55 protein-coding genes and 2 tRNA genes (2 of these 57 cut by a window edge) are annotated in these 57671 nt (G+C 60.3%); 45 read left to right on the top strand and 12 right to left on the bottom strand.

Features of this window, described 5'->3' with window-relative positions:
- Both AAAX73_RS05595 and AAAX73_RS05590 read left to right on the top strand, forming a co-directional pair.
- Positions 1–42, top strand: the final stretch of a protein-coding gene (locus AAAX73_RS05595; protein ID WP_349125301.1) for a LicD family protein. 1146 nt of this gene lie to the left of the window's left edge; 42 of the gene's 1188 nt are visible here — the last part of the coding sequence; its start codon lies beyond the left edge, outside the window; the stop codon is at positions 40–42.
- 32 nt (positions 43–74) lie between these two features.
- Entirely contained in the window at positions 75–1916 is a 1842-nt protein-coding gene (locus tag AAAX73_RS05590) for a glycosyltransferase (RefSeq protein ID WP_349125300.1), read from the top strand.
- A gap of 44 nt (positions 1917–1960) precedes the next feature.
- Here the strand turns inward: AAAX73_RS05590 and AAAX73_RS05585 are convergent, their stop codons facing one another.
- Together AAAX73_RS05585 and AAAX73_RS05580 are read right to left on the bottom strand one after the other, a co-directional pair.
- Positions 1961–3040 carry an acyltransferase gene (locus AAAX73_RS05585; RefSeq protein ID WP_349125299.1) on the bottom strand — a complete coding sequence of 360 codons (1080 nt, stop codon included), beginning with the start codon at positions 3038–3040 and terminating at the stop codon, positions 1961–1963.
- 5 nt (positions 3041–3045) lie between these two features.
- Positions 3046–3984, bottom strand: a complete 939-nt coding sequence (locus AAAX73_RS05580) for a glycosyltransferase family 2 protein (protein ID WP_349125298.1) — start codon at positions 3982–3984, stop codon at positions 3046–3048.
- A gap of 161 nt (positions 3985–4145) precedes the next feature.
- On the opposite strand from AAAX73_RS05580, the gene AAAX73_RS05575 reads away from it, so the two are divergent.
- From AAAX73_RS05575 to AAAX73_RS05565, 3 genes are all read left to right on the top strand, one after another.
- Positions 4146–4991 (top strand): ABC transporter permease, encoded by an 846-nt coding sequence (locus AAAX73_RS05575; protein ID WP_349125297.1) that lies wholly within the window; start codon positions 4146–4148, stop codon positions 4989–4991.
- 12 nt (positions 4992–5003) lie between these two features.
- Positions 5004–5771: an ABC transporter ATP-binding protein gene (locus AAAX73_RS05570; RefSeq protein WP_117776189.1), complete on the top strand. Its 768-nt coding sequence runs from the start codon at positions 5004–5006 to the stop codon at positions 5769–5771.
- Between the two features lie 53 nt (positions 5772–5824).
- Positions 5825–5901: transfer RNA gene (locus tag AAAX73_RS05565), tRNA-Arg, on the top strand.
- Between the two features lie 150 nt (positions 5902–6051).
- Here AAAX73_RS05565 and glf read toward each other — a convergent pair.
- The 9 genes from glf to aroF form a co-directional block, all read right to left on the bottom strand.
- Positions 6052–7176, bottom strand: coding sequence for a UDP-galactopyranose mutase (gene glf / locus AAAX73_RS05560; RefSeq protein WP_349125296.1), 1125 nt, complete (start codon positions 7174–7176; stop codon positions 6052–6054).
- Between the two features lie 78 nt (positions 7177–7254).
- The gene (aroQ, locus tag AAAX73_RS05555; RefSeq protein ID WP_349125295.1) at positions 7255–7692 is read right to left on the bottom strand and encodes a type II 3-dehydroquinate dehydratase; all 438 of its coding nucleotides are present in this window, start codon (positions 7690–7692) and stop codon (positions 7255–7257) included.
- 85 nt (positions 7693–7777) lie between these two features.
- Complete coding sequence (locus AAAX73_RS05550; protein ID WP_118079768.1) at positions 7778–9028, bottom strand: shikimate kinase; 1251 nt, start codon at positions 9026–9028, stop codon at positions 7778–7780.
- A complete protein-coding gene (pheA, locus tag AAAX73_RS05545) occupies positions 9029–10174 on the bottom strand; it encodes a prephenate dehydratase (RefSeq protein ID WP_349125294.1) in 1146 nt (381 codons plus the stop codon).
- A gap of 72 nt (positions 10175–10246) precedes the next feature.
- Positions 10247–11344: a chorismate synthase gene (aroC, locus tag AAAX73_RS05540; RefSeq protein ID WP_349125293.1), complete on the bottom strand. Its 1098-nt coding sequence runs from the start codon at positions 11342–11344 to the stop codon at positions 10247–10249.
- Between the two features lies 1 nt (position 11345).
- On the bottom strand, positions 11346–12665 hold the full coding sequence (gene aroA / locus AAAX73_RS05535; protein WP_349125292.1) for a 3-phosphoshikimate 1-carboxyvinyltransferase: 1320 nt from the start codon (positions 12663–12665) through the stop codon (positions 11346–11348).
- On the bottom strand, positions 12659–13765 hold the full coding sequence (aroB, locus tag AAAX73_RS05530; RefSeq protein WP_349125291.1) for a 3-dehydroquinate synthase: 1107 nt from the start codon (positions 13763–13765) through the stop codon (positions 12659–12661). Before aroB ends, aroA begins: the two co-directional genes overlap by 7 nt.
- A gap of 36 nt (positions 13766–13801) precedes the next feature.
- Positions 13802–14716, bottom strand: coding sequence for a prephenate dehydrogenase/arogenate dehydrogenase family protein (locus AAAX73_RS05525; RefSeq protein ID WP_349125290.1), 915 nt, complete (start codon positions 14714–14716; stop codon positions 13802–13804).
- 3 nt (positions 14717–14719) lie between these two features.
- The gene (gene aroF, locus AAAX73_RS05520; protein ID WP_349125289.1) at positions 14720–15745 is read right to left on the bottom strand and encodes a 3-deoxy-7-phosphoheptulonate synthase; all 1026 of its coding nucleotides are present in this window, start codon (positions 15743–15745) and stop codon (positions 14720–14722) included.
- 202 nt (positions 15746–15947) lie between these two features.
- Here aroF and AAAX73_RS05515 point away from each other — a divergent pair.
- The 19 genes from AAAX73_RS05515 (at position 15948) to rsfS (ending at position 35972) form a co-directional block, all read left to right on the top strand.
- Positions 15948–16021, top strand: a tRNA-Arg gene (locus AAAX73_RS05515).
- A gap of 78 nt (positions 16022–16099) precedes the next feature.
- Positions 16100–18838 carry an HAD-IC family P-type ATPase gene (locus AAAX73_RS05510; RefSeq protein WP_118079782.1) on the top strand — a complete coding sequence of 913 codons (2739 nt, stop codon included), beginning with the start codon at positions 16100–16102 and terminating at the stop codon, positions 18836–18838.
- A 204-nt stretch (positions 18839–19042) separates the two neighbouring features.
- Positions 19043–20197 (top strand): zinc ribbon domain-containing protein, encoded by a 1155-nt coding sequence (locus AAAX73_RS05505; protein WP_349125288.1) that lies wholly within the window; start codon positions 19043–19045, stop codon positions 20195–20197.
- A 105-nt stretch (positions 20198–20302) separates the two neighbouring features.
- A complete protein-coding gene (locus AAAX73_RS05500; protein WP_055249980.1) occupies positions 20303–20845 on the top strand; it encodes a peptidylprolyl isomerase in 543 nt (180 codons plus the stop codon).
- 11 nt (positions 20846–20856) lie between these two features.
- Positions 20857–22152, top strand: coding sequence for a tetratricopeptide repeat protein (locus AAAX73_RS05495; protein ID WP_349125287.1), 1296 nt, complete (start codon positions 20857–20859; stop codon positions 22150–22152).
- Positions 22153–22279: 127 nt separating this feature from the next.
- On the top strand, positions 22280–23311 hold the full coding sequence (locus tag AAAX73_RS05490; RefSeq protein ID WP_006236061.1) for a rod shape-determining protein: 1032 nt from the start codon (positions 22280–22282) through the stop codon (positions 23309–23311).
- Between the two features lie 78 nt (positions 23312–23389).
- Positions 23390–24331 carry a rod shape-determining protein MreC gene (gene mreC, locus AAAX73_RS05485; protein WP_349125317.1) on the top strand — a complete coding sequence of 314 codons (942 nt, stop codon included), beginning with the start codon at positions 23390–23392 and terminating at the stop codon, positions 24329–24331.
- A 12-nt stretch (positions 24332–24343) separates the two neighbouring features.
- Positions 24344–24910, top strand: coding sequence for a hypothetical protein (locus AAAX73_RS05480; RefSeq protein ID WP_349125286.1), 567 nt, complete (start codon positions 24344–24346; stop codon positions 24908–24910).
- A gap of 13 nt (positions 24911–24923) precedes the next feature.
- The gene (gene mrdA, locus AAAX73_RS05475; protein ID WP_349125285.1) at positions 24924–26993 is read left to right on the top strand and encodes a penicillin-binding protein 2; all 2070 of its coding nucleotides are present in this window, start codon (positions 24924–24926) and stop codon (positions 26991–26993) included.
- Positions 26994–27002: 9 nt separating this feature from the next.
- Positions 27003–28229, top strand: coding sequence for an FtsW/RodA/SpoVE family cell cycle protein (locus AAAX73_RS05470; protein WP_349125284.1), 1227 nt, complete (start codon positions 27003–27005; stop codon positions 28227–28229).
- An 18-nt stretch (positions 28230–28247) separates the two neighbouring features.
- The gene (locus AAAX73_RS05465; protein WP_349125283.1) at positions 28248–29177 is read left to right on the top strand and encodes a hypothetical protein; all 930 of its coding nucleotides are present in this window, start codon (positions 28248–28250) and stop codon (positions 29175–29177) included.
- 9 nt (positions 29178–29186) lie between these two features.
- Complete coding sequence (locus AAAX73_RS05460) at positions 29187–31064, top strand: TIGR03960 family B12-binding radical SAM protein (protein ID WP_349125282.1); 1878 nt, start codon at positions 29187–29189, stop codon at positions 31062–31064.
- The gene (locus AAAX73_RS05455) at positions 31061–31873 is read left to right on the top strand and encodes a TIGR03936 family radical SAM-associated protein (protein ID WP_349125281.1); all 813 of its coding nucleotides are present in this window, start codon (positions 31061–31063) and stop codon (positions 31871–31873) included. The genes AAAX73_RS05460 and AAAX73_RS05455 overlap by 4 nt, the downstream gene beginning before the upstream one ends.
- Positions 31874–31940: 67 nt before the next feature.
- Complete coding sequence (gene rplU, locus AAAX73_RS05450; protein WP_117786063.1) at positions 31941–32315, top strand: 50S ribosomal protein L21; 375 nt, start codon at positions 31941–31943, stop codon at positions 32313–32315.
- A 33-nt stretch (positions 32316–32348) separates the two neighbouring features.
- Positions 32349–32606, top strand: coding sequence for a 50S ribosomal protein L27 (gene rpmA / locus AAAX73_RS05445; RefSeq protein ID WP_006236075.1), 258 nt, complete (start codon positions 32349–32351; stop codon positions 32604–32606).
- An 84-nt stretch (positions 32607–32690) separates the two neighbouring features.
- A complete protein-coding gene (gene obgE / locus AAAX73_RS05440; protein WP_349125280.1) occupies positions 32691–34187 on the top strand; it encodes a GTPase ObgE in 1497 nt (498 codons plus the stop codon).
- A 3-nt stretch (positions 34188–34190) separates the two neighbouring features.
- Positions 34191–34868, top strand: coding sequence for a nicotinate-nucleotide adenylyltransferase (nadD, locus tag AAAX73_RS05435; RefSeq protein ID WP_349125279.1), 678 nt, complete (start codon positions 34191–34193; stop codon positions 34866–34868).
- 87 nt (positions 34869–34955) lie between these two features.
- On the top strand, positions 34956–35489 hold the full coding sequence (yqeK, locus tag AAAX73_RS05430; RefSeq protein ID WP_349125316.1) for a bis(5'-nucleosyl)-tetraphosphatase (symmetrical) YqeK: 534 nt from the start codon (positions 34956–34958) through the stop codon (positions 35487–35489).
- Between the two features lie 27 nt (positions 35490–35516).
- Positions 35517–35972 (top strand): ribosome silencing factor, encoded by a 456-nt coding sequence (gene rsfS, locus AAAX73_RS05425; protein WP_349125278.1) that lies wholly within the window; start codon positions 35517–35519, stop codon positions 35970–35972.
- A gap of 95 nt (positions 35973–36067) precedes the next feature.
- Here rsfS and dinB read toward each other — a convergent pair whose 3' ends face one another.
- Positions 36068–37321: a DNA polymerase IV gene (gene dinB, locus AAAX73_RS05420; RefSeq protein WP_349125277.1), complete on the bottom strand. Its 1254-nt coding sequence runs from the start codon at positions 37319–37321 to the stop codon at positions 36068–36070.
- Between the two features lie 201 nt (positions 37322–37522).
- On the opposite strand from dinB, the gene rpsP reads away from it, so the two are divergent.
- From rpsP to AAAX73_RS05315, 21 genes are all read left to right on the top strand, one after another.
- Positions 37523–37852 (top strand): 30S ribosomal protein S16, encoded by a 330-nt coding sequence (gene rpsP / locus AAAX73_RS05415; RefSeq protein ID WP_271744476.1) that lies wholly within the window; start codon positions 37523–37525, stop codon positions 37850–37852.
- 42 nt (positions 37853–37894) lie between these two features.
- Positions 37895–38140: a KH domain-containing protein gene (locus tag AAAX73_RS05410; protein WP_171021534.1), complete on the top strand. Its 246-nt coding sequence runs from the start codon at positions 37895–37897 to the stop codon at positions 38138–38140.
- A gap of 34 nt (positions 38141–38174) precedes the next feature.
- On the top strand, positions 38175–38666 hold the full coding sequence (gene rimM / locus AAAX73_RS05405) for a ribosome maturation factor RimM (RefSeq protein ID WP_349125315.1): 492 nt from the start codon (positions 38175–38177) through the stop codon (positions 38664–38666).
- Between the two features lie 10 nt (positions 38667–38676).
- Positions 38677–39435, top strand: coding sequence for a tRNA (guanosine(37)-N1)-methyltransferase TrmD (gene trmD, locus AAAX73_RS05400; protein ID WP_118385180.1), 759 nt, complete (start codon positions 38677–38679; stop codon positions 39433–39435).
- 2 nt (positions 39436–39437) lie between these two features.
- Positions 39438–40001, top strand: a complete 564-nt coding sequence (lepB, locus tag AAAX73_RS05395) for a signal peptidase I (protein ID WP_349125276.1) — start codon at positions 39438–39440, stop codon at positions 39999–40001.
- A gap of 59 nt (positions 40002–40060) precedes the next feature.
- Positions 40061–40972 carry a glycine--tRNA ligase subunit alpha gene (locus tag AAAX73_RS05390; RefSeq protein ID WP_349125275.1) on the top strand — a complete coding sequence of 304 codons (912 nt, stop codon included), beginning with the start codon at positions 40061–40063 and terminating at the stop codon, positions 40970–40972.
- A gap of 3 nt (positions 40973–40975) precedes the next feature.
- Positions 40976–43072 (top strand): glycine--tRNA ligase subunit beta, encoded by a 2097-nt coding sequence (gene glyS / locus AAAX73_RS05385; RefSeq protein WP_349125274.1) that lies wholly within the window; start codon positions 40976–40978, stop codon positions 43070–43072.
- Between the two features lie 34 nt (positions 43073–43106).
- Positions 43107–43982: a pyruvate, water dikinase regulatory protein gene (locus AAAX73_RS05380; RefSeq protein WP_349125273.1), complete on the top strand. Its 876-nt coding sequence runs from the start codon at positions 43107–43109 to the stop codon at positions 43980–43982.
- 299 nt (positions 43983–44281) lie between these two features.
- Positions 44282–47032, top strand: a complete 2751-nt coding sequence (ppdK, locus tag AAAX73_RS05375) for a pyruvate, phosphate dikinase (protein ID WP_349125272.1) — start codon at positions 44282–44284, stop codon at positions 47030–47032.
- A 209-nt stretch (positions 47033–47241) separates the two neighbouring features.
- Complete coding sequence (gene rplS, locus AAAX73_RS05370; RefSeq protein ID WP_117583231.1) at positions 47242–47583, top strand: 50S ribosomal protein L19; 342 nt, start codon at positions 47242–47244, stop codon at positions 47581–47583.
- Between the two features lie 93 nt (positions 47584–47676).
- Positions 47677–48465, top strand: coding sequence for a ribonuclease HII (locus tag AAAX73_RS05365; RefSeq protein WP_349125271.1), 789 nt, complete (start codon positions 47677–47679; stop codon positions 48463–48465).
- Positions 48466–48653: 188 nt separating this feature from the next.
- Positions 48654–49139, top strand: a complete 486-nt coding sequence (locus AAAX73_RS05360) for a YraN family protein (protein ID WP_117820567.1) — start codon at positions 48654–48656, stop codon at positions 49137–49139.
- Positions 49139–50662, top strand: coding sequence for a YifB family Mg chelatase-like AAA ATPase (locus AAAX73_RS05355; RefSeq protein WP_349125270.1), 1524 nt, complete (start codon positions 49139–49141; stop codon positions 50660–50662). Before AAAX73_RS05360 ends, AAAX73_RS05355 begins: the two co-directional genes overlap by 1 nt.
- On the top strand, positions 50662–51594 hold the full coding sequence (locus AAAX73_RS05350; protein WP_349125269.1) for a DNA-processing protein DprA: 933 nt from the start codon (positions 50662–50664) through the stop codon (positions 51592–51594). The genes AAAX73_RS05355 and AAAX73_RS05350 overlap by 1 nt, the downstream gene beginning before the upstream one ends.
- A gap of 14 nt (positions 51595–51608) precedes the next feature.
- The gene (gene trmFO / locus AAAX73_RS05345; protein ID WP_349125268.1) at positions 51609–52946 is read left to right on the top strand and encodes a methylenetetrahydrofolate--tRNA-(uracil(54)-C(5))-methyltransferase (FADH(2)-oxidizing) TrmFO; all 1338 of its coding nucleotides are present in this window, start codon (positions 51609–51611) and stop codon (positions 52944–52946) included.
- Complete coding sequence (locus AAAX73_RS05340; protein WP_349125314.1) at positions 52910–53863, top strand: tyrosine recombinase; 954 nt, start codon at positions 52910–52912, stop codon at positions 53861–53863. The genes trmFO and AAAX73_RS05340 overlap by 37 nt, the downstream gene beginning before the upstream one ends.
- 218 nt (positions 53864–54081) lie before the next feature.
- Complete coding sequence (gene rpsB / locus AAAX73_RS05335; RefSeq protein ID WP_055285135.1) at positions 54082–54810, top strand: 30S ribosomal protein S2; 729 nt, start codon at positions 54082–54084, stop codon at positions 54808–54810.
- A 46-nt stretch (positions 54811–54856) separates the two neighbouring features.
- The gene (tsf, locus tag AAAX73_RS05330; protein ID WP_347478515.1) at positions 54857–55726 is read left to right on the top strand and encodes a translation elongation factor Ts; all 870 of its coding nucleotides are present in this window, start codon (positions 54857–54859) and stop codon (positions 55724–55726) included.
- A gap of 117 nt (positions 55727–55843) precedes the next feature.
- Positions 55844–56566, top strand: a complete 723-nt coding sequence (gene pyrH / locus AAAX73_RS05325; protein ID WP_347478514.1) for a UMP kinase — start codon at positions 55844–55846, stop codon at positions 56564–56566.
- Positions 56567–56568: 2 nt separating this feature from the next.
- Complete coding sequence (gene frr, locus AAAX73_RS05320; protein ID WP_273376137.1) at positions 56569–57105, top strand: ribosome recycling factor; 537 nt, start codon at positions 56569–56571, stop codon at positions 57103–57105.
- A 1-nt stretch (position 57106) separates the two neighbouring features.
- Positions 57107–57671, top strand: partial view of an isoprenyl transferase gene (locus tag AAAX73_RS05315; protein WP_349125267.1) — the 5' portion only. Its footprint extends 230 nt past the window's final position; only the first 565 of its 795 coding nucleotides appear in the window; the start codon lies at positions 57107–57109; its stop codon lies beyond the right edge, outside the window.

Here is a 57671-nt window from a genome sequence, read left to right as displayed (position 1 = left end):
GTTCGTTCCGCGATGGCAAGGTTTGTCGACGAATGTAATTAGTAGTTGCAACGGCTTTGATTAAGGTATCTAAAATGCAGTTTAAACTTGCGAATGTTGTACTTAAAGTTGAAAAGCATGCAAAGGGTTTTCCTGAACTCTACTATCGCGTGCTCTCCGGTGATGCTTCGTATGATGACAACATTCATTCACTTCATATCAATGGAAACGTTGACTTTCTGACGTATGTAAATGGCCTATCTGCATGCAAATGGCATCAATATGCGTCTGTTGACGGCGTCGTCTTGCATATGGCTTTATTTGGCAGAGGACGGGTTGTCGTTCATGGAGTGAGGTCTGGCGAGCTGAATCCTGTCGAGCTTAGATCGTATCCTTTTGATGGCGAGAAACTTGATCCTTGCTTTCTCGATATCGATATCGATACAACCGGCTACGACTTGATCGGTTTTTGGATTGAGAGCGACGAGGGCTATTCCGTTGACCTTTTGAGCGCTTCTTACCTGACGGATGTTCCTGAGGGCTCAATTAACCCGATCAATCTTGCTCTTTCTACCACCACATTTAAGAATGAACGATATATTCTTCCAAACATTGAGCTCGTTAAAACCGGCATCTCTAAAGAGGACGGTCCGATTCGCGATCACTTCCACATGTTTGTCGTCGACAATGGCCAGACGCTCGATTCCGCGGCGCTATCTGACGAGTTGGTTACCGTACTCCCGAATCCCAATACAGGCGGTTCGGGAGGATTTGCACGTGGAATGATGGCGGCTACCGAAACTCCTGGTCAGTTCACCCATATCATCTTGATGGATGACGATGTCTCTATCATGCCCGAGAGTTTGATCCGCACGTTCAATCTCCTCTCTCTTGCTAAGGGCAAGTATAAAGACGCCTTTATTAACGGCGCCATGCTCTCAATGGAGGACCCTACTCGTCAGTTTGAGGATGTCTCGTATGTGGCGACTACCGGTGCCTATCGTCGCGTAAAAGAGGACCTGAATGTTGGCAAGCTGTCCGACATCCTCGAAAATGAACGTACGAACGTTGAAGTTGATCAGGCCTATGGAGCTTGGTGGTATAGCTGCATTCCGGTGAAGGCTATCGAAAAGAACGGCCTTCCCATGCCTTTCTTTATCCGCTGCGACGACGTTGAGTTTGGCATGCGCAATAAGCCTGTCTACATGACCATGAATTGCATTTGCGTGTGGCATGCAAGCTTTGAGGGGCGTTTCCGCGCATCGGTTGATTGCTACCAGTACTTCCGCAACTTCTTTGCCATGATTGCTCTCGATGATTGTGCTGATGAGAAGATGTTTGTCCTTCGTATTCAGCGAGGGGTACGTCAGAACTTGCGCGATATGGACTATCAGGCTGCCGAGTTTATTCTCGATGGCTTTGAGGATTATCTGCGTGGCCCTGAGTATCTCCAGAAGCTTGATGGCGCCGCGACGATGATCGGCAAGGGTAAGTTAAACGAAAAACTGATTCCTGTTTCTGAAATGGATCCGGAGCTTCTTCGCAAGGGCGGGGTTACGGAGCAAATACTCGCTAATGTTAATCTGGAATTCCATCCCTCGAAATTTATGAAGTATTGGAGATCTATTCCTTACGACAAGCACTATCTTCCCGATGTGCTGTTGCGCGGAAAGCCCGGCTATGTAGTTAAGAATGGCAGCTGTACGCTCGAGGGCAATTCGACGCGGTGTAAGACGCTGGTCTTTCTTGATCCGACTCGTGAGAAGGGTTCAGTCCGTACGATGGATCGAGCAAGGTTTAAGAGTATTCGCCGTCGCGAGCACGAGCTGATGAAGCGCTATCGTAAAGAAGGCAAGAGCGTCAGGGGGGCATGGGAAGATGCCATGCCGTACATGACTTCACGAGAGTTCTGGGAAGAGTACTTGGGACTTAAATAAGAAGAGGCCCGGACTGAGTCCGGGCCTCTTCTTATTTATCTATCTTAGAATTTCAGCCGGTGCTGCCTGATTTTTGACTGAATGGGTCCAATGATCAATGTGTCGACCAACGATGCTATTGCTAACGCCAATCCATATGCCAACGTCGTCGCGAGTAGCCAGATGAGTAGTCGGAGTGGCCATTCTAGCGTCGCATATCCACCATTCAAAGCAGTTGTATAGACAATGCTGATGGCGAATTCAATTGTTGTGTATTGAAGGAGATAGATTGAGTAAGATCTTTTCGCAGACCATTCAATGGCTTTAGATAATACATCCGAAGAGATTTTAAGCCTGTCTATAGCAATAAATGTGGCAACAGTTGTAATCATCCAGTTATAACTTGGGTCTGCTCGTTCGAATCCGAAATACGCGCTAATAATGTCTAAGATAAAGAACAGAATGCCGGCAACCTTAATTAGGCGAACTTCTTTAATATCCAGTAATGGGCTGACGCGTTTTATGAAATACCCCATACAAAAGAATGTGAAATATGTTCCACCGAGTAGCGATAGGGGTATAAAGTGCTGAAGCATGTTTACGGCAGCCGCAAAGGTTATGTGTTGATAGTTGATGAGCAGGGACTTTGCAACGCATGATAGCCCGCCCCACGCATAGATTCCTAGGGTTACGAATAAGGCTATTTTGCAGGTATGATCATCGAGCGCATCAAACATTTTCGAAAGTATCGGTGCTACCAAAATGCAAGGTATGAGTGCTGGGACAAACCACCAACCGCCTTGAACCAGGTCGCTTGTATACCGTATATAGTTCGTATCCTGTAATGAGCCGGTGGCAGTTTTGAATGCGTACAATAGTCCGGCATATACAAAGATGGGTAGCAATAGAGACAAGGCTTTATCGAGCAGGTAATTCTTGTAACTTTTCTTAAGTGGCTTAAATGCGAAATAGCCAGACAAGCAGAAGAAAATCGGATCACAGATAATGGCGGCTGTGCTTGCTATTGGGCTCGCGTTGATGTTTCTAAAGCTGCCCAGTTGTGGTGCAATATGGACAACAACAACCAAAAACATCGATAGGGCTCTTAGGAGATCCCAGTTTGCAAGACGTTTGCTTGTGCTCATTGGATTTACTCACCTTTTGCCCTGTGCGTCTTATATACCTGTAATTCCCATTGCTTTCTTTCCACTTTTGCAACCGAGTCGAGGATAAGCCCCGTTGTCAGGCTTAGCCCGCATAGGAACATAAACGAGGCGGCGAGCATTGCGGTGGGGAAGCGAGGGACTAATCCGGTCTGGAAGTACTCTGCGACGATTGGTATACCGAGAGCGAGCCCTATGATGGCAAAGATGATCGCGATAAGACAGAAGAACTTGAGGGGACGATAATCCTTAAAGAGGGTCCCAATCATTGCGATGACCTTGATGCCGTCGCTGACCGTGTTGAGTTTGGATTCAGAGCCGGCAGGTCGATCTCGATACTCCACCGGCACGTCTTGAATGCGCCAACGGTGGTCGACGGCATGGATGGAGAGCTCGGTTTCGATCTGGAAGCCCTCACTCAAAACGGGGAAGGTCTTGACGAAGGGTTTGCTCATGGCTCGGTAGCCGGTCATCACGTCGTCAAAGCTGTAGCCGTAAATCCACTTGATCATGGCGCGAACAAGGTTGTTGCCAAAGCCGTGAAAGGCTCGTTTATTCTCTTCGGCATAGGTGCCGTTTGACAGGCGATCGCCAACGGTCATATCTGCTTCGCCGTTAAGGATGGGATTGCAGAGTGACTTGGCCGCTTCGGCGGGGTAGGTATCGTCGCCGTCGACCATCAAGTAGCATTCGGCATCGACATCACGGAACATTTGGCGGCACACGTTGCCTTTGCCCTGCCTGGGCTCGTGGCGCACCGTAGCCCCGTGCTGCTTAGCGATATGCGAAGTGTCATCGGAAGAGTTGTTGTCGTAGACATAGACAACTGCGCCGGGCAGCTCTCGATGAAAATCGTCGACAACTTTGCCAATCGTCAGTGCTTCGTTGTAACAGGGGATTATGACGGCGGTATTCGAATAGTCCATGTAGGACCTCCTTTAATGACTCATCTGGTCGAAAGTATACCTATCGCCTGCCCCTTTGATTAGATATGGGTTAGTTTTCCAGATTTGTTGCGGTGGGTTATCGTTAACGTGGGAGGGCTATACTTTCCAATGTTATGTTTTACGAGACAAGGAGATGGTCCGTGGCTGACAATGTAGAGAGTCAGAAAGCGGTGGCTAAACCGGCCTCTCACGCTAAAAATGATTTTGAAAAGGACAAGTTCATTCTTAAGCAGCTTGTCACCAAAGATTTTAAAATTAAATATCGTCGCAGTGTTTTGGGCGTGGCATGGTCTGTGCTTAACCCACTGCTGATGATGGTTGTTATGTCGATTGTCTTTTCGACGATTTTTGGTCAGAGCCGCAATGGATCAATTACGCCTGAAATGTATCCGTTGTATCTGATTGTCGGTAACATTACGTTCTCCGTCATGTCCGAGTCGACGAACCAGGCGCTCATGTCCATCATTTGGGCGTCTTCTCTGCTTAAGAAGGTTAAGGTCCATCGCTGGGTGTTTCCGGTGCAGAAGGTGCTGTTTTCTCTTGTCAACTTTTCCTTCTCTTTGGTTGCTGTGGCTTTGGTTATGGTTTGGTTCCGTGTTGTCCCTACCTGGCATTTAATTCTGCTGCCAGTTTGCTTGCTGTTGCTCATGTGCTTCTGCATGGGCTTGGGCATGATGCTGTCGGCGCTGGCGGTCTTTTTCCGGGATGTTATGCATCTGTGGACTGTTGTTATCACGGCCTGGATGTATCTGACGCCTATTTTCTGGACGACCGATTACATTAGCCAAATGGCACATTGGATCCAGGTGCTTGTGGTTGTGAATCCCATGTACAACTACCTTCAGTTTATGCGTGATATCTTCCTGTTTAATACCGTGCCTTCTGCGCTTACCTTTGGGCTGTGTGTTGTTTGGGCTGTTATTGCTCTTGCTATTGGCTATACCGTGTTCCATAAGACCGAGCACAAGTTTATTCTCTACATCTAAGGAGTGCTGTTCATGACTGAATCTGCTATTGATTACAGCAAGCAGCCCCTTGCTGTTGAGGTCAAAGACGTCACCATGATCTTTAATATGGCGTCTGAGTCGCTTACAAACCTCAAGGAGTACTTTATTAAGCTCGCAAAGCACGAGCTGTTCTTTGAAGAATTCCGTGCGCTTAAGCACATTTCGTTTGATGTGCATCGCGGCGAGGTCGTTGGTCTTGTTGGTACTAACGGTTCCGGTAAGTCTACGATGCTCAAGATCATCGCTGGCGTTTTGGAGCCCAGCGAAGGCGAGGTTAAGGTCCACGGCAATATTGCACCGCTGATTGAGCTTGGCGCCGGTTTCGATCCCGAGCTTACCGCTCGAGAGAATATTTACCTTAACGGTGCGCTGCTTGGATACACCAAGGAGTTTATCGACGCTAGTTTTGACGAGATCATTGAGTTCGCTGAGCTTAAAGACTTCGTCGACATGCCCCTGAAGAATTTCTCCTCGGGTATGGTTGCGCGTATTGCCTTTGCTATTGCTACGATTACCGAGCCGGATATTTTGATCGTTGATGAGACGCTTTCTGTTGGTGATGTCTTTTTCCAGCAGAAGTGCGAGCGCCGTATTCAGCATTTTATTGAGAGCGGTGACGTCACGGTCTTGTTCGTTTCTCATTCCATGGAGCAGGTTGAGCGCATTTGCCAGCGTGCTGTTTGGATCGAGAAGGGCGACCTGCGTATGGATGGTCCCGTGGATGAGGTCTGCAAGGCGTACCACGACCAGTTCAAGTAGGCTATAATTTATTAGCCGTGCGAACTTGCACTCGCTTGGATGCCCGGCTTTATGCTCCATTAGCTCAGTTGGATAGAGCAGGGGACTTCTAATCCCAAGGTCGACGGTTCGAATCCGCCATGGAGCACCATATGAGTTTTAGAGACCCGGTTTAATGCCGGGTCTTTGCTTTTTGGGCACGTGGGCGTGCAGCGCTCCCTCAACAATAAGTCCGATGCAGCGATGCTGCATCGGACTTTCTACATCCCTGAATGGCTATCAGTCTTTGGCTGTTGGGCTCTTACGCCTCCGTGGGCTCCACGCCAAGCTCGTTGCGGACGAGCTCGAAGGCCGCGGCGATGGCCTTGTCCATGTCGTAGTACTTGTAGCCGCCCAGGCGACCGGCAAAGATCACGTCGCCCTCCTGCGCCGCCAGCTCCTCGTACTGCTTGTACAGGGCCTCGTTCTTGGCGTCGTTGATGGGGTAGTAGGGCTCGTCGCCGGGCTTCCAGTCGGCCGGGTACTCGCGCGTGATGACGGTTTTGTCCTGCGTGCCGAACTCAAAGTGTTTGTGCTCGATGATGCGGGTGTAGGGGATCTCGCGCTCGGTGTAGTTGACCACGGCCACGCCCTGGTGGTCCTGCTCGTCGAGCGTCTCGGTCTCAAAGCGCAGGCTGCGGTACTCGAGCGTGCCCAGTTTAAAGTCGTAGAACGCGTCGATGGGGCCGCAGTAGATCGTCTTGGTGGCGATATCGGGCTCGGCGGCGATCAGTTCCTTGTACTCCACGCCGCAGCGTACCTCGATGCCCTCGAGCATGTTGGCGACCATCTTGGTGTAGCCGCCCATGGGGATGCCCTGGTAGCGGTCGTTGAAGTAGTTGTTGTCGTAGGTAAAGCGGCAGGGGAGGCGCTTGATGATGCTCGCGGGCAGGTCCTTGCAATCACGGCCCCACTGCTTCTCGGTGTAGCCCTTCACGAGCGTCTCGAAGATGTCGCGGCCGACGAGCGACAGCGCCTGCTCCTCGAGGTTCTGCGGCTCGCCGATGTTCTCGGCGGCCACCTGCTCGGCGATCTTCGCCTTGGCGTCTGCCGGCGTGACGACGCCCGGCCACATCTTGGCGAAGGTGTTCATGTTGAAGGGCATGTTGTACATGTTGCCGTGGAAGTTGGCGACCGGCGAGTTGACGTAGTTGTTGAACTCGGCGAAGCGGTTGACGTAGCCCCAGACGTCCTTCATGGAGGTGTGGAAGATGTGCGCGCCGTAGCGGTGGACTTGGATGCCCTCGACGTCCTCGGTGTAGACGTTGCCGGCGATGTGGTCGCGGCGGTCGATGACCAGGACCGACTTGCCGGCGCGCTTGGCGGCATTGGCGAAGACGGCGCCCGAAAGGCCGGCACCGACGACGAGGTAATCGTACTGGGACATGGATATGCTCCTTTGTATGTCGATTGGACAGTTACTTTAGTTTAGGGACAAACATATCTGATGTCTTTGTCCCAGGGATTAGTGTAGCAGATGCTCTTTCAACAGCTCTAGCGCATGTACGTAGCCCTTCAGGCCCTCGCCGGTGATGGTGGCAAAGCAGGCCAGGCGGGCGTAGCTTACCTGGCGGAAGTCCTCTCGCTTCTCGACGGCGCTGATGTGGACCTCGACGGCGGGGATGGCGACGGCTTTGAGGGCGTCGAGGATCGCCACGCTGGTGTGCGTGTAGGCAGCCGGGTTGATGACGATGCCGTCGACCTTGCCGTAGGCCTCCTGAATCTTGTCGACGATGCTGCCCTCGTGGTTGGACTGGAAGACCTCGACCTCGTCAAAACCCTGTGCAGCGCCTGCCTCCTGGCAGATCTGGACCAGGCGGTCGTAGTTGTCGCTGCCGTAGATGCCCGGCTCGCGAATGCCGAGCATGTTGAGGTTGGGACCGTTGATGACGAGTGCTTTCATGGTTGCTTCCTTTGCGGTTGGTCGGGCGGTGAGGCGGAATGAAAAACCACCACAAAGGTGCCTGTCCCCTTTGTGGTGGTTTTTGTTAGAGAGCGGGTGGGAGGGTGTCGAGGACGGCGCGGGCGGTGTTGGCGGCGCAGTCGCGCGAGTCGATGGTGTGGTCGGCCCAGGCGCGGTAGCGCGGCATGCGCTGCTCGGCGAGCTTTTCGATGCCATCGCGGGCAGTGATGGGGCGTCCCTTATGAGCGAGTTCGTCGAGCTTGCGGTTAAGCATCACGATTCGGCTGTTCTGGTGCAGCAGCGGATAGTTCTCATCGCGCGTGACCACGCCGCCGCCGGTGGAGAGCACCAGGCCACTGCGCTTGGAGATGTCGGCTAGCGCCGCCGTCTCCTGCTCGCGGAAGGCCGCCTCGCCGCGCTCGACGATAAAGTCGGCGCAGGGCATGCCCAGGCGCTCCTCGAGGGCGCGATCGAGGTCGATGTGCTCGCGGTCCGTGAGCTGGGCGATCTGCTCGCCCACGCGGGTCTTGCCCGAACCTGGCATGCCAATCAGGGCGATGTTCTGCTCGCGGTGAGACAGGCGCTCCGTTACGTCCAGGATGCGCTCGCGCGGGGTGGCTTTGCCGGTGTAGCGCTCAACAGCCTGTGCTGCTTGTGCCACAAGCATGAGCAGGCCGCCGATGCAGGGGATGCCGCGGCGCTCGGCCTCGAGCATCAGACCCGTGCGGGCGGGGTTGTAGACAATGTCGATGACGCCCTCGAGCGCATCGAGGCCTTCGAGCGTGCAGGGAGCGTCGGGGCAGTGGGGGAACATGCCGGCAGGCGTGCAGTTGACGAGCAGCGCGGCATCGGATTGCTGCGCGATGTTGTCGTAATTGACCTCGCTCGTGCGACCCACGGGTACGACGATGGCGCCCAGATCGCCGAGCACCATACTGGCCGTAGTGCCCGCGCCACCGGTGGCGCCGAGCACAAGGACCTTCTTGTCGGCAACTTCAACGCCCAGCTCCTCGACCAGACACTGAAAACCAAAGTAGTCGGTGTTGTCGCCGCGCAGGCGGCCATCGGGCAGGCGCGTGATGGTGTTGACGTTGCCCATGCGCTCGGCCAGCGGGCTCAGCTCGTCCAGGTATTCCATGACGGCACGCTTGTAGGGGATGGTCACGTTGGTGCCTTCCCATTCATCGCCCGTCATAAAAGCCTCGAGATCCTCGGGCTCGCGCTCAAAACGCACGTACTCGAGCCCAGCGAGCTCTTTGTAGATGGTCGGGGTGTAGCTGTGGCCCAGCACGCGGCCCAGCACGCCGTAGGGGCGGGTCGCGACGGTATCGGTCATCTAGAGCACCTCCGTATAGCTGCCAAAGTAGGTGAAGCTCTCGCACACGTCGTCGATTGAGTCGAGCAAGTCGTCGAGGGCCTTGCTGCCAAAGGGGCAGTCCAGGTCAAAGTAGAACATAAACTCAAAGTCGTGCCCGGGGATGGGGCGGCTCTCGAGCTTGATGAGGTTGATGTTGAGGGCGTAGAAGCGCTCGAGTACGCGATAAAGCGCGCCCGGCTCATTGGCCGTGGTGATCATGAGCGAGGTACGGTTGGCACCGGGATAGACGCGCGGTTCGCGACTGATGACGACGAAGCGCGTGTAGTTGTTGTCCGAGTCCTGGATGTTGGGCTCCAGCACCTCGAGGCCATACAGCTCGGCACAGCTGCGCGAGGCGATGGCGGCGACATCGGTGCGCTCGGAGTTGGCGACCATCTCGGCCGACATAGCGGTGTTGGGGTACTTGGTGGCATGCAGTCCGTGGCCCTCGATAAAGCCGGCGCACTGGGCAATGGCTTGGCCGTGGCTGTAGACCTCGCGCACGTCGGCGAGCTTGGTGCCGGGTTTGACGAGTAAGTTGTGATCGATCTTGAGGCGCAGCGAGCGCACGATATGGAAGTCGAACTGCGCGAGCAGGTCGTAGACGGCGTTGACCGATCCGGCAGTTGAGTTTTCGATGGGCAACACGCCAAACTCGCAGAAGCCGTCGCGTATGGCGCGCATAACGCCCTCGAAGGTCTCAAAGAAGGCGATATCGGGCACGTCGAAGAGCTTGCACGCGGCGATCTGGCTGTAGGCGCCCTCAACGCCCTGGCAGGCAACGGTAGCCGTCTGGGGGAAGGGCGTGTCAAAGGCTGCGGCCGTGGCACGGGCTTTTTGCGACACCGTTATGCCCTTGAGCTCGTTGATGTAGCGCTGCTGCTCGGCCTTGCTCATGCTCATGAGGAGGCGGAACAGGGTGATGGTCTGGGCCTCGTAGCGCTCGGGTGCGCGGCTGGCGAGGTTATTGAGTTTGGAGCGCTCGCGGGCGGGGTCAAAGACGGCCTTGCCCATCTCGATCTTTGATTTGGCGACCTCGGTGGCAATATCCATGCGCTCGACAAAGCTGTTGAGTAGGGTGGTGTCGATGCCATCGATGGCCTGGCGAATATCGGCAAGGTCCATGGAGGCCCCTTTCACGTGTTGGTGATTTTTCTGGGACGGGCGTGGGGGCCGGAGTTGGCCCCCCGGAGATTTTTAGAGCTGGGCGGCGTCCTCGAGGAGGGCGTCCCAGATGGCGAGGGCGGCGGTTGCTTCGGCTACGGGGACGGCGCGCGGGACGATGCAGGGATCGTGGCGGCCGTGGACCGAGAGCTCGGCATTTTCCATGGCGTCCATGTCCACGGTCTGTTGCTCGCGACCGATGGAGGGCGTCGGCTTTACGGCCATCCGCCACATGACGGGTGCGCCCGTGGAAATGCCGCCCAGGATTCCGCCGGCGTTATTGGACTCGACCTCAATCTCGCCGGTCTCGGCATCAACGCGATACGGATCGTTGTTCTCGCTGCCGCGCATGGCGGCCACGGCAAAGCCCATGCCAAACTCCACACCCTTTACGGCGGGAATGCCAAACGCGATCTGCGCTATGCGGTTCTCGATACCGTCGAACATGGGGTCGCCGATGCCCGCGGGAAGCCCGTAGATGCCGCACTCCACGATGCCGCCGATACTGTCGAGCTCGTCGCGCGCGGCTAGGATCTCCTCGCGCATGCGGTCGGCTGCGGCGGCGTCAATGCAGGGCAGATCGTTCGTGAGAATCGCCTTGCGGTCGGCCTCGCGGTAGACCATGTCGTCCATGGGCAGGTCGGAAATGCCGCCGATCTGCGCGACGTGCGCCATGACCTTGATGCCGCGGGCCTCGAGTGCCTGCAGCGCAATGTCGCCGGCGATGCACAAGGGAGCCGTCAGGCGTCCGGAGAAATGCCCACCGCCGGCGACGTCGTGCATGTTGTGGTACTTCACGCGCGCCGGAAAGTCTGCGTGCCCGGGGCGGGGTTTGCAGCGCAGCTCGGAATAGTCCTTGGAGCGTGTGTTGGTGTTCTCAATGATCGCGGCGATGGGTGCGCCGGTAGTGTGTCCATCGACCACACCGGCAATGATATGCGCGGCGTCGGCCTCACGGCGCTTGGTCGCGGTCTCGTCGCGGCCGGGGGCGCGACGGTCCAAAAAGGACTGCAGCTGCTCCTGGTCAACGGCGATACCGGCGGGAATGCCATCGAGTGAGCAGCCGATAGCAGGGGAGTGCGACTGGCCAAAGATGCTCAGATGCAAGACGTTGCCAAAGGTCGAGGACATGCTATTCCTCCTCGAGCGTGACCTTGCCGCCCAGCAGGCGGTAGTGGTCAAAGAAATCAGGATAGGACTTGTTGACGGCCTCGGCGCCGTGGATCACGACTTCGCCAGTGGCACGGCTCGCGGCGATGGCGGCCATCATGGCGATGCGGTGGTCGTTGTGCGAATCGACCTCGCCGCCGGTAAAGGCGTCGACACCCTTGATGATGAGGTCGTCGCCGGCAATGCGCACCTGTGCGCCCAGTGCGGTGAGCTCGCGGGTGGTGGTGGCCAGACGGTCGGATTCCTTGATGCGCAGGCGGGCGCAGTCGCGGATGAACGTGCGGCCTTGCGCCAGCGATGCCACGGCAGAGATAACGGGCACCAAGTCGGGGATGTCGTGCGCGCTCATCTCAAAGCCGGCGAGCTTGTCGGACTGCACGGTGGCGGCGTTGGTGGAGCGCACGATGCGGGCGCCAAAGCGCGAGAGCGCGGCAAGCACGTTGCGGTCGCCCTGCGCGGAGCTGAGCGACACGCCCTCGACGGTGATGGGGTCGGTACCGATGGCGCCGGCACACAGCCAAAAGGCGGCGTTGGACCAGTCGCCCTCGACAGCAACGTTGCCTGGAGTGCGGTACGAGCCGCTGTCCACGCGGAAGTTCGTGATCTCGGGCTGGCCGTCCTTGGCGGGGATACGCTCGACGTTGACCTCGACGCCGAAGGCCTTCATGGCCTGGATGGTCAGGTTGATATAGGGGCGGCTCTCGATAAGGCCGGTTACCTGCACGCAGGAGGGCTGGGCCAAAAGCGGGGCTGCCAGCAGCAAGCCGGAGATGTACTGCGAGCTCACATTGCCCGGCAGGATAAAGGTGCCCGGGCGCATGCGGCCGCTTGTCTTGAGCGGGAAGCCGCCCAGACCCTGCAGGTCGCAGCCGGCGGCAATGATCTCGTCGGAGAGCGGGGAGAGGGGGCGTGCGCCCAGGCGGCCCTGGCCCACAAAGGTGGCCTCTGCCCCCAGCGCGCAGGCGACGGGCAGCATAAAGCGGAGCGTGGAGCCGCTCTCGCCGCAGTCGAGCGTGCCGCCCGCAAGTGCCTTGAGCAGGCCAAACTCAATACTCTTCATGGTGGGATGGACTTGGAACCCGTCCTCGACGGTCTCGATGCGGGCACCCAGGGCCGTGAGGCAGCGCACCGTGGCCTCGATATCGGCGCAGGTGGTGTTGCAAGTGACGTGCGTCTCGCCGTTGGCGAGTGCGGCACAGATGATGAGGCGGTGCGCCATCGACTTGGACGCGATGGCGGGAACGGTGCCCTTGAGCGGGGAGGGGGTGATGCGGGCTAGCATACGGATGCGTCTCCCTTCTGGCCGAGGCCCTCGGCAATTAAATCATGGAAGGTGGAAAGCGGCGTGCGGTCGATGCTGCAGCGGCCAATACCGTGCGGAATCACCAGATCGATGGTGTCACCGGCGCGTTTTTTGTCGTGCAGCGCCTCGGCAAAGATGGCGTCGGCCGAAAGCTCACAGCGGGTCTTGAGGCCATGACGGGCGCAGAGCTCCTCGATGCGACCGGGCAGCTCGGCATCGCAAATGCCGTGCAGGGCTGCGGCACGCGTGATGATGCCCATGCCGATCGACACGCAGTTGCCGTGTCCCAGCTCAAAGTGCTCGCAGGCCTCGACGGCATGTCCGGCGCTGTGTCCAAAGTTGAGGAGCTTGCGCTGGTTGGTCTCGCGTTCGTCGGCAACGACCACGGCGCGCTTAATGTCGATATTGCGGGCGATTATGAGCGCCACGCGGGCCACGTCGCGGTTCAGCAGCTCAAGCGTGAGCGGGGTCTTCTCCAGCTCGGCGAAGAGCTCGGGGTCGGCGATCACGGCGTGCTTGACGACTTCGCCGCAGCCGTCGGCGAACTGCTCGGGCGTGAGGGTGGCAAGGCATCCCACGTCGGCGATAACCACGCTCGGCTGCCAAAAGGCTCCGGCGAGATTTTTGCCGGCAGCCAGGTCGATGGCCGTCTTGCCGCCCACCGACGAGTCCACCATAGCGAGCAGACTCGTGGGGATCTGCACAAACTTGCAGCCGCGCATGTAGGTGGCGGCCACAAAGCCGGCCACGTCGCCCACGACGCCGCCGCCGAGCGCCACGATCACGTCGGAGCGCGAAAGCTCGTGCTCGGCTACAAACTCAAGAATGGCAACGTAGGTCTCGGCGCGCTTGTGTACCTCGCCGGCCTCGAAGGTGCAAATGCTTACCTCATAGCCTGACGCCTCCAGGCTCTGCTTAACGGGCATCTGGTAGAGCGGGCCCACGTTGGTGTCCGTAACGATGACGGCGCGGGTGCCTCCGGCGGTGGCGCGAACGAGTGGCCCTGCCTGCTCCAGCAAAAACGTGCCCACGTGTACCTGGTAGGGGCGTGCGGTGTCGATATCGATGGTAATCGCCATAAGCTATGGTCCTTTCGACCTGGCGTGATAGGTGGTCTAGTGGGCGCTCTCGTCGTCGAGTGCGCGCTTGATGCGATCGCCCTCGGCAAGGAGATTCTCAAGATAACGCTGGTCGCGGTTCTTGAGCGCACGGCTGTAGGCGCCGAGCGAATCGATCAGATGGTCGATCTCGAAGGCGAGAGCGTCGGCGTCGTCAATCATGAGCTCGGACCACATCTGCGGGTTGAGGTGTGCCACGCGCGTGAGGTCGCGGTAGCTACCGGCTGAAAAGCCGTGGTGGACCTGGGCGGTGGGGCTCTTTACGTAGGCGTTGGACACCACGTGTGCGAGCTGGCTCGTAAATGCGATCACGCGGTCGTGCTCGGCGGCGGTGGTCACGCTGAACTTGCCAAACCCCAAGGGACGCACCATCTCGCGCACCTGGCCCAAGAGCTCCAGCTTAAGGGCATCGTCTACCGCAGGCGGAACGAGCACGAGCGGTGCGCCCTGGAACAAGTCGGCGCGGGAGTGCGCGTAGCCCGAGAACTGGGTGCCCGCCATGGGGTGTGCGCCCACAAAGTAAAAGCCGTGCTCTTGTGCGAGCTCAAAGGCACGCTCGCACACAATGCCCTTGACGCCCACGGTGTCGATTACCACGGGGCCCATGATGGCTTCGGTGTCGGTGGCGTCGGCGAGCGCCTGGGCGTGGGCCTCGAGCCACTCGATGCATGCCTCGGGATAGCAGGCAAGGACGATGATGTCGCACTTGCCGAGCGTCTCGTCGTTGAGCTCGCCGGCGACGGTACCCATGCTGGCGGCCGTCATCACGTCATCGTCGGGGTCCCAGGCAAGCACGCGAACGCCCGCCTGCGCATAGCCGCGGGCAAAGCTGCCGCCGATGAGGCCCAGGCCCACGATGCCGGCGCACTTGGGTCCACCCTGGTTGACGCGTGCGTTTCTCACCGTACCCATGGGTTACTCCTGAACGGTCTCTTGGCAGACGACCTCGCGGATGGCGCGGATGCGGCGCATGGTGTCGTCGAACTGGTCGGGGGTGAGGGCCTGAGCACCGTCGGACCAAGCGTGGCTCGGGTCGTCGTGGACCTCGATCTCCAGACCGTTGGCGCCGCAGGCAGTCGCGGCGAGCGCCATGGGCTCGACATAGCGGGTGTAGCCGGTGGCGTGGCTGGGGTCGGCGACGACGGGCAGGTGCGATAGGTGGTGCAGCACCGGCACGGCGTTGAGGTCGAAGGTGTTGCGGGTGCGGGTCTCGAAGGTGCGAATGCCGCGCTCGCACAGGATGACGTTGTCGTTGCCCTCGCTCATGATGTACTCGGCAGCCATGAGCAACTCGTCGACGGTGCCGGACATGCCGCGCTTGAGCAGGACCGGGGTCTTGGTCTTGCCGACCTCCTTGAGCAGGGGGAAGTTCTGCGCGTTGCGGGCGCCGATCTGCATGACGTCGATCTTCTTATCCAAGAAGACCTGCACGTCGCGCGGGTCCATGATCTCGGTGACGATCGGCATGTCGAGCTCGGCGGATGCCTCGCATAGCAGGTCCAGGCCGGCGGGACCCATGCCCTGGTAGGCGTAAGGGGAGGTGCGGGGCTTGTAGGCGCCACCGCGCAGCATCGTGGCGCCGGCGGCCTTTACGCGGCGTGCGATGCGAATGAGGTTTTCGCCCTCGACGGAGCAGGGTCCGGCGATGACCTGGAACTGGTCGCCGCCGATCTTGACGCCGTGGCCGCAGTCGATGACGGAGTCCTCAGGGTGGAACTTGCGGTTGGCACGCTTAAAGGGCTCGGAGACGCGCTGCACGCGCTCGACGACATCCATGGACTCGAGCAAGAACGGGTCGATCTTGGTCGTATCGCCCACCAGGCCGATGATGGTCTCGTTCTCGCCGCGCGAGACGTCGGTCTTGAGACCCTTCTTCTCAATCCAGCTGACGATATGGCCGACGGCCTCGTCGCTGGCGCTCTGCTTTAAAATCGCAATCATGGTGTGCCTCTCACCTCGATGGATAGCTCTTGCAAAAACGGCCCGCATCGCGAGCCGTTATATATGTGCATGAGAGTTTATACTAATTGTTTCACTTTTGCGTTCTAAGGTGAGCCTCTGCGCCGTGTCTCCCACGTAATTGCAAAGCTTTTTCTATTCTTTTGTTAGCCCGTGGCGCACTTGGGTATAATGCCAACCGTTCGCCCTATTAGCTCAGGGGATTAGAGCGTCTGCCTCCGGAGCAGAAGGCCGTTGGTTCGAATCCAACATGGGGCACCCTCGAACGTAAGACCGTCCGAACCTCGCATGGTCCGGGCGGTTTTCTTATACCGACGCGACGTGATGGGACAAGGTATGGCAGCAACGGATATCGAGCTCGGACTCTCGACCGCCGAGGTCGAGGAGCGCATCGCCGCCGGTAAGATCAACCGCAACATGGAACTCAAGACCAAGTCGGTCCGCGAGCTCATCATCGAGAACCTCTGCACGCTGTTTAACTTGATCAACGTGGTTTTGGCGATTTTGGTGTTGCTGACCGGTTCGTTTAAGAACCTGACGTTCCTGTTCGTGGTGTTCTTGAACACGGCAATTGGCGTCATCCAGTCCATGCGCTCCAAGCGGATGGTCGATAAGCTTACGCTGCTCACCTCTAAGAAGGCCATCGCGGTGCGCGACGGCGCCGAGGTAGAGCTCGACCTGGACCAGATCGTGCTCGACGATATCATTCGCCTGGGGCGCGGCGACCAGATTCCCGCCGACGCCGTGGTGGTGTCGGGTGAGGCACTCGTGAACGAGAGCCTGCTGACGGGCGAGAGCGATCTCATCAAAAAGCAGCCCGGCTCCGAGCTCATGAGCGGCAGCTTTATCGACTCGGGCCTGCTGCGCGCCCGCGTGATCCATGTTGGCGCCGACAACTACGTGGCCAAGATCAACAACGAGGCCAAGTACGTCAAAAAGGTCAATTCCGAGATCATGAATGCGCTCAACGCCATCGTGCGCTTTGCGAGCCTCATTATGATTCCGCTCGGCCTGGCGCTCTTTGCCTCGAGTGTGAGCGAGCTGTGGGATGCCGCCGGTACGCCGGGCGATAGCGCGCTTTCGTGGTGTTTTTCCGAGCTGCTTGCCGGTCGCGTGCCTTCGTCGGCGCTGCTGTCTACGGTGGGCGCTCTTTTGGGCATGATTCCGCAGGGCCTGGTGCTGCTGACTTCGTCGGTGCTTGCCATCGCCACGGTGCGTCTGGCGCGCCGCAAGGTACTCGCGCAGCAGCTCTACTGTATCGAGACGCTCGCGCGCGTCGACGTGCTGTGCCTGGACAAGACGGGCACCATTACCTCGGGCCGTATGGAGGTCGAGGGTACCTACCCGCTGCCTGTTGAGGGCGTTGGCTTTGGCGCGGACTCGGACGAGGCAGCTGTCCCCGTCGAGACCACGGTCCTGGATTTTGCGCTCGCCAACGTGGCGCGTGCCACCTCGGCAGACGCCAACGAGACCTGTCAGGCGCTGCTCAACTATTACGCTGACCGCCCGGTCGAGGTTTCCGAGCCGCTGTCTGTCATTCCGTTCTCGTCGTCCAAAAAGTGGAGCGGTGCGTCGTTTTCGCAGGGCTCCTATGTGATGGGCGCGGCGCAATTTGTGCTTTCGGAGCGCGCCTTTGCGCAGGTCGAGAACCGTGTGGCCGAGCTCGCCGATACCTGCCGCGTGCTTGTGGTGGCCCGTGTGGATGGCTTTACGCCCGACGGCGATATGTTGGGCGAGGCAGAGCCTGTGGGCTTTGTGACCATTCGCGATGAGATCCGCTCCTCGGCCGCCGAGACCATCGGCTACTTTAACGAGCAGGGCGTGACCCTCAACGTGATCAGCGGCGACGACCCACGCACGGTGTCGTCGATTGCGCGCGTGGTGGGCGTTCCGGGGGCCGATGCCTACGTCGACGCCACGACGCTCGATACGCCGTCCAAGATTGATGCGGCGGTTGACCGCTATCACGTCTTTGGTCGCGTGACCCCGCAACAGAAGCGCGAACTCGTGCAGGCGCTCAAGCGTCGCGACCATACCGTTGCCATGACGGGCGACGGCGTCAACGACGTGCTGGCGCTCAAGGAAGCCGACTGTTCCGTGGCCATGGCCGCCGGTTCCGATGCCGCGCGCAACGTGGCCGAAATCGTGCTGGTCGACAACGATTTTGCCTCGATGCCCGCCGTGGTGGCCGAGGGCCGTCGCTCCATCAACAACCTGCAGCGCTCTGCGGCGCTGTTTCTGACCAAGACGCTGTTCTCGATGGGCTTGGCGGCACTGTGTATCGCGTTTCCGCCGTATCCCTTCGAGCCGATCCAGATGACGCTCATCAATTTCTTCTGCATCGGCGCGCCGGGCTTTGTGCTGGGTTTGGAGCCCAACAACGCCCGCGTGAAGGGGTCATTCTTGACCAACGTGCTCAAGCGTGCGCTGCCGGCGTCGCTGGCGGTTATTATGGCTGCGGCGCTCGATATCTTTGTGGCGCGCGTGTTTGGCTTTAACCAGCTCACGCTTTCGACCATGTGCCTGCTTACGTCGTGTGCGGCGAGCGTGAGCCTGATCTGGCGCATCTCACAGCCGCTCACTCCCTTGCGCGTGGTGCTCTTTGTATTTGTCGTCGTCGGCATCTTGGCGGGTGTTATCGGATTCCCGGAGCTGCTGTCCATCGCTAATCTTTCGACGGGCGAGGCCGTTATCTTGCTGGCGATCGTCGTCTTTACCTGCACGGTGTTCTTTAAGCTCGCCACGATGATGGATTCGCTTAAGCCGCGCCGTCGCCATGCTGCCACTGGCTTTGGCCGTGGCGTTCGCGTCCGTCTGGGTCGCGGTGGCGGCAAGGTGAGCTCGACGGGCTCGACGGCCCAGCGTTTTGCCAAGCGCGTCGCCGCCGATATGGCGCAGCGCCGTGAGGAGCGCACCGCTCGCGAGGCCGAGGTTCGCGCGCTCGAGGGTGTGGAAAAGGCCCAGCCCAAGAAAAAGAAAGGTGCGGGCACCAAACGTTCGCAGGTGACCAAGTCCGCCCAGGGCATTAAGGTCTCGATGCCGAGCAAAAAGAAAAAGCCTGCAAAGAAGGCCTAGCCCCAGTTGCCCCGGGGATGATTTTTCTGGGACGGGATTAAAAAATCATTAGGTACACAATGATTTTTTAATCCCCGTCCCAGAAAAATCATCCCCCCAAAAAGACTACCCTGGCGATGTTGAATTGGTGCCTTGCCCCTGTGGGGGCGTGGCGATGCTATGCTCTAACTTCGACTGTATGAATTGCTCCGAAAAGAGGAAGCCGTGATCTGCCCGCATTGCCTTAAGACCATAGAGGACGGCGCCTCGTTCTGCCCCTATTGCAACGCATACGTTGGTCCGGGCGACGGTCCCGAGCATACCGAGTTCGTATTCTGCGATGGTTGTGGCGCACGCCTGTCCCCGCATGATCGCACCTGTCCCAAGTGCGGGCGCCCCGCCCCGGGCATCCTTTCCAAAGACGCGGCTGCATCCGATCTGGCAGCAGGCCGCACGGCCGGCTTTCCGCGCTTGACGCAGGAGCAGATCGATACCGAGGTGCCCCATGCGCCGGCCTCTGCCGCCGCGGTGCTCTCGGATGCCGCCGACCCCAACGAGACCTGCGTGCTGCCTGCCTTCGATAAGGACTTTGGCATCCCCAAGGTCGATATCCCCACACCGGTGTCCCTGCGCGATGATGTCCAGCCCAAAAAGCAAAAGGCCAAGCGCAAGGTCCATCCCGACGAGGATGCCTATCACAAGCACAAGCGCCATATCCCCAAACCGCTTATCGTCATCGCGGTGCTCGCCGCCGTGTGCGGTGGTGCGTATTGGTTTGTGACTGCCGATCCTATGGGCGTCATGCCCGGCTTCTACGACCAGTTTGGCCAGGCCGCCAAGACCACCTTCCCGTCGCGCCAAAAGGGCGAGGCCACCGAGAAAGAGTCCAAGCAAGAGGATGCGTCCGAGGTCGTTCAGGAGGAGACCGTCTTAACCGACGACCAACTCTACGCCAGGCTCGACGGCCTGTACCAGACCATCGTGTCGTACAGCGACGATGATCAGATCGGCGAGGTCATCGATTCGTTTAATAACGGCTATCTGCGTACGCCGCTCTCCACCCGCCAGGAGCTGTCGCAGAGCGCTTATGCCCTGCGCGATCAGATTAAAAAGACCCAGGATGAGCTCAATAACCTCAAGGTTCAGGACGACACCGTCTACGCGGAGGACATCGATCATCTAAAGCAGCTTGCCCAGTGGATGTACGAGCGCGTTGACGTGATCTGCCAGAGCTGGGACATCTCGCTATCCATTCCCGACGGTGAGTCGCTGAGCGCTCGCAAGAGCGAGATCTTGGCGCCCATCGCGCAGGGCGGCAGCAGTGCGCTCAGCCAGTACGATGCCAACGTGGGCGCTTGGAAGCCGCAGCAGCGCTCGTAATTTGTTGCCCTCCGGCGGCATAACCTGCGTGCGCAATTGATGGAAGCCCGTGCTTATTGCTACAATTTGACCAAATATGCTTTAAACGCACGAGGAAGGAACCACATGTTTGGTTTTAAGAAAGAGCTCTACACGCCCGAGTATCAGCTTGTCGGCGATGAGTGTGCGGTGATCGAGACGTCGAAGGGCACCATCAAGGTCAAGTTTGACGGCGAGGGCGCCCCCATCCACGTGGCGAACTTCTGTGAGCTTTCCACGATGGGTTTTTACGACGGCCTTAAGTTCCATCGCTATGTGCCCGGTTTTGTGATCCAGGGCGGCGACCCCAATACCCGCGATATGTCCGGCGCCGATGTCGCCGCCGGTCTTGAGGGCCCCGACGGCATGCCCGGTACCGGCGGCCCCGGCTACTGCATCAAGGGCGAGTTCGCTACCAACCCGCGTAACAGCCACGTCGACGGCGCGCTTGCCATGGCACGTTCCATGGATCCCGATTCCGCGGGTTCGCAGTTCTACTTCTGCCTGGGCGCTCAGCATAACCTCGACTCCGGCTACACCGTCTTTGGCACCACGGTCGAGGGCCTCGACGTCATCTCGCAGCTGCGTGCCGGCGACGAGATCGTTCACGTCGAGATCGTTCACGAGTAAAGGGGACTTCCTTGAATAGCCAGCTGATCCAACAGGGCCGCGCCGCTTATCGCGCGGGTGATTATTCCGCTGCCGCCCAGATGCTCGGTGCGGCAAAGACCCCCAGCGAGATTATGGGCGAGGCCGACCATCTGCGCGGCAACGCCTTGATGCACCTGGGCATGTATGCCGAGGCCGCCGAGGCCTACGCCGCCGCCCTCAACGACGGTACCTATGGCAAGCGCGGCGCGCTGCTTACCAACCGCGGCAAGGCGCTTGCTGCCGTGGGTGACTATGTGACCGCAGCCCAGGCTTTCTCCGCTGCAACGCAGGATGCATCCTATGCCACGCCGTTTAAGGCCTATCTGGGCCTGGGCAACGCCCTGTTCCAGTCGGGCGATTATGCCAACGCCGGTACTGCCTTCCGTCAGGCCGCCATCGATGGTGCCAACCCGGCTCCCGCCGCCGCCCTTGGCGATCTTGGCCGCTGCTTCATTAAGCTCGGCCGTCCGGCAGACGCCGTAGAGACCTACCGCACGGCCATCGACTTTGCCGGTCCGCGCGATGACACGCGTGCGCTTAACGCCGGCATGGGCCAGGCGCTCTCTGCCGCCGGTCGTCCCTCTGACGCGCTCGATGCCTTTAACGCCGCCACCGCCGACGGTATCTACCAGCTCACGCCCGAGCAGGCCGACGAGCTTGCCCGCGTGCACGATTCCCTCGCTGCTCTTTCGGCCCAGACGGCCATGGCCACGGCGCCGGCTCCCGCGATGGATGCTCCCGCCGTCGACCCGCTCGACCCCACGGGTGCTACCGGTCAATTTATGCCCGACCCCTCGGACACCGGCTTCTTCACCCTGTCCGAGTCCGAGATGGTTCAGCAGGACCGCAAGGAGGCGAAGGTCCGTCGTCGCCATCGCCACACGGGCCTCAAGGTCTTCTTGGTGCTGCTTCTGCTGATCGTCATTGCCGCAGGCGGTCTTGGCTTTGCCTACACGCGCGGCCTGGGCTTCCCCTCGCAGGAGTCTGTTGTCACCGACCTGTTCCAGGCCGCAGGTGACGGCGATACCGCCAAGGCCGAGTCCTGTCTTGCCTCCAGCCTGTCCGAGGACGCCAAGTCGATGATCATTTCCTCGATTCCGCAGGGCGCCACCGTCTCCATTGAGGGCATGGACCAGTCTATGACCGAGACCACCGCCAAGGTCAAGGCGTCGCTGTCCAAGGGCGGCGAGCAGGAGTACACCGTCAAGTTCGTGCGCTCCGACAACCATATCGGTTGGGCCGTCTCCTCGCTCGACATCGATCTCTCGGCTGCTGACAACCAGTAGTGACCTTATGAGATTTGACGCTGCCCGGTGCTTCACCGCAAGTGAAGTGCCGGGCTTGCGCTAGTATGATGGGCTAGTAGTTTTCCAGCAATCATCCAACACATCAGGAGTTGCGTTGTTTTCTTTGATGGATATGTTCTTCGGTAGCTATGCGGGCGATCTTGCCATCGACCTCGGCACCGCCAACACGCTTGTCTCCGTGCGCGGCAAGGGCATCGTCATTCGCGAGCCCTCCGTTGTCGCCATCGACAAGAACGATGAGCGCATCCTGGCTGTCGGTATCGAGGCAAAGCGCATGCTCGGCCGTACGCCCGGTAACATTGTGGCTGTGCGTCCCCTTAAGGACGGCGTTATCGCCGACTTCGACGTTACTGAGGCCATGCTTCGATATTTTATCGACAAGGCGTCCGAGAAGCGCTATCCGTGGACGCCGCGTCCGCGCGTCGTCGTCTGCGTCCCCTCCGGCGTCACGTCGGTCGAGAAGCGCGCTGTTTTTGAGGCTACGATTCAGGCCGGTGCCCGCCAGGCATACCTGATCGAGGAGCCCATGGCTGCTGCCATCGGCGCCGACTTGCCTGTCGAGGAGCCCACCGGCTCCATGGTCATCGATATCGGTGGCGGTACCACCGAGGTCGCCGTTATCGCCATGGGCGGTATCGTCGTGTCGCAGTCCATCCGCATTGCCGGTGACGAGTTTGATCAGGCCATCCTTACCCACGTTCGTGATGCCTATAACCTGGCTATCGGCGAGCGCACGGCCGAGGACATCAAGATCAAGGTCGGTTCTGCCGTGCCGCTCAAGGACGAGCTCGACGTCGAGGTCAACGGCCGCGACGTGATCACGGGCCTGCCCAAGACCGTGCGCATCGAGAGCGAGGAGATTCGTCGCGCGCTCAATAAGCCGCTCGACGAGATGGCCAAGGCCGTCAAGGACGCCCTCGACGCCACGCCGCCCGATCTTGCCTCGGATCTTATGTACTACGGCATCCTGTTGACCGGCGGCGGTGCGCTGCTGCGCGGCCTCGACGTGCGTCTGCGCGACGAGACCGGCGTTTCGGTCAACGTCAGCCCTACGGCGCTCGACAACGTCGTCAACGGCTGCGCCCGCGTGCTCGAGGCCAACGCGTTTGACGGTGGCTTCGTCCAGACCAATGCTTAATTTCCAAAAGGTGGATTCCATTTGGCACGATCTTCGGGTTTCTCTTCAAATCTGAATACCAAGCGACAATCAACGGGTATGCGCCCGTTGATTGTTTTCAGCGTAATTTCGGTGCTGCTGCTTACGTTTTACATTCGCGAGGGCGAGGCGGGACCGATTCATGCCGTGCGTTCTGGCGTGACGACGATTACCTCGCCGGTGCGTTTTGTGGGCTCGGCTGTGGCCGCGCCCTTTAACGCAATCGGAAACGTGTTCTCAAACCTTACGGCTTCGCAAGACACCCTCGACGAGCTTAAGAAGCAAAACGAGGTCCTGACGTCAAAGGTTGCCGAGCTCTCCGAGGCTCAAAAGACCGCCGAGCGACTCGAGAGCCTGGTCGGTCTTCAGTCGACCTACAACCTCAAGTCCACCGCGGCTCGCATTGTCGGCGCGTCGGGCGATGCCTGGACCTCGACCGTTACCATCGACAAAGGCTCTGCCGACGGTCTTACCATCAACATGCCCGTGACGAGTTCTGCCGGTGTCATCGGTCAGATTATCGAGGTTTCGGCCAAGACCTCCACCGTCCGCCTGATTAGTGATGAGAACTCGGGCGTGTCCGCCATGGTGCAGGATACGCGTGCTCAGGGCATGCTGCAGGGGCAGCCCGACGGTACCCTGCGCCTGGAGCACGTGAGTGTCGACTCCGACGTGAAGGTGGGCGATATCATCGTGACCTCGGGCATCGGCGGCGTATTCCCCAAGGGCCTGCCGCTCGGTACGGTCTCGTCGGTGGAGAAGTCTGCCAACGATGTGTACTACACCATCGTCGTGCGCGCTCAGACAACGGCCGAAAACAACGAGGAAGTGCTGGTCATTACGTCGCTGACCGATGAGCAGTCGGCTTCGGACGAGGATGTGAGCAGCGCCAACAGTACGCCGCAGGGCACCTCGCGCGATGCGGCCACCAAGTCCAAAGATGAAAGCTCGGATGAAAACTCCGATGCGTCCGACACGACTGACTCGGGCTCGAGCGAATAGGGAGGCATGTCCATGGATCTACACGAACAGGGGACTGGCTCCCGCACTTTTGCGATTGCCGCCATTGTCTGCGTCCTGCTGCAGGCGGGCTTGGCGCCGCAGATCTCCATCGCGGGCGGTCGCGTCAACTTTATGATTATCCTGGTGTGCCTGAGTGTGTTTTCGGGCGATCCCACGCGGGCCGTCATCTGCGGTTTTTGCAGTGGCCTGTTCTACGACCTGTCGGCAGCCGTGCCGGTGGGCGTGATGTCGCTGTTGCTGACAGTGGGCAGCTTTGCCCTGACACACAGTGCCGCCGGTCAGACGGGCGGCACCCCGAGCGCTCGCGGCATCACGGTGGGCGCCTTTGCGCTTGCCATTAACGTGATCTACAGCATTATCTTGCTGTTTATGGGACTGGAATCGAGTTTTGTCGTGGCGATCTTTGGACACGCCCTGCCGTCCTCGATTCTGACCGGTCTGGTCGCCGTTCCGTTTTTGATGTCCGGCGTCGCGCCGCAGTCTGGCTATGGGTTCTCCGCGCGCGGTGGGCGTCAGACGGGTATGCGCTTTAAGCCCAAGACCCGTAAGCTCAAATAGGGGAGGTCTGTAGATGTCTTCCCAGTTGACGGTTGTTGTCGCTGGCATCGTCCTGGTCGTGGCCATTGTGGTCGCGCTGGTCATCATGCGACGCGGCGACTCCCGCTTTACCTACGACACGCAGCACGGAACGGCCCCGCGCGCCACCGAGGGCGAGGGCAATACGGCCGCTACGGCCTTCAAGGGCCGCTTTTCCATCCTCACCGCGGGCGTGGGTGCGATGTTTGCCGCGCTTGCCGTTAAGCTGTGGGGCATGCAGATGGTCTCGTCGGACTACTACGACAAGCAGGCCAAGAGCAATCAGACCCGTACCGTTACCACGCCTGCCGTGCGTGGCCGCATCTTGGACCGCAACGGCGTCGCGCTGGTGCAAAACCGCCCCTCGCTCGCCGTCGTCGCCTATCGCGACCTTGCCGACGACAAGGTACTGGTGCGTCATCTTGCCAACGTGCTCGGCATGCCGTATATCGCGGTGCTGCGCAACATCCAGGACAATTCCGAAGGCGCGCAGAGCCTGCATACGATTGCGACTGACGTGCGCCGCTCTACTGTCGCCTACATTCAGGAGCACGCCGGTGAGTTTCCCGGCGTGAAGATCGCCGAGCGCACCGAGCGCCAATACCCGTATGGCGAGACCGCCTGCCATATCTTGGGCTATACCGGCACCATTACCTCCGAGCAGCTCGAGGCGCAGAACAAGAAGTCGTCGGACGGCAGCGATAGCGCGGCTGGCCAGATCTCGTATCAATCGGGCGATATTGTGGGCCAGGCGGGCGTAGAGATTTACTACGAAAATCTGCTGCAGGGCATTCGTGGTGAGCAGACCGTGAAAGTTGACGCCTCGGGTAATGTGACCGGTCAAGCCGGCGCCGTTCCCGCCAAGGCCGGTTCTGACATTAAGCTTACGCTGGACCTTAAGATTCAACAGGCCTGCGAGACGGCTCTGGCGAATGCCATTGAGCTTGCCAAGACCACGGGTCATAGCGATGCCGGCAACGGCGCCGTGGTGTGCCTCGATCCCAACAATGGTGAGATTCTGGGTATGGCGAGCGAGCCCAAGTTTGATCCGTCGGTGTTCATCGGCGGCGTTTCCAACGACGTTTGGACCGAGCTCAACGACGACAAGGGTTCGCATCCGCTGCTCAACCGCGCCATTAGCGGCCAGTATATGTCGGCTTCGACCATCAAGCCGCTCTCGGCTCTGGCCGGTCTTGAGTTTGGAACCTATACCTCAGGCCAGACCACGAACTGCACGGGCTATTGGACGGGCCTGGGCAAGTCATGGGGTAAGTACTGCTGGCTGCATTCCGGTCACGGCACTATGACGCTGCAGTCCGGTATCGCCAACTCGTGCGACCCCGTGTTTTACGATATGGGTAAGGCGTTTTTCTACAACGACCAGCATCCCGAGGGTCTGCAAGAGGTCTTTCGCCGTTGGGGCCTGGGCAAGACCTGCGGCATCGATCTGCCAAGCGAGGGCACCGGTCGCATTCCTGACGCCAAGTGGAAAGAGTCCTACTTTACCGACGCCTCGGCCGAGGACCGCAAGTGGAATGCCGGCGATATGACTAACATCGCTATCGGCCAGGGCGACATTTTGGTGACGCCGCTGCAGATGGCGTGTGCCTACATGGGCCTTGCCAACGGCGGCAAACAGTATGTGCCGCATGTGTTCTTGTCTGCTGTCTCGCGTGATGGCGACGGCGATGCCTACAAGTACAACGGCAAGGGCAAAAAGAAGCGCCTGGAGGCCCATATCAATAGCGATGCCGACCTGGCGCTGGTCCGTAACGGCATGCACGATGTGATTTACTCGGCGTCGACTTCGACCGCCGCACACTTTAACTCCTTGACCCCCACGGTCTACGGCAAGTCCGGCACGGGCGAGAAGAGCGGCGAGGACGATTACGCGTGGTTTTGCGCCTACGCGCCGGCCGATGAGCCCAAGTACGTGATTGTCACTGTCTTGGAACAGGGCGGTGGTGGCTCCGATACCGCGCTGCACGTCGTGCGCGATGTCCTCGGTGCCATTTATGACGAGCCCGACACATCTTCTGCCACGGGCGATTCTTCGGTTCGATAGGAGGTTGCGATGGATTTTTCGCCGGCGGACCTGTTCCGCTCAACTAAGACCGGTTCCCGCAGCAGCCTGGACCGTGTCAACAAGCAGCTTTCGGCCTCGCGCGGCACGTTTCGCCAGAAGGTGCACATCGGCGTGCTGCTGGCAACCTTGGCACTCGTTGCCTATGGTGCCATCATCATTTGGTCGGCATCGCAGTTTAAGGCCGACGCCTCATTTTCGCGCCACCTGTTGGGCATCGGCATCGGTGCGGTGCTTGCGGTGCTCGTCTGGCGTACCGATCTGCGCGGCATCTCTAACTTCTCGACGGCGCTGCTCGTCATCGACCTCATTGTGATTTTCTCGCCCAAGATTCCGGGGCTGTCCTATACGGGCGGTCTGGGCATGACGGGCTGGATCAAGATTCCCGGTATCGGTCTTACCTTCCAGCCGGTCGAGCTCGCCAAGCTCATCACGATCTTCTTTATCGCCACGCTTGGTTCGCAGTACAACGGCCGCATCGATACCGCCCGCGACTACATTAAGCTCTGCGGCATGCTCTCCGTTCCGTTTTTGGCCGTCGTCGCCATGGGCGACCTGGGTTCGGGCCTGGTCGTGTTGGTGTCGGGTGCCGTTGTGATCTGCATGAGCGGTGCGCGCCGCGAATGGGTGCTGTCGACCTTGGCTCTGCTCGTGGGTTTGGTGGCGCTCATCCTGGCGCTCGATTCTGTGCTCGATTCTCTTTTGGGCCATGACGTTTTGATCAAGCAGTACCAGATGAACCGACTGACCGTCTTTATCGACCCCGATAATGCCGATTCGGACGATGCCTACAACTTGCAGCAATCGCTCATCGCGGTTGGATCGGGTGGCTTTTTCGGTAAAGGTCTGGGCCATGCGACGCAGTCTGCCGGTGGCTTTCTGCCCGAGTTCCACACCGACTTCGTCTTTGCCTTTTTGTCCGAGACCTTTGGCTTCTGCGGCTCCTTTTTGCTGCTGTGCCTGTACGTGCTGCTCATGTTCTCGACGATTCGCGTTGCCTTTAAGTGTGAGTCTCTGTTCCTACGCTTGTCATGCGTGGGTATCGTCGGCATGTGGGCATTCCAGACCTTCGAGAACATCGGCATGTGCATCGGCATGATGCCGATTACCGGTATTCCGCTGCCGTTCATTAGCTTCGGTTCGTCCTCGATGATGATCCAGTTGCTGACGGTAGGTATCGTACAATCCATATGGCGGCATCGTTCGGGCGCCGCGTAACCGCTGGAGGGGTTTGCTATGAAGATTCCCGTGGACAAGCTGACCCGCGTCTTTAAGATGGGCGCGACCACCAAGAAGGATTCCGACACGCCGGTTCGCGTGTCCGTCTACCTCGATTCGTCTGCCTCGCGTTTTTTGGTCGAGACGGTGCGCGATGCCTTCGTGCCGCAGACGACGTCTGGCATTGTGCGCGTTGAGCGCCTGGGTGAGGACCGTATCGTCCCCAAGACCGATACCGACGTGGTGCTGGTCCTTTCGTGCGGATCCGACCGTCTGGAGAGCGCTGTACAGGAGCTTGTGATTGCCGGCGCCCCCGTGTGCGTGCTGGCCGAGTCTGCTGTCGAGGTGCCTTTTATCCAGGAGTCCACGCCCATGCTCGGCGCGGTGGCGGCCACCGATAAGACGTATCTGCTCGAGACGCTTGCCCGCTGGATTCTCGATCGCACGGATAAGGAGACGGCCTTTGCGGCGAACTTCGCCTTTATGCGTATTGCGGCCGCTAACCGCATCATCACCTCGTGCGCGCTTACCAATATGGCGACGGGTGCGCTGGTGTTTTTGCCGGGGGCCGATTATCCCGTTATGGCGCTGGCGCAGTTGGGCATGCTCTTTGAGCTCGCGGCCATCTTTGGACGCGGTATTAAGCCCGAGCGTGGCTACGAGGTCGCGGGCGTGCTTGCCGGCGGCTTGGTGCTCCGTGCCGTCACCCGCGCCCTGGTAAAGCAGACGCCGCATATCGGGTTTGCCGTCAAGGCGCTGACCGCCGCCGCGGGCACCTATGGTATGGGCCGTGCGCTCGTTTCGCTGTATGAGCGCGACATCGACTACAGCCGTGCCAACGAGGTGGCTGCCGCCACGTTCTCGCGCGTCCGCGACCTGGTGACCACGGTTGCCGGCGCTACTCGTCCCATGGGTCCCTTTGAGGACGCATCTGATCTCGCTGCTTAGGGGTTTCTTTTGCGCGCTGTGTACCAAGACTGTTTTCATTTGATTGAGCCCCTGCTCGCAAAGGTCGAGAAGCCGAGTCGCTATATCGACCATGAGTGGGGCACGCTCTCCAAGGCCGATGCCGACTATCGTTGCTGCATGATTTACCCGGATGTGTACGAGGTTGGCCTGCCCAACCAGGGTATTGCCATCCTGTACAACATCCTCAATCAGGCCGAGGGCATTTCCTGCGAGCGCGGCTATGTGCCGTGGCCCGATATGGGCGATGCCATGCGCGAGGCTGGTATCCCGCTGCTGTCGCTCGAGGGCGCAGCACCCGTGGCCTCGTTCGATATCGTCGGCATGCACGTGCCGCACGAGATGGCCGTGACAAACTTTCTCGAGGCGCTCGACCTCGCCGGCATTCCGCTGCTCGCGGCCGACCGCACCGAGGACGATCCCATCATCGTCGCCGGTGGCCCCTCGGTCTATAACCCCGAGCCGTATGCGGCCTTCTTTGATGCCATCCTCATTGGCGAGGGTGAGGAGTCGTTGCTCGAGATCTGTCAGCTGCATCGCCGCTTGCGCGACGAAGGCGTCTCGCGCGCTCAGATTGTCGAGCAGCTCGCGACGGTCGCCGGTACCTATGTGCCGTCTCTGTATGAGGTGCGCTATGACGAGCCCTGCTCGCCGCATGGCTACACCGTGCCGCGCGAAGGCAAGGACGTCCCGCCGGTAGTCTATAAGCGCGTCGTTGAGGACTTTGGCGCTACCAATCCGCTGTCGCAGTCGTGCGTGCCCTACGCGCAGCTCGTCCACGATCGCCTGTCTATCGAGATTCTGCGCGGCTGTGCCCGCGGCTGCCGTTTTTGCCAGGCCGGCATGACCTATCGTCCGGTGCGCGAGCGCTCGGCCGACCAGATTGTGTCCTCGGTGATCCAGGGCCTGCAGAAGACCGGCTATGACGAGGTGTCGCTCACCTCGCTCTCGACCACCGACCACTCATGCATCCGCGATGCGCTCGGCAGGCTCAACCGCCGTCTGGAAGATACGGGTATTCGCGTGTCCATTCCCTCACAGCGCCTGGATTCGTTTGGCGTGGATATGGCCGAGTCGGTCGCTGGCGAAAAGAAGGGCGGCCTGACGTTTGCCCCCGAAGCCGGCAGTCAGCGCATGCGCGACATCATCAACAAGAATGTGACCGAGGAGGACTTGGACCGTGCGGCCAAGGCGGCCTTCGAGGCTGGTTGGAACCGCATGAAGCTCTACTTCATGATGGGCCTTCCCGGCGAGCGCGATGAGGATATCGTGGCCATCGCCAACCTGGCCGACCATGTGCTCGAGCTCGGCCGCTCCGTGGTTCCCAAGGCGCGCCGCGGCTCCATCTCGGTGTCCATCTCGGTGTCGGTGTTTATCCCCAAGGCCGCTACACCCTTCCAATGGTGCCCACAGCTCGATTACGACGATGTCAAGCGCCGTCAGAAGCTCCTCATCACGAGCGTTCGCAACCGTGCGGTCCGCGTGCACTACCATGATGCCGAAACCTCGCTCGTTGAGGCCGCGCTGTCTCGCGCCGGCCGTGACATGACGCCTGTCATCATCGATGCCTGGCGTGCCGGTTCGCGTTTTGACGCCTGGGTGGAGCATTTCTCGCTCGATAACTGGAAAAAGGCGGCGGCCAAAAACGGCATCGACCTCAACGAGCTCGTGCACCTGCCCTATGGGCTGGACTGGCGTCTGCCCTGGGAGCACGTGAGCCCCGGATGCTCGCGCGGCTTCCTCGAGCGCGAATACCGCCGCTCGCTGGAGGGCGTCACGACGCCCGACTGCACCCGCACGTCGTGCACCGGTTGCGGAATCTGCCCCACGCTCCATGCCAAGAACGTATTGGTGGGTGATCGCGCATGAGTGAGCGCCTGACCGACAACCCCACGCTCTTTAGGCTTCGCGTTCGCTATGGCAAGCGCGACCGCCTTAAGTACCTGGGTCATCTCGAAGTGATTCATACCATTGAGCGCATCGTGCGTCGCGCGGGGCTGCCCTATGCCGTGACGCAGGGCTTCTCTCCGCACATGCGCGTGGGCTTTTCGTCGGCGCTGCCGGTGGGCACGTCGTCGACTTGCGAGTGGTATGACCTGTTTATGACCGAGTTCGTCGCGCTCGACGAGGCGTTTGAGCGCCTGGCGGCGGCATCTCCGGCCGATCTGGCCCCCATCGAGGCGGCATACATCGACGTGCGCACACCGGCGCTGACGGCGCAGCTCACGCGTCTGTCCTATCGTATCGACCTGCATCTTGACCCTGAGGCACCGGCCTCCGCCGACGAGGTGCGTCGTGCTATCGATACACTGCGCGCGGGCCACGGCATCGACTACGCACGCGGCAAAAAGAGCAAACGCCTGGACTTGGATCATACGCTCGTGGGCTATGAGCTTAAGGCGGGGGAGTGCCGTGACCATCTGGTGCTCATGCTCGACACCCATGCCGACAACGAGGGCTCCATGCGTCCGGAAATTTTGCTTTCTGCCGCTGATGTTTTGTTGCAGGGCTTGACCCCGGGCGTCGATGCACCTATCGTTTCCACCGGTATGCAAGACCTCGTGACCATCTGCTCCTACGATGTCGAGCGTCAGAATCAAGCATGCGAGGACGACGAGGGCCGACTCGTCAGCCCCATACCTGTGCGAACTTGTGGATTTGCTCCACATACTCGTTGACGGGGGTATTATCGCCTGCTACTATATTCGGCTGTTGCACTAACTGATGCATGAAGGGCAAGTAAACATGTACGCAATCGTTAACACGGGCGGCAAGCAGTACAAGGTCGCCACCGACGATGTCATCACCGTCGAGAAGATCGAGGGCAATGAGGGCGATAAGATCACCCTGCCGGTTATCTTCCTCAACGATGGTAAGAAGATCGTCACCGATCCCGACAAGCTGGCCAAGGCCAAGGTTACCGCTCAGATCGTTGAGCAGTTCAAGGGCGAGAAGCAGCTGGTCTTCAAGTTCCACAAGCGCAAGCGCTATCGTCGTCTGAAGGGTCACCGTCAGCAGCTCACCAAGCTGAAGATCGTGAAGGTTCAGGCTACCTCCCGCGCCAAGAAGGCTGTCAAGGCAGAGGCTGAGGCTGTTGCCGAGGCTCCCGTCGCCGAGTAGATTACACTCGTAACGAAAGAGTAGGTATACACAATGGCACACAAAAAAGGACTCGGTTCCTCCCGTAATGGCCGTGACTCCCGCGGTCAGCGCCTTGGCACGAAGCGCTATGCCGGCCAGACGGTAACCACGGGCACGATTCTCGTCCGTCAGCACGGCACGCACATCCACCCGGGTGAGAACGTTGGCCGTGGCAAGGACGACACGCTGTTCGCGCTGGTCGACGGTACCGTTGAGTTCCACAAGGGTATCAAGCACAGGGTCAGCGTACGCCCGCTCGCGAACGCGTAATTCACCCTTCATAGAGCACATATGTGGGAGGCACTTGAGTTTTAGGATTCAAGGGTCTCCCTCTTTTTGTAGGAGGCGATTCTGTTGTCACAGTTCACCGATATCAGCCGAATTAACGTTTGCGGCGGCGACGGCGGAGCCGGATGCATGTCGTTTAGGCGCGAGGCATTTGTTCCCAAGGGCGGCCCCGATGGCGGCGACGGCGGTCGTGGCGGCAACGTCGTCATTCAGGCCGACGCTCAGCTGTCCTCGCTGATCGATTACCGCTTTAAGCATCACTTCCGTGCCGAGCGCGGAACGCATGGCCAGGGTGCCCGCCGCAACGGCAAAAGCGGTGAGGACCTGATTTTGAAAGTCCCCATGGGCACCGTAGTCCGCGAGCTCGATCCCGAGACGCAGACCCCGATGTTCGAGATTGCCGACCTGGTGCACGACGGCGAGCGCGTTGTCGTGGCGCCCGGTGGTGCTGGCGGTCTGGGCAACACTCACTTTGTGACGTCGGTGCGTCGCGCGCCCGCGTTTGCCCAGCTCGGCGAGCCGGCTGAGGAGCACTGGATCGAGCTCGAGATGAAGCTCATGGCCGATGCCGCGCTTGTGGGCTTTCCCTCGGTCGGCAAGTCCTCGCTCATCGCGCGTATGAGCGCTGCCCGTCCCAAGATTGCCGACTACCCGTTTACCACGCTTGTGCCCAATCTGGGCATGGTGCGTGCCGGCGAATATTCTTACGTCGTTGCCGACGTTCCCGGTCTCATCGAGGGCGCGAGCGAGGGTCGTGGCCTGGGCCATCAGTTCCTGCGCCACATTGAGCGCACGGCCTTGATCATGCATGTCGTTGACATGACGGGCGGGTTTGAGGATCGCGATCCGGTTGAGGACTATCGCATTATTAACCGTGAGCTTGAGCAGTATGGCGCTGAGCTTTCGGAGCGTCCGCAGATCGTCGTCGCCAACAAGTGCGATGCGCCGGGCACGGCCGACAAGATTGCCGACCTTAAGCGTGCGGCGCTCGACGACGGGCATATGTTCTTTGCCGTGTCCGCTGTGACGGGTGCCGGTCTCAACACGTTGATGCTTGCCGTGGGCGAGCAGGTGGCCAAGCTCCGCGCTGAGCTGGCGGTCTCTGATGAGCCGGTCGATTTGCGCGACGAGGAGTGGGAGCGTCGCCGCCTGCAGCGCGAGAAGCGGTTCCGTATTGTCCAAGAAGAGCCTCATGCCTTCCGCGTGGTCGGTCGCGCCATCGAGCGCTTGGTTATCCAGACCGACTGGGAAAATGAGGAGGCCGTCATCTATCTGCAGCATAAGTTTTCCCGCATGGGTGTTGACGATGCGCTCGAAAAGGCCGGTTGCCGTGCCGGCGACGAGGTTCGCATTTGCCAGCGCGCCTTTGACTTTGAGGGCGCCGAGGACTTCTCGGAGTTCGAGGACGAGCTTGAGGACGGTAGCGAGGACGTCGCCGTCGAGGTCGTTGATGTCGAGGATGTCGCGGACGATAGCTTGGAGGCTGTCAACGCGGTGGATGCCATTGACGGTACCGATGACTCTGTTGCTGCGGAAGACGTCGAGACCCCGGAGGGCGAGTAAGCCATGTCGCTGCGCGGTGGAATCGGTCTGCCCGAGCTTCCCATAGAGGACGGGCAGGAGTTTAGGCTCGGCATTATGGGCGGTACCTTTGACCCCATCCATTACGGTCACCTGGTGACCGCCGAGCAGGCACGTGAGTCCCTCGACTTGGACGCCGTGCTCTTTATGCCGGCGGGCTCGCCTGCCTTTAAACTCGACAAACCGGTGACGCCGGCCGAGGACCGTTATGCCATGACGGTCCTCGCGACCGCCGCGAACCCGGCCTTTTTGGCAAGCCGCTTCGAGATCGATCGTGCCGGTGTCACCTATACAGCCGATACGCTGCGCGCTCTGCGCGACTTTTACCCGCCTCAGGTAAAGCTCTACTTTATTACGGGTGCTGATGCGATTATCGATATAGTGACCTGGCACAATGCTGATGAGATTGCCGAACTGGCAACCTTTATTGCTGCGACGCGACCGGGCTTTGATATCGATACTGCTCGCGCGCGAATCAAAGAGTCGGGCCTGCCGTTTGACGTGCGGTATATCCAGATCCCGGCGCTGGCGATTAGCTCGACCAACATTCGCAAGCGGGTTGCTCGCGGCATGAGCGTGCGCTATCTTACGAGCGAGTCCGTGCTCGGCTATATCCGTAAACGCGGCCTGTATGCCGATCTTGGGCAAGACGATTTTGATTGATGGGGGAGAACGTTGTCGGTAGAAGAACAGTTTGAGGACGACGAGCGCGCTCTCTTGACGCGTATCCACGAGTTGCTCGATGTGCGCATGAAGGATAAGCGTAAGCGCTACGTGCATTCGCTCGGGGTTGCCGAGACTGCGTTGCACCTAGCCGAGGTGTACGGTGTCGACCGCTTTGATGCCGCTGCCGCCGGCCTGATCCATGACTGGGATAAGGTGCTCTCCGACGACGAGCTGGTCACGCGCGCTCTGCATTATGGCATTAAGATTGCCGGCTCTCCGTCTGCCGCGACGCCGCTTTTGCATGGCCCGGTTGCCGCCTATGAGCTTCCGCAGCTCTTTCCCGAGCTGTCGCCGGCGGTCTTTCAGGCTGTCGACCGTCACACCGTGGGCGCTTGCGACATGACGCCGCTCGATATGGTGGTCTTTGTGGCCGATGCCATCGAACCCAACCGCCACGGCGATTATGCCCATGCGCTGCGCAAGATGGTGGGGAAGTCCTCGCTCGACGAGTTGTTCTTCTCCTGTTTTGCGCAGGGTCTGGTCTATGTGATCCAGACCGGGCGTTATCTTTATCCCACGGTTATTACGATTTACAACCATTACGCCCAGCTGCGCTAGCTCGGGCTGTCTAGAAAGAGGTATTCCATGGCCGACGAGACCATGACCGACGAGCAGATTCTTGAAAGCGTGGAGCACAAGAGTTTCGTTGCCACGTCCGACCGCACTGCCGCCTCGCTGTCCGCGAGCGGTGTCGCCGCCGAGGAAGTCGCTCGCGCCGCCGCGCAGGCCGCCTACGACAAGAAAGGCGAGGACGTGCAAGTGCTCGACCTGACAGAGCTTTCCGATGTGTGCGACTACTTTGTCCTTGCTACCGGCACCAACAACCGCCAGGTTGATTCGATCGTCGACGAGATTGAGGAGAAGGTCGCCGAGGCTTGCGGCGAGCACCCGTTTTCCATCGAGGGCCGCGAGCAGAAGACCTGGATGCTCATGGACTACGGTTCGGTTGTCGTCCACGTCTTCACTCCTGAGGCGCGCGAGTTCTACCGTCTCGAAAAGCTCTGGGGCGACGCCCCCCAGCTTCCCCTCGACCTCCTCTAGTAGCTCATTTGGGACGGGGTTTTAGCTAACCTTTACCGTTCGCCGGGCAGCTGCATCATTCGCACCTGCCCGGTTTTCTTTTTGTCCAAAGGCGGTTAATCGTTGAAGCGGGATTGGCGGCCGAAGGATAGGGCGGTGTCGCCGAACTTGTCTCGGACGGCGTCGATGGCGACGGAGAGGTCGCGGCGGTCGCTGGATTGGGCTCCGCGATCATCGACTTCGCAGAACAGGTCGGTCTGGATGCCGCCTTGGTGGTCGAAGTCGCTCATGCCGATGCCCGCCAGGCGCACATGCATGCCTTCCTGCCAGATGTTGTCGAGCAGTTCGAGCGCCACTGCCACGAAGATGTTCTCATCGTCGGTCGGATGGGGCAGCCGGCGCTGTGCCGAGCGACCGCTTCCATACGAATACTTGAGTTTGAGTGTCACCGTGGCACCCGTTAGTCCCTGACGGCGCAGGCGGCGTCCCACTGACTCTCCCAACAGCGCAATCGCCGCTTCGATGTCCTCACGCTCAGTCAAATCTTTCGCAAAGGTGCGTTCATTGCTGACCGACTTGACCTCGCGCTCTTCATCGAGGCTCGTGACTTCGGAGAGTTCGAGTCCCAGCGCACGCTGGCGCATGCGTTCGCCGTTGATGCCAAAAATAGAGGCCAAGGTGGATTCCGGTGCGCGGGATAGCTCGCCGAGCGTGTAGATGCGCATGCGGCGCAGCCGCTCCTCGGCCGATCTCCCGATGCCGCTCATGGCAGATACCGGCAGCGCAGCCAAAAAGCGCTGCTCGGTTCCGGGGCGCACGATGGTCAGCCCAAACGGCTTGTCCCGCTCGCTTGCGATCTTTGCGACCGTCTTGTTGCAGCCCACGCCAATTGAGCAGGTCACTCCCAGCGCTGCGACGCGGTCGCTTATGCGCCGCGCAACCAGCAGCGGGTCCTCGGGTGCAAAGCGACCCGGTGTGATATCGATAAAGGCTTCGTCGATGGATACGCGCTCAACGCGCGGGGTCTCGTCGGCGAGAATCGCCATGACCTGAGCGCTGACCTCGTGGTAGCGATCGAAATGCCCATGCGTCCAAATGGCCTGCGGACAGAGGCGCCGTGCCTCGGCCGAGGGCATGGCAGAGTGCACGCCAAAGCGACGTGCCTCGTATGAGCAGGTGGACACGACGCCGCGGGAATCGGCATCGCCGCCCACGATGAGTGGCTTGCCGCGCCACTCGGGATGATCGAGCATCTCCACGCTCGCAAAAAACGCATCGAGATCCATGAGGCCCACCGCCGGCCCCGTCCAGGGCGGCGGCGTGACGCCCGCAGCATCCTCATAACCGTATGTATGTTCGCGTCTTTTCATGGCATGAGTATACCGCGCAGCTCATGTGGGGTGCGTGGATGTGCTTGCAAATCGCGAATTCTTGTCTAAGATATGGATTTGCCTTCGACTACACCGAAGAAGTTGGTCTCACGGACTTCACCTGCCCGCGTCGATGGCGTATTATGTTCAACTGTTTGTTTGTAGTTGCAGCCTAAAGCTGCTTGGTTGGAGGAGTTTCCTTTGGCAGTCAAGATTCGCCTTGCTCGTCACGGCGCTAAGAAGCGTCCGTACTACCGTGTCGTCGTCGCCGATTCCCGCGCCCCGCGTGACGGTCGTATCATCGAGGAGGTTGGCCGCTACAACCCGATGACCGCCCCCAAGACCATCAACCTCGATCTCGAGAAGATCGCTGACTGGCAGTCCAAGGGCGCTCAGCTCACCGACGCTGTCGCTGCTCTGGTCAAGGCCGCCAACGAGGGCGAGAAGACCGAGACCGTCGTCAAGAAGTCCAAGAAGCAGCTCGCCAAAGAGGCCGAGGCCGCTAAGGCCGCTGAGGGCGCCGAGGAGTAAATCGTGCCTGAGGTTGACGCTGCACAGCTCGAGGGTGAGGCAATGCTCTCAGATCGCATCGCCGATCTCGTCGAATATCTCGTTGTTCAGATCGTCGACGACCCGGATTCCGTGAGCCTTGAGGTCATCGACGGTGACGACGCCTCCACGATTGAGGTTTCGGTTGCCGAGGATGACGTCGCTAAGGTCATCGGCCGTCGTGGCCGTACCATCAAGGCCATTCGCACGCTCGCCCGTGCACTGGCCGCTCGCCTCGACACTGCTGTCGAGGTAGAGGTTCTGGGCTAGGACCTTGAGGTCCCAGTACAAAAACATCGCCCGTGTGGTCAAGCCGCACGGAAGGAAGGGGGAGGTCCTCGCGCAGCCGCTGCGGGGGCTTCCTTCTGTATTAGAGCCGGGTATGCGCGTCGCCCTGACGCCGCCGGCGCTCAAGCGCGACCGTTTTTGCACGGTCGTATCCGTCACCGATACGGGCGATGGCGATCTGGTCTCGTTTGAGGGCATTGACGACTTGACGGCCGCCGAGGGCATCACGGGATGCTACGTGCTGGCAAATCGTGACGATTTTGAGCTCGATTCGCTCGACGCTGCCTATACCGACCTGATGGGTCGCGAGGTGGTCGACGAGCGCTTCGGTTTGCTCGGTACGATCGTCGAGATCATGTCGACGCCCGCCAACGATGTTTGGGTTGTCGAGGGCAATCGGTACGGCGAGGTGCTGATTCCCGTGATCGAGCAGGTTGTGCTCGATCTTCCCGATCAGGGGACAATTTCCGTCCGCGTTATGGACGGTTTGATCGATATGGACAAGTAGGGAGGATAACATGCTGATCGAGACCCTTTCGGTCTTTCCCGAGATGTTTGAGCCCGTCATGTCCACATCGATCTTGGGCCGCGCCCGCAAGGCCGGCCTTTTTGATTTTAAGGCCTATAACCTGCGTGACTGGACGCACGACCGCCATCGTACCGTCGATGACGAGCCGTACGGCGGCGGGCAGGGCATGCTCATGAAGGTCGAGCCTATCGCAGAGGCCATCGAGGCTATTAGCTCCGAGGGTCCCAAGCCCACTGTGGTGTTCTTTACCCCCTGTGGCGAGCCTTTTACGCAGCATGTGGCCGAGCGCCTGCTCAAAAGTGAGCGCCTGCTGTTTGTGTGTAGTCGCTACGAGGGCGTCGACGAACGTGCATATGCGTATGCCGACGAGCGTCTGTCGATCGGCGACTATGTGCTTACGGGTGGCGAACTTCCCGCTATGGTCGTTGCCGATGCTGTCGTACGCCTGATTCCCGGAGCCCTTGGTGACGAGATGAGCAACGTCGACGAGTCGTTCTCGACCGCCGAGGACGGTGGCCTGCTCGAGTACGCGCAGTACACCCGTCCCGCTGAGTTTAACGGCGAGGGCGTGCCGCCGGTGCTCGTGAGCGGTGACCATGCCAAGGTTGACGCTTGGCGCCGTAAGAATGCCATCGAGCGCACCTGCCGCTGGCGTCCCGACCTCATCGAGACTGCGCGGCTTACGCCCGAGGAGCGTGCATACGCGCAAGAGATCCTGGACGCATCGTATTCGCAGAGCGAGGAGTGAGAATGGTTCCATCGCAGCATTCCGTGCTAAAGGGTGCGTTTGAGTGGATCGTGGTCGTCGCGATCGCACTGGTCGCCACCTTCCTGATTCGCTCGTTTGTGGTCGAACCCTTTGTGGTGCCCACCGGCTCCATGGAGTCCACGATCGAGATTGGCGACCAGATCCTGGCGCAAAAGGTGAGCCTCGAGCTCGGCCAGCCCGTCAGCCAAGGCGATATCGTGGTGTTCCACAACCCCGATGGCACCTCCGAGCACGATGTTCTCGTCAAGCGTGTTATTGCCACGGCCGGCCAGACGGTCGACCTTCAGGACGGCAAGGTGGTCGTTGACGGCCAGGCGCTCGACGAGGACTACACGACCGGCATGAGCTGGCCGCTTTCGGTCCAGGCTCCCGGCGCTCGGGTAGGCTATCCCTACACCGTTCCCGATGGGTGCGTGTGGGTGATGGGCGACAACCGCGAAAACTCTGCCGACTCACGCTACTTTGGTCCCGTTGATCGCTCTGACTTGATCGCCGTGGCGCTTGTGCGCTACTGGCCGCTCAACCGCATCGGCGCTATCGACTAAAAACCGCTATAGTACAGTACCTAACCGTGTAATCGTTTCGACGAGGGGATATTAGAGGCATGAACGCTTCATCGCTTTCCTTCCAAGACATCATCCTGCGCCTCCAGCAGTACTGGGGCGAGCAGGGCTGCGTCATTATGCAGCCCTATGACTCCGAGGTCGGTGCCGGTACCTTCCACACCGCGACCACGCTGCGCTCGCTCGGTCCCGCCGAGTGGCGCACCTGCTACGCTCAGCCTTGCCGCCGTCCTGCCGACGGCCGCTACGGCGAGAACCCCAACCGCATGCAGCACTACTATCAGTTCCAGGTGCTCATCAAGCCGTCGCCGGCCAACGCCCAGGAGCTTTACCTGGGGTCTCTTGCCGCTATCGGCCTGGACCCCAACGACCATGACGTCCGTTTTGTCGAGGATGACTGGGAGAGCCCGACGCTGGGCGCCTGGGGCCTTGGCTGGGAGGTCTGGCTCAACGGCATGGAGGTCACGCAGTTTACGTACTTCCAGCAGGTGGGCGGCATCGAGGTCGACCCCGTGCCTGTCGAGATCACCTATGGCCTTGAGCGCATCGCTATGTATGCTCAGGGTGTCAACTCCGTCTACGACCTGGTGTGGAGCTATCTGCCCGATGGCACGCCCATGACCTATGGCGACGTGTTCCTGGAGAACGAGCGCGAGTTCAGTGCCTACAACTTTGAGGTCGCTAACGTTGAGATGATGCGTCAGAAGTTTGACGACTACGAGGCCGAGTGCCACTCCTGCCTTGAGCGCAAGCTGCCGTTGCCCGCTTACGACTGCGTCATGAAGTGCAGCCATGCCTTCAACCTGCTCGATGCCCGCGGCGCGCTGTCCGCAGTCGAGCGTGCCAACTACATCCTGCGCGTCCGCGCCGTCGCCAAGGCGTGCTGCGAGGCCTATATGGCCGAGGTCGCCGGAGTCAACGAGAATGCCGACCAGGAAGGCGAGGTGGCGTAAGCCATGGCAGACGCTAAGGATTTCCTGTTTGAGATCGGTACGGAGGAAATGCCCTCCGCACCGCTTAACAATGCCGTCAAGCAGCTTGGCACCATGATCGCAAAGGGCCTCGACGAGGCCGGTCTGGCCCATGGCGAGGTCCGTGTGATCTCGAGCCCGCGTCGTCTGGCTGCGCTCGTGGCCAACGTCGCCACTGCGACCGATGAGGTCCATGAGGTCAAGCGCGGCCCCGCGGCAAACATTGCCTTTGATGCCGACGGCAACGCCACCAAGGCTGCCCAGGGTTTTGCCCGCAAGTGCGGTGTGGCTGCCGAGGACCTGGTCCGTCGTGAGGACACCGACGGCCGCGAGTACGTGTTCGCCGAGAAGAACATTCCCTCCGCACCGGCTACTCCGATCCTGACGGCTCTGTGCGAGAAGACTATTGCCGGTCTGCAGTGGCCCAACTACCGTAGCCAGCGCTGGGGCCACGAGCACGCTACGTTTGTGCGTCCGGTCCGTTGGATTTGCTGCCTTTTGGGCGAGGACGTCGTGCCTGTGTCGTTTGCCGACGTGACGAGTGGCAACACCACGCGTGGTCATCGCGTACTTGGCCCTGGTGACCATGTGGTCGCCAGCCCCGCCGTCTACGAGCAGGTGCTCGAGGACGCCGGCGTGCTTTCTGCCGAGCGTCGTCGTGAGGCCATCCTTGCCGGTATCTCCGAGGTCGAGGCCGCTCGCCCTGGCTGCCATGTCGACACGCCCAAGAAGGTCTTCGAAGAGGTCATCAACCTCTGCGAGTGGCCGACGGTGCTCGTTGGCACCTTCGACGAGGAGTTCCTCAAGGTCCCGCATGAGATTATCTGCGAGTCTATGCTCACCAACCAGCGCTACTTCCCGATCTATGACGGCGAGGGCAAACTCACGCGTGAGTTCGTGGTCGTTTCCAACAGCAAGCCCGAGAATGCCGAGCGCGTGATCGACGGTAACGAGCGCGTCGTGCGCGCCCGTCTGGACGACGCAAAGTTCTTCTACGAGGAGGACCTGAAGATCTCCCTCGACGAGTTCCGTGAGCGTCTAGCCAAGGTTGCCTTCCAGGAGAAGCTCGGTAGCGTGCTCGCCAAGTCCGAGCGCATTGAGCAGCTCGCGCTCGTCATCGCTCGCGAGGCCCATCTGGGCGCCCACCTTGCCGCCGATGCCGCTCGCGCCGCTCACCTGTGCAAGGCCGACCTGGTATCCAACGCCGTCGTCGAGTTCACGAGCCAGCAGGGCGTGATGGGCGGTTATTACGCCTCCGCGATGGGGGAGAACGACGAGGTCGCCCACGCTATTCGCGACCACTATCGCCCCCGCTTTGCCGGCGATGAGCTGCCCGAGGGCGCCGCTGGCTGCATCGTGGCCTGTGCCGACAAGCTCGATACCATTGCCGGTATCTTTGCCATCGGCGAGCCCCCGACCGGCTCTTCCGACCCGTACGCGCTGCGTCGCGCCGCCATCGGCATCATCAACATCCTGCGCGATCGCCTGCCGATTGACCCCACGTCGCTGATCGACTTCGCCCTTGAGCTCTATAGCGAGCAGGGCATTGAGTTCGACGCCGCCGAGGTCGCCCAGCAGGTTCGCGACTTCTTCCACGGCCGTCTGGTGAGCATGGCCCGTGACGAGAAGATCCCGGCCGATACCGTCGCCGCCGTATCCGCGGTGCACATCATTGCCCCGTCGGTCTTCTTCGCCCGCTGCGCCGCCCTCGACGAGGCCCGCAAGAACGACGCCGAGACCTTCGACAACCTGGCGACTGCCTACGCCCGAGCCGCGCATATCTCCAAGCCCGAGCTGGGTGCGGAGTACGACCGCAGCCTGATGGGCGAGGTCGAGCTTGCGCTTGCCGACGCCTCCGAGGCCGCTCAGACCGCCGTCGATGTCGCCCTTGCTGCCGAGGATTACCCTGCCGCGTTTGCCGCTCTGGCCGCCCTGCGTGCCCCCATCGACCGTTTCTTTGACGAGGTTATGGTCATGGACAAGGACGAGCAGCTCCGCGATAATCGCCTTAAGCTGCTCAACCGCTTCGAGGCCGTATTCTCCGGCATCGCCAACATTGGTGAGCTTGCCCGCAAAAAGTAAGCTAGCCTGCGCATAAGCGCAAAAGGAGCCTCGCATGGATTGCCCGGTCACCGCTCGTCCCACCGTTATCGTTATCTCCGACTCGCTCGGTGATACCGCTTGTGAGGTGGTGCTTGCGGCGTCCGGGCAATTTGATGAAGGGGCTTTTCGTGTTTTACGTCTGCCTAAGGTGACCTCGGTGGAGCAGGTCAAGTCGTTTGTGGGCCCGCGAGTCGATGCCGACCATCGCGATATCGCCGTGTTCCATACCATCGTCGACCCGGCGCTTCGTGCTCGCGTACTCGACTACTTGGGCATGCTGCACATTCGCTCGGTCGACCTGATCGGCCCGTCGCTCGCGGTGCTGTCGTCGCTTATTGGCGTGCCGCCAAAAGGAGTGGCGGGTGTGATCCATAAGACCGATGACAGGTATTTCCACCGCATCGAGGCCATGGAGTACTTTGTCGAGCACGATGACGGGCGCGGCTGCGATGATCTGTCGGGTGCCGATATCGTGCTGCTGGGCGTGTCGCGCACATCCAAGACGCCGCTTTCGATGTATTTGGCCTATCAGGGCTACAAGGTCGCCAACGTTCCGCTGGCGCACGGTATGGAGCCGCCCAAGTCGATTTACGAGGTCGATCCGATGCGTCTCTTCGGTCTGATTTCGACCGTCGATGTGATTTCCGAGATTCGCGATAGCCGCCTGGGCGACGACTATGCCCGTGCCGTTGCCGGCTCCTATGCCGAGCCCGAGAGTGTACGCAGTGAGCTCGAGGAGGCTCGTGCCCTCATGAAACGTCTGGGTTGCTTTGTGGTACGCACCGACGGCAAGGCGATTGAGGAGAGTGCCTCCGAGATCATCGCTCACCTCGAAGAGATCCAGGAAGCTAGGGCCCGCCGTGCCGGCCGCCGCGCTCAACAGCAGTAGTCCTTTCTGGGATGATTTTTCGGGGACGGTGATTAAAATGCCCCGTCTCAAATTGACTGGTTTTGGTAAAGCGATTTAGCAAGAAAACTACATTTGACCTGATAATTTATTGTAGTGGTATCTTCATAAGGTAACCACTTTTACCTACCGTTTACCGCAGGTTTTAGCACGTTTACCAAACCGCGCATCCTCTGCTCAAGCCCGTTTAAATCCCGCCGTATAGTTCCCTCACGGCCCGCATCCGGCGGGTCGATTCGTTACCACGGTCGTGCGCGAGAGCGCATGGAAGGGGAAGCATCGTGAGCGATTGCAAGAGGGTTTACCATTTTGGAACCGATGCCCAGGGCACTTGTGTCACCGAGGGCGACAAGTCCATGAACTTCGTGCTTGGCGGCAAAGGCGCGAACCTTGCCGAGATGAGCCGTATCGGCCTGCCGGTTCCCGGTGGCTTTACCATTACCTGCCAGACCTGCGTTGAGTACTCTGGTGCAGGCAACGTGTGGCCGGAGGGCGCGCTCGACGAAATCGTTGCCGCCGAGGTCGACCTCGAGGCCCGCTGCGGCAAGAAGCTTGGCGACGCCCGTGACCCACTGCTCGTCTCGGTACGCTCGGGTGCTCCGTTCTCCATGCCCGGCATGATGGACACAGTCCTCAACCTGGGCCTCAACGACGATTCCGTCCAGGGCCTTATCGCCCAGACGCAGAACCCGCGCTTTGCCTGGGACAGCTATCGTCGCTTTATCCAGATGTTCTCCAACGTCGTCATGGGTGTCGATGCCGACTTGTTCGAAAACGCCCTGACCCAGGCCCGCCTGGTCGCCGGCGTTCGCGTCGACTCCGAGCTATCGGCCGAGGACCTGCAGGAGCTCGTCGAGACCTTTAAGAGCATTTTCTCTGAGAACGTCGAGGCCGCCCTGTACCCCGAGCTCGAGGTCGCCGACGGCAAGCCCGTCTTCCCACATGATCCGGAGCTCCAGCTGCGCCTTGCCATTCAGGCCGTCTTTGGCAGCTGGATGAACGAGCGTGCCTGCATCTACCGCAAGCAGCACGGCATTTCCGACGACCTTGGCACCGCTGTCAACGTCCAGGCTATGGCCTTTGGCAATAAGGGCGAGACCTCGGCGACCGGCGTCGCCTTTACGCGCAATCCGGCCGACGGCACCAAGGAGTTCTACGGTGACTTTCTGGTCAACGCTCAGGGCGAGGACGTCGTCGCCGGCATCCGTAACACCGAGCCCATCGCCGACCTCAAGACCACCCCGGGCCTCGAGTCCGCGGGTGAGGAGCTTGAGCGTGTCTTCCTGACGCTCGAGGATCACTACCGCGACATGTGCGATATCGAGTTCACCATCGAACAGGGTAAGCTCTGGATGCTCCAGACCCGCGTGGGCAAGCGTACCGCAACCGCCGCCCTGCGCATCGCTATCGAGATGGTCGAAGAAGGCCTCATCACCCGTGAGGAGGCCGTGAGCCGCATCGACCCCGCGCAGCTCGACCAGCTCCTGCACCCGCAGTTCGACTCCTCCAAGAAGTACGAGGCGCTCGCATGTGGCCTTAACGCCAGTCCCGGTGCCGCTGTGGGCGAGGTCGTGTTCTCGAGTGACGACGCCGTCGCACGTTCCGCCGAGGGTCACAAGGTCATTCTGGTCCGCTGGGAGACCAACCCCGACGACCTGAAGGGTATGGTCGCCGCCGAGGGTATCTTGACGAGCCACGGTGGTAAGACGAGCCATGCCGCCGTTATCGCCCGTGGCATGGGTACCCCCTGCGTCTGCGGTGTCGAGCGTTTCCATATCGACGCGGCCGAGAAGGTCGTGCGTATCGAGGGCAGCGATCGCGTACTGCACGAGGGCGACATCATCTCCATCGACGGAACCCAAGGCATTGTCGTTGATGGCGCTGTCGATTTGGTCTCCGCTGAGCTCACCGGCGACCTGGACACCATCCTGTCCTGGGCTGACGAGATCCGCCTGGACGAGACTGACGGCCACGCCAACCACGTGCGCGTCAACGCCGACAACCCCGAGGATGCCGAGCTCGCGCTCGAGTTTGGCGCCGAGGCCATCGGCCTGTGCCGCACCGAGCACATGTTCCTGGGCGATCGCAAAAACATCATCCAGAGCTTTATCCTTTCTGACGATGAGACCGTGAAGCAGCAGGCCCTGGCCGATCTGCTCAAGGTTCAGACCGAGGACTTCTTGGCGATGTTCAAGACCATGTCCGGTCGCGATGTGGTCGTTCGCCTGCTCGATCCGCCGCTTCATGAGTTCCTGGATAATCCTCGCGAGCTCGAGGTCGCCATCACCAAGAAGGAGGCCGCCGGCGCCAGCGAGGAAGAACTCGCCGCCTTGCGTGCCCGCTTGCGTCGTATCGACGGCATGGTCGAGTCCAACCCGATGCTCGGCCTGCGCGGCGTGCGCCTGTCCGTCGTCTTCGGTGACCTGCCGCTCATGCAGGTCCGTGCCGTGGCAACGGCTGCCGCCCGCCTTATCAAGGAAGGCGTCGACCCGCGTCCCGAGATTATGGTCCCGCTCGTTTCCATTACGGCCGAGCACGTTCAGACTCGCGAGGTCATCGAGCGCGTGATTGCCGAGGTTTCCTCCGAGGAAGGTGTCGAGCTCAACATTCCCGTGGGCACGATGCTCGAGCTGCCGCGCGCTTGCATGGTCGCCGACGAAATCGCGCAGCACGCCGACTTCTTCTGCTTTGGCACCAACGACCTCACGCAGACGACTTTTGGTTTCTCGCGTGACGACGCCGAGGCCAAGTTCATCCCGCTGTACATGCATAAGAAGATCTTGAAGGACAACCCCTTCGAGACCATCGACTCGGCGGTGCTGGAGCTCGTGCGCATGGCCGTCGAGAAGGGCCGAGCTACCAACCCCGGCATGCACTTTGGCGTGTGCGGTGAGCACGGCGGCGACCCTAAGTCCATCAAGGGCCTGTTCAACGTTGCCGATGTGGACTATGTGTCCTGCTCGCCTTACCGCGTGCCCCTGGCGCGCCTGGCTGCCGCTCAGGCCAAGCTCGAGGCCAAGCGTTCCGCCTAACGTTTTGGGTTTGGGCGCCTAGCGTAGCCCCCTTCACGCCGCCCGTCTCATTCGTGAGGCGGGCGGTTATCATGTGCGGGTTTTGTCTTTTTGTCTGCGTAAAAAATTGTTCTTGCAGCAGAAACCCGCGCGTGTATACTCGAATACGTTTGTTCAACTACGTGCCGGCCAAGGTGGTACGGCACCTCTAGAAGAGTAAGGAATTGCACATGGATTACATCCGCGCAATCGAGCGTCAGCAGATCCGCGAGGACATTCCTCAGGTTCGCGTCGCCGACAACGTCAAGGTTCACTACCGCATTAAGGAAGGCGACCGCGAGCGCATCCAGGTCTTCCAGGGCGACGTCATCCGCATGGCCGGCGCCGGTGCCCGCGAGACCTTCACCGTCCGCAAGATTTCCTTCGGTGTCGGTGTTGAGCGCACCTTCCCGCTTCACAGCCCCAAGATCGCCAAGCTCGAGGTCGTTCGTCATGGTCGCGTCCGTCGCGCCAAGCTGTACTACCTCCGCGACAAGGTGGGCAAGGCTGCTCGCATCCCCGAGAAGCGCTAAGAAGATCGCAGCGTCTGTCCACTCGTTTGGACACAAGGGTCACCTTCGGGTGGCCCTTCTTTTTATCTGATTTGCATGCAAGGAGGGCCTGGTATGGCCAATATGACGAGCTCGGTTTCGGCATCGCAGGTTGCCGGCGAGCTGGCGAGCGCCACGTTCGAGGAGATTCCCGCCCTCGTGGAGCATTATCGCGAGGATCCGCGCCAGCAAGTGATCAAGGCTTGCGAGCGCGCCCTTAAGCGCCATGCCAAGGAACTTGCCGAGCGCGAGCGCGTCAACGGTATGTACGAGCTGATGCACGAGCTCGGTGGGGATGGCGTGGTCGTGGGTGTCGACGAGGTGGGTCGCGGCTCGGTGGCCGGTCCTTTGACGGTGTGCGCCGTGTGCCTTCCCATGGAGCCGCGCGTCTGGGGCATCAACGATTCCAAAAAGCTCACGCCGGCGCGCCGCGAGCTGCTCTCGGTGAAGATTGCCGAGGTGGCGACTGCTATCGGCTTTTGCCATATCGCTCCTGCGGATATCGATCAGATGGGCATGGCCCGCGCCATTCGAGCCGCTGTCGCGGGTGCGGTGTCCGATACGGGGCTTGAGCCCGATTGCGTGCTTATGGACGGCAACCCCCTGGGCGCCGTGCCCCATGAGCGCGACGTGGTCAAGGGCGATGCCAAGATCGCCTGTATCGCCGCGGCATCCATCATGGCAAAGGTCACGCGTGACGAGATGATGGTCGAGTACGACGCCGAGTATCCCGAGTACCATTTGGCCGAATCGAAAGGCTATGCGAGTCCCGAGCACATCGAGGCCATTCGCAAACATGGTCTTTCTCCGCTGCACCGTGTGAGCTTTTGCGGAAACTTTCTGCAGACTGAGCGCCTTTTTTAGGCCAATTGTGGAGACTGGGACCTTAAGGGTTCTATAAACCTGCTGGTAGGGGCCGTGTGCAACGCTATTGTTGCGCGCGGCCCCTCATTTGTCGGCATTTGGTTGGTTTTCGGTTTGCTTCCGGTACTTACCCGCATGAAACCTGCCCTCATTATCGAGGCAATGCAGGGAGTGGGAAAGGAGACCCCATGTGTGCCGCAGCCAAAATGAGCAAGACGCAGCAGCTCAAGGAGCGTTGGGAAGAGGGGGAGCTCGATTGCGGGTCGATCACCCCTGAGTTTATCAAGGGGCTCAGTCCTCGCGAGCTCGGTATGCTGGGCGAGCTTATCGCAATCGATTACTTTAACGAGCGCGGCTATGCATTGCTGGAACAAGGCTATCGATGCTCGGAGGGCGAGGCCGACCTGGTGCTGCTCGACGAGCTCGACGATGTGGTGGTGATGGCCGAGGTCAAGACCAGGCGTGTTGCGCTGGATTGCGATACTCGGGTGTTTCCCGAGGAAGCGGTGAACGCCCAAAAGCAGCGGCGCTATCGTCGCATCGCGAGTTGCTATCTCATGGAGCATTATCCGCTCAAGGCGATCCGCTTCGATGCCGTGGGCGTCACCATTCGCGGCGGGCATATCGCCGAGATCGAGCACCAGTACAATGCGTTCGATTGGCAGGTGTCGTGATGGCGTTCGAAACCTTTGCCGTTCACGCTGCCTGTATCCGCGGCGTCGAGGCGATTCCCGTCACGGTCGAGGTATCGCTTGCGGGTGGCATCCCGGGCATCCAGATGCTCGGCATCCCGAGTATGGAGGTCATGGAGTCGCGCGGGCGCATTCGCTGCGCGATGCGCTCTGCGGGATTCGAGATCCCGCGTTCGGGCATTACGGTCAATCTGGCGCCGGGCGATATCCGAAAGACCGGTAGCGGCTTTGACCTGCCGATAGCCATTGCGGTGCTTGCGGCCGATGGGCAGATTCCACGCGACAATCTCGACCGCTGCCTCATTGCCGGCGAGCTTGGCTTGGATGGTACGGTGCTTCCCGTCAAGGGCGAGGTGGCGTTCCAGCTGCTGGCTCGCGACATGGGGCTGTCTTTTATCGCCGGCAGGTCCGACCAGCATGTTCCGCTTTCGGGGGTCGACTGCGGTTTTATCGACCATCTGTCGCAGCTTGCTCACGGTATGGGCGAGGCAGCTCGGCATTATCTGGATTCTGAAGTGCTCGAGGCCACCTTTGAGCTCGAGCTCGATTATGCCGATGTGTTGGGGCAGGAAGTCGCCAAACGCGGCATAGCGCTTGCGGCGGCAGGGGAGCTCGGCCTTCTCATGATCGGCTCGCCCGGTTCGGGCAAGACCATGCTTGCGCGTCGCATGACGGGTATCTTGCCCGAGCTTTCCGTCGAGGACCAGCAGGAGGCGCTGTGCATTCATTCGGTCTTGGGTGAGAACATCGATGGCCTGCTTGCGGGGCATCGGCCGTTTCGTAGTCCCCATCACAGCATTTCGACTGCGGGCCTTATTGGCGGAGGGCGCCCGGTGCATCCGGGCGAGATCAGCCTTGCCCATGGCGGCGTGCTCTTTTTGGACGAGCTTGCCGAGTTTCCCACCGGTGTGCTGCAGACGCTTCGTCAGCCTATCGAGCGCGGCTATCTCAGAATCGTGCGCGTCGATGGCGCCTTTACGTTTCCCTCGCGCTTTCAGCTGCTTGCGGCGAGCAATCCCTGCCCCTGCGGTTTTTTGGGCGATCGCGAGGTTCCGTGTCGTTGCTCGGCATCGATGGTCGAGCGCTATCGGTCCAAGCTGCGTGGTCCCTTGGCCGACCGCATCGGCCTGATGATCGACGTGTCCCGCCCCGATCCGCAGGTGATTATCGAGGGCGCCGAGGGCATGTCGTCGGCCGAGCTGCGCGACTACGTTGTCCGCGGTCGGGCTTTTCGTGCCTGGCGCGAGACTCATATGGACGATGCGGACGCTGAGGCCGAGGACGATGAGTCCCGCTCTATCGATGGTGTTGTGTCGACCTTTGCGCTCGATCAGGCGGCGGAAACGTGCGTGCTCGGCCTGTCGAAGCGCACGCATCTCACGGGGCGCGGCATCGTGCGCCTGGTGCGCATCGCGCGCACGATCGCCGATGTCGCCGAAAGCGAGCGGGTGACGCAAGATCATGTGCTCGAGGCCGCGATGTATCAGGGAAGGAGGGACCAGTGATGGGTGAGGTCCGCTATGAACTGCATCCCGGTGATGGGCTGTTTCCCGCTACTGTTCTGGAACTTTCCGATGTGCCGCAGACGCTGTTCGTGCGTGGCGACCCGGAGGTGCTCTCGACGCCGGCGCTCTCGATTATCGGTGCGCGCAAGGCGTCTCCCTACGGTCTTGCCGTCGCGGAGCTTGCAGCCAAGGTTGCCGTGGAAGCGGGGGTGACGGTGGTCTCGGGCGGTGCGGTCGGCTGCGACCAGGCCTCGGGTTGGGCCGCGGTCAACGCCGGGGGCAGGCACGTCTTAGTTTTGGGTACGGGCGCCGACGTGGTCTACCCGCGCTCGAGCGCGGGGCTTATCGCCCGTACGCTCGATACGGGCGGCGCGGTCGTGTCCATCTCGCCGTGGGGCATGGGGCCGCGCAAGTTTGCCTTCCCGCGCCGCAACCGCGTGATCGCTGCGCTGTCGCAGGCGCTCTTTGTATCGGAGGCCGGCATGCCATCCGGAACGTTTTCTACCGCCGAGGCCGCCATGGACCTGGGGCGCGAACTGCTTGCGGTACCGGGCTCCATTTTGTCGCCCGAGTCGCGCGGGACCAACTATCTCATTGCCAACGGGGCCTGCTGCATTATTGACGAGGAGTCCATCGAGATGGCCATCTCTCGAATCTACGGTACCCTGCGCTATTCGCGTCCCGATGCGCCCGGCATCGCCGACCTGGATGCCACACAGCAGACTGTGATGCATGCCCTCATCGCCTCGCCGCTCAAGGTTGAAGACATCGCCACACTCGTCTCCCTCGATGCCGTCGGCGTGCTCAAGCTCCTGGGCTCGCTCGAGCTCGAGGGCCTCATCGAGCGCATGATGGATGGAAGGTATGCGCCCTCCAAGTTTGCCCTTCACGCCCAGACGCCCTTCGGTCACAATGGAAAACGTGTCAATTAGAAAGGTGTTTGCAGATGCTGTTTGATCAGGTGACGGTTATCGGTGGCGGTCTGGCGGGATCGGAATGCGCGATTCAGCTGGCAGATCGCGGGTTCGCCGTAAAGCTGTGCGAGATGCGCCCGCAGGTGAGCTCTCCTGCCCACCATACCGATCACTTGGCGGAGCTCGTCTGCTCCAATTCGTTTAAGTCGACCCGTCCCGATTCCGCCGCCGGCCTGCTGAAGGCCGAGCTCGAGCGCATGGGCTCGGTGCTGCTCGACTGCGCTCATCGTGCGGCCGTTCCCGCTGGCGGCGCCCTGGCGGTCGACCGCGTCAAGTTTTCCGAGCTCGTCGAGGCCGAGGTTGCCGCCCGCCCCAATATCGAGGTCGTCCACGGTGAGGTCACCCAGATCCCCGAGGGTCATGTGGTTATCGCCGCGGGCCCCTTGTGCTCGCCGGCATTGAGCGGGGAGGTCATGAAGCTTGTCGGTGGTGACGCCCTGGCGTTCTTTGACGCGGCCGCCCCGATCGTCGATGCCTCGACGCTCGATATGGACGTGCTGTTCTCGCAGTCGCGCTACGAGGAGCAGGGGAGTGGCGACTATCTCAATGCCCCGCTCAACAAGGAAGAGTACGAGGCCTTTATCGAGGCACTCACCACGGCCGATCGCGTGGTGCTCAAGGATTTTGAGGGCGGTGACCTGTTCCAGGCCTGCCAGCCTGCCGAGGAGGTTGCGCGCACGGGCAAGGATGCCATCCGCTTTGGCGCCATGAAGCCCGTCGGGCTCACCGACCCGCGCACCGGTCGCCGTCCCTGGGCGGCAATTCAGCTGCGCGCCGAGAACAAGGAGAAGACCGCCTATAACCTGGTTGGCTTCCAGACCAACCTGACCTTCGGCGAACAGAAGCGCGTCTTCCATATGGTTCCCGGCCTGGAGAACGCCGAGTTCTTCCGCTACGGCGTCATGCACCGCAACACCTTTGTCGATGCGCCGCACGTGCTCGATGGCACCTTTGCCGTGCCCGGCACGAGCGTGCGTCTTGCCGGCCAGATTACCGGTACCGAGGGGTATATGGAGGCCGTGGCGACGGGTCTGCTCGCCGCGCTCAACACCTATGCCGAGGCAATCGAGGCGGAGCCTGTTGAGCTGCCGCGCGTGGGCGCCCTAGGCGCACTCGTGGGCTATGCGACCGATCCGGCTACGGTGGGCTATCAGCCCATGCACGTCAACTTTGGGCTCGTGCCGCCGCTCGAGGACGGTAAGCGTCGCAGCAAGCGCGATCGTTACCAGGCCTACGCGGATCGCGCCCTTAAGGCCCTGGATGCTTATCTGGAATCGCGCTCCGATCTGTTTGGAGGCGAGAGGTCATAGCCTTTGACCTGTACGATGCCGTCGACTCGTTCATCGCCTACATTGCACGCGTCGAAGGGCTCGCTCCCAATACGGTAACCGCCTACGCCTCGCGGCTCGAGCACTTCGCCGCGTGGTGCGACCGTGAGGGCATCGACGCTCGCGTCGCCGACGTACGGACCGTTCGCTCCTATTTGGCCGAGCTGTCGCGTGGCCAGGTGGCGGCTCGGACCCTTGCGGCGCATCTGTCTGCCATTCGCTCGCTCTATCGGTGGATGGCTGCCGAGGGAATCGTTGAGGGCGATGCGGTCTCGGCGATATCCTCGCCCAAACTGCCGCGCGATCTTCCCGGTGTGCTGACGACCCGGCAAGTCGAGGCGTTGCTCGAGGCCCCCGACACCTCTACGCCTTCGGGGCTGCGTGATGCAGCGATGCTCGAGCTGCTCTATGCCTCCGGCGCGCGAATCTCGGAGCTCGCGGCGCTCAACGTGGAGTCCATTGCTTGGTCAGAGCGAACGCTGCGACTTTGGGGCAAGGGGAGCAAGGAGCGTATCGTGCCCCTCTATCGGCGCGCTCTCGAGGCGACTCGCCGCTATATTGAGGAGGGGAGGCCACATCTCCTTGTGCAGGCAAAGCGTGTCGATAGTGCGAACGGCGTGCATCCGCTGTTTATCTCGGCGCGCGGAAACCGCATGAGTGCCGCCATGCTGAGGAGGCGTTTCCACATGCTTGCGGCACTTGCCGGCATTCCTGCCGACATCGCCCCGCATGCGATGCGCCACACCTTTGCGACCGACCTGCTCGAGGGCGGCGCGGATCTGCGCTCGGTTCAGGAGCTGCTGGGGCATGCGAGCTTGTCCACGACGCAGATCTATACGCACCTCACGCCCGACCGACTCAAGCGTGCCGTGAGTCAGGCACACCCCCGCGGCGAGTAGGAGAAGGGCCTCCCGCGCCGCACCGAGGTGTGTGGTTTTGATTGCGGGTTGGCAGGAAGAGGCAATCCTGCTATCATTCATCGGGTTGCTTCACGGCAACAGGTTTTTATCACGCACGCGCGGCTACTTCATACCGTGGTGCCCGGGCTTTGGTAGCACATGTCCGGGTTGGTTTTGGAGGATGACCCCGCGCGGAGGCAAACCACAGGAGGTTTAATATGGCTACCAAGATTAATATCCGCACCCTGCTCGAGGCCGGCTGCCACTTCGGTCACCAGACCCGTCGCTGGAACCCCAAGATGAAGCCGTTCATCTTCGGTGAGCGCAACGGCATCTACATCCTCGACCTCAAGCAGACCATCCTTGACGCCGATCAGGCCTACACCTTCGTCAAGAACGTCGCCAAGGGCGGCAACGTGCTGTTCGTCGGCACCAAGAAGCAGGCTCAGGAGGCCGTTAAGAACGCCGCTGAGCGCGCCAACATGCCTTACATCAACCAGCGTTGGCTCGGCGGCATGCTGACCAACTTCGTCACCATCCGCTCCCGCATCAACCGCATGGAGGAGCTCGAGGCCATGGTCGAGGACGGCCGCATGGCAGTGCTGCCCAAGAAGGAGCAGGCAGTGCTCGGCAAGGAGCTCGCTAAGCTCCAGACCAACCTCGGTGGCGCCCGCGACATGAAGGGTCTGCCCCAGGCTCTCTTCGTCATCGACACCAAGCGCGAGGAGAACGCCATCAAGGAGGCCCAGCGCCTGAACATCCCCGTCGTCGCTCTGATCGACACCAACTCCGATCCCGACGAGGTCGAGTACGGCATCCCCTGCAACGATGACGCCATCTCCGCTGTCACCCTTATGTGCGAGCTCATGGCCGACGCCTGCCTCGCTGGCTCCGGTAAGGAGCAGGTCTCCGAGGCCGAGATGGCCGCCGAGCCCAAGGCCGAGTAAATCAGTCCTATTTAAGTCTTTTTTCATCTCTTTGAAAGGAACCACAATGGCCCAGATTACTGCCGCTATGGTCAAGCAGCTCCGCGAGATGACCGACTCCCCGATGATGGAGTGCAAGAAGGCTCTCGTCGAGGCTGACGGCGACATGGACGTCGCTGTTGACGTTCTGCGCAAGAACGGCCTCGCCAAGGCTGCCAAGAAGGCTGGTCGTGAGACCAACGAGGGCGCTGTCGCCGCGTTCGTCTCCGAGGACGGCAAGTCCGGCGCTCTGCTCGAGCTTTCCTGCGAGACCGACTTCGTCGGCTCCAACGCCAAGTTCACCGGCTTTGCTTCCAAGGTCGCCGAGGTTGTCGCTACCACCGAGCCGGCCGATGTCGATGCTCTGCTCGAGAAGCCGATGGGCGAGGAGACCGTTTCCTCCGAGCTCACCGAGATGATTCACATCATGGGCGAGAACATGAAGATCGCTCGTTTCTCCGCTCGCAAGGCCGAGAACGGCGCTCTCGCTTCTTACATCCACATGGGTGGTAAGATCGGCGTCCTCGTCGAGTTCGCCTTCGAGAAGGCCGAGACCGCTCAGGCCGAGTCCTTCAAGACCTTCGCTCACGACGTTGCCCTTCAGGTTGCCGCCGTCGCCCCGATTTGCGCTACCCGCGATCAGGTTCCGGCCGAGACCGTCGAGCACGAGAAGGAGATCTACATGGCTCAGGCTGCCGAGTCCGGCAAGCCCGAGGCTATCCAGGAGAAGATGGCTGTTGGCCGTCTGGAGAAGTTCTACAAGCAGTCCGTGCTCACCGAGCAGGAGTTCATCAAGGACAGCTCCCTCACCATCAAGAAGTACGCTGAGCAGGTCTCCAAGGAGCTCGGCGATAGCATTACCGTCGTTGCCTTCGACCGTCTGGTCCGTGGCGAGTAAATAAGCTCTTGTAGCTGGTAATGAGCAGGCTGTGGGTTTTACTCACAGCCTGCTTTTTCATGGCTCTTATCAGAGCCTTTGCTATCATATTGAGAGTCTAATTAAAGGAGGATCGCTTTGTCCGACATCCGATATAAACGCGTGCTTCTGAAGCTTTCCGGCGAAGCACTGATGGGCGACGGCCAATATGGCATCGACCCCAAGATTACCGACCATCTTGCCAAGCAGGTCAAGGAGCTGCTCGCCGTTGGCCATGAGGTCGGCGTTGTTGTCGGCGGCGGCAACATTTTCCGCGGCATGGCCGGCGCTGCCGGTGGCATGGAGCGCGCCCAGGCCGACTACATGGGCATGCTGGCAACCGTTATGAACGCGCTTGCCCTGCAGGATGCCTTTGAGCACAACGATGTTCCCTGCCGCGTGATGAGCGCTATCCAGATGAATGAGATCTGCGAGCCCTATATTCGCCGTCGCGCCATCAACCACCTTTCCAAGGGTAATGTCGTTATTTTTGCCGCCGGTTCGGGCAATCCGTACTTTACGACCGACACCGCCGCGGCTCTTCGTGCCTGCGAGATCGGTGCCGAGATTCTGATTAAGGCCACCAAGGTTGACGGCATCTACGACAAGGATCCTGTCAAGTGTTCCGATGCCGTCCGTTTTGACAAGATTACCTATCACGAGGTTCTCGTCCGCGGTCTGCAGGTTATGGATTCCACGGCCACGGCGCTGTGCCAGGATAACCGTATGCCGATTTTGGTCCTCAACATCGATGGCGAGGACACCGTCAAACGCGCGCTTTCGGGTGAGCCCGTCGGCACGCTCGTCTATCAGGAGGATTAAGCATGGCAGAGAATATCACCGCCCACATGGACAAGTCGCTCGAGTCCCTCAAGCACAACTTCTCCAAGGTTCGCACGGGCCGCGCCAACGCTAACATTCTGTCCGACATTTCGGTCGATTACTACGGTGTTCCCACGCCGGTTACCCAGGTTGCCGCCGTTAAGACCCCCGAGGCTCACATGCTGCTTATCGAGCCCTGGGACAAGGCGCTCGTCAACGCCATCGTGAAGGCTATCAGCGCTTCCGATCTGGGCATTACTCCCAACTCTGACGGTACCGTCGTGCGCCTGCCGTTCCCGGCTCCCACCGAGGAGCGTCGTCGCGAGCTCGTCAAGGAGTGCCGCGAGTATGCCGAGCAGGCCAAGGTCTCCATTCGCAACATCCGTCGCGACTTTAACAACAAGCTCGAGCGCGACGAAGAGCTCACCGAGGACGATGTCCGTCGCGAGCAGGCCAAGGTCCAGAAGCATACCGATGAGTATGTTGCCAAGGTCGAGGAGCTTCTGAAGGAAAAAGAAGCCGAGGTCATGGAGATCTAAGGTGCAATACGACGAGAACAAACTGGTCGAGTACTTTGCCGACGCCCCTGCGGGCGTCGGTTTTTCCGACCTTGACCTCAATAAGATTCCGCATCATATTTCGTGCATCATGGACGGTAACGGTCGCTGGGCCACGGCGCGCGGTCTTGCCCGCACCGAGGGACACAAGGCCGGTATCGTCTCCCTGCGCGAGATTATTACCGCATGCGTGCGTTTGGGCGTCGACGTCCTTTCGGCCTATGCGTTTTCCACCGAAAACTGGAATCGTCCTCAGCATGAGGTCAACGTTTTAATGCATCTGTTTGCTAAGACGTTTATCGATGAGCTGCCGCTGCTTAAGCGCGAAAACGTGCGCGTTGTCTTTTTGGGCGATATATCCGCACTGCCCAAGAAGACCCGCGATGTCTTTGAGCGAGGTCTTGCCGAGTGTGCCGACCATACCGGCATGACGCTGGCACTTGCCGTCAACTACGGAGCCCGTGCCGAGATCACCCGTGCCGTCCGTCAGATCGCGCTCGATGCCGCTGCCGGAAAGATCGTTCCGGCCGCTATCGACGATGATATGG

Source organism: Collinsella sp. CLA-ER-H9, assembly GCF_040092295.1.
Lineage (GTDB): Bacteria > Actinomycetota > Coriobacteriia > Coriobacteriales > Coriobacteriaceae > Collinsella.
Note: the sequence above shows the minus strand (reverse complement) of the source record. Positions and strands in the feature narration are given on the sequence as shown.

What these genes read in the sequence shown, in the direction of transcription:
- AAAX73_RS05525 (WP_349125290.1), bottom strand. Translation starts at nt 14,716, where the DNA reads ATGGGTACGGTGAGAAACGCACGCGTCAACCAGGGTGGACCCAAGTGC.
- trmD (WP_118385180.1), top strand. Translation starts at nt 38,677, where the DNA reads ATGCTGATCGAGACCCTTTCGGTCTTTCCCGAGATGTTTGAGCCCGTC.
- AAAX73_RS05390 (WP_349125275.1), top strand. Translation starts at nt 40,061, where the DNA reads ATGAACGCTTCATCGCTTTCCTTCCAAGACATCATCCTGCGCCTCCAG.
- AAAX73_RS05465 (WP_349125283.1), top strand. Translation starts at nt 28,248, where the DNA reads ATGAAGATTCCCGTGGACAAGCTGACCCGCGTCTTTAAGATGGGCGCG.
- rpsB (WP_055285135.1), top strand. Translation starts at nt 54,082, where the DNA reads ATGGCTACCAAGATTAATATCCGCACCCTGCTCGAGGCCGGCTGCCAC.
- aroC (WP_349125293.1), bottom strand. Translation starts at nt 11,344, where the DNA reads ATGTCCTCGACCTTTGGCAACGTCTTGCATCTGAGCATCTTTGGCCAG.
- rplS (WP_117583231.1), top strand. Translation starts at nt 47,242, where the DNA reads ATGGATTACATCCGCGCAATCGAGCGTCAGCAGATCCGCGAGGACATT.
- AAAX73_RS05380 (WP_349125273.1), top strand. Translation starts at nt 43,107, where the DNA reads ATGGATTGCCCGGTCACCGCTCGTCCCACCGTTATCGTTATCTCCGAC.
- rplU (WP_117786063.1), top strand. Translation starts at nt 31,941, where the DNA reads ATGTACGCAATCGTTAACACGGGCGGCAAGCAGTACAAGGTCGCCACC.
- AAAX73_RS05490 (WP_006236061.1), top strand. Translation starts at nt 22,280, where the DNA reads ATGGATATGTTCTTCGGTAGCTATGCGGGCGATCTTGCCATCGACCTC.
- dinB (WP_349125277.1), bottom strand. Translation starts at nt 37,321, where the DNA reads ATGAAAAGACGCGAACATACATACGGTTATGAGGATGCTGCGGGCGTC.
- aroF (WP_349125289.1), bottom strand. Translation starts at nt 15,745, where the DNA reads ATGATTGCGATTTTAAAGCAGAGCGCCAGCGACGAGGCCGTCGGCCAT.
- AAAX73_RS05360 (WP_117820567.1), top strand. Translation starts at nt 48,654, where the DNA reads ATGTGTGCCGCAGCCAAAATGAGCAAGACGCAGCAGCTCAAGGAGCGT.
- AAAX73_RS05510 (WP_118079782.1), top strand. Translation starts at nt 16,100, where the DNA reads ATGGCAGCAACGGATATCGAGCTCGGACTCTCGACCGCCGAGGTCGAG.
- rsfS (WP_349125278.1), top strand. Translation starts at nt 35,517, where the DNA reads ATGGCCGACGAGACCATGACCGACGAGCAGATTCTTGAAAGCGTGGAG.
- AAAX73_RS05590 (WP_349125300.1), top strand. Translation starts at nt 75, where the DNA reads ATGCAGTTTAAACTTGCGAATGTTGTACTTAAAGTTGAAAAGCATGCA.
- aroQ (WP_349125295.1), bottom strand. Translation starts at nt 7,692, where the DNA reads ATGAAAGCACTCGTCATCAACGGTCCCAACCTCAACATGCTCGGCATT.
- AAAX73_RS05455 (WP_349125281.1), top strand. Translation starts at nt 31,061, where the DNA reads ATGAGTGAGCGCCTGACCGACAACCCCACGCTCTTTAGGCTTCGCGTT.
- aroB (WP_349125291.1), bottom strand. Translation starts at nt 13,765, where the DNA reads ATGGCGATTACCATCGATATCGACACCGCACGCCCCTACCAGGTACAC.
- AAAX73_RS05570 (WP_117776189.1), top strand. Translation starts at nt 5,004, where the DNA reads ATGACTGAATCTGCTATTGATTACAGCAAGCAGCCCCTTGCTGTTGAG.
- AAAX73_RS05500 (WP_055249980.1), top strand. Translation starts at nt 20,303, where the DNA reads ATGTTTGGTTTTAAGAAAGAGCTCTACACGCCCGAGTATCAGCTTGTC.
- lepB (WP_349125276.1), top strand. Translation starts at nt 39,438, where the DNA reads ATGGTTCCATCGCAGCATTCCGTGCTAAAGGGTGCGTTTGAGTGGATC.
- nadD (WP_349125279.1), top strand. Translation starts at nt 34,191, where the DNA reads ATGTCGCTGCGCGGTGGAATCGGTCTGCCCGAGCTTCCCATAGAGGAC.
- AAAX73_RS05585 (WP_349125299.1), bottom strand. Translation starts at nt 3,040, where the DNA reads ATGAGCACAAGCAAACGTCTTGCAAACTGGGATCTCCTAAGAGCCCTA.
- aroA (WP_349125292.1), bottom strand. Translation starts at nt 12,665, where the DNA reads ATGCTAGCCCGCATCACCCCCTCCCCGCTCAAGGGCACCGTTCCCGCC.
- AAAX73_RS05480 (WP_349125286.1), top strand. Translation starts at nt 24,344, where the DNA reads ATGGATCTACACGAACAGGGGACTGGCTCCCGCACTTTTGCGATTGCC.
- AAAX73_RS05365 (WP_349125271.1), top strand. Translation starts at nt 47,677, where the DNA reads ATGGCCAATATGACGAGCTCGGTTTCGGCATCGCAGGTTGCCGGCGAG.
- glyS (WP_349125274.1), top strand. Translation starts at nt 40,976, where the DNA reads ATGGCAGACGCTAAGGATTTCCTGTTTGAGATCGGTACGGAGGAAATG.
- AAAX73_RS05355 (WP_349125270.1), top strand. Translation starts at nt 49,139, where the DNA reads ATGGCGTTCGAAACCTTTGCCGTTCACGCTGCCTGTATCCGCGGCGTC.
- AAAX73_RS05350 (WP_349125269.1), top strand. Translation starts at nt 50,662, where the DNA reads ATGGGTGAGGTCCGCTATGAACTGCATCCCGGTGATGGGCTGTTTCCC.
- AAAX73_RS05410 (WP_171021534.1), top strand. Translation starts at nt 37,895, where the DNA reads ATGCTCTCAGATCGCATCGCCGATCTCGTCGAATATCTCGTTGTTCAG.
- trmFO (WP_349125268.1), top strand. Translation starts at nt 51,609, where the DNA reads ATGCTGTTTGATCAGGTGACGGTTATCGGTGGCGGTCTGGCGGGATCG.
- mrdA (WP_349125285.1), top strand. Translation starts at nt 24,924, where the DNA reads ATGTCTTCCCAGTTGACGGTTGTTGTCGCTGGCATCGTCCTGGTCGTG.
- rpmA (WP_006236075.1), top strand. Translation starts at nt 32,349, where the DNA reads ATGGCACACAAAAAAGGACTCGGTTCCTCCCGTAATGGCCGTGACTCC.
- tsf (WP_347478515.1), top strand. Translation starts at nt 54,857, where the DNA reads ATGGCCCAGATTACTGCCGCTATGGTCAAGCAGCTCCGCGAGATGACC.
- pheA (WP_349125294.1), bottom strand. Translation starts at nt 10,174, where the DNA reads ATGGACCTTGCCGATATTCGCCAGGCCATCGATGGCATCGACACCACC.
- mreC (WP_349125317.1), top strand. Translation starts at nt 23,390, where the DNA reads ATGCGCCCGTTGATTGTTTTCAGCGTAATTTCGGTGCTGCTGCTTACG.
- AAAX73_RS05580 (WP_349125298.1), bottom strand. Translation starts at nt 3,984, where the DNA reads ATGGACTATTCGAATACCGCCGTCATAATCCCCTGTTACAACGAAGCA.
- yqeK (WP_349125316.1), top strand. Translation starts at nt 34,956, where the DNA reads ATGAAGGATAAGCGTAAGCGCTACGTGCATTCGCTCGGGGTTGCCGAG.
- glf (WP_349125296.1), bottom strand. Translation starts at nt 7,176, where the DNA reads ATGTCCCAGTACGATTACCTCGTCGTCGGTGCCGGCCTTTCGGGCGCC.
- AAAX73_RS05550 (WP_118079768.1), bottom strand. Translation starts at nt 9,028, where the DNA reads ATGACCGATACCGTCGCGACCCGCCCCTACGGCGTGCTGGGCCGCGTG.
- frr (WP_273376137.1), top strand. Translation starts at nt 56,569, where the DNA reads ATGGCAGAGAATATCACCGCCCACATGGACAAGTCGCTCGAGTCCCTC.
- AAAX73_RS05470 (WP_349125284.1), top strand. Translation starts at nt 27,003, where the DNA reads ATGGATTTTTCGCCGGCGGACCTGTTCCGCTCAACTAAGACCGGTTCC.